The 57497-nt window shown below is 66.5% G+C and carries 52 protein-coding genes and 4 tRNA genes (2 of these 56 cut by a window edge); 16 read left to right on the top strand and 40 right to left on the bottom strand.

Annotation, left to right across the window (positions count from 1 at the left end; genetic code table 11):
* The 15 genes from C1706_RS01325 to C1706_RS01255 all read right to left on the bottom strand — a co-directional run.
* Window positions 1-861: the 5' portion of a YhjD/YihY/BrkB family envelope integrity protein gene (locus C1706_RS01325; protein ID WP_129457399.1), read on the bottom strand. The gene continues 261 nt to the left of window position 1, outside the view; the window shows 861 of its 1122 coding nt (coding positions 1-861); its start codon is at window positions 859-861; its stop codon lies beyond the left edge, outside the window.
* Window positions 862-905: 44 nt separating this feature from the next.
* Window positions 906-3749, bottom strand: a complete 2844-nt coding sequence (gene gcvP / locus C1706_RS01320) for an aminomethyl-transferring glycine dehydrogenase (protein WP_129457398.1) — start codon at window positions 3747-3749, stop codon at window positions 906-908.
* A 98-nt stretch (window positions 3750-3847) separates the two neighbouring features.
* Complete coding sequence (locus tag C1706_RS01315; protein WP_129457397.1) at window positions 3848-4429, bottom strand: MerR family transcriptional regulator; 582 nt, start codon at window positions 4427-4429, stop codon at window positions 3848-3850.
* 115 nt (window positions 4430-4544) lie between these two features.
* Window positions 4545-5036: a bifunctional nuclease family protein gene (locus C1706_RS01310; protein ID WP_164987375.1), complete on the bottom strand. Its 492-nt coding sequence runs from the start codon at window positions 5034-5036 to the stop codon at window positions 4545-4547.
* 18 nt (window positions 5037-5054) lie between these two features.
* Window positions 5055-5747: a transcriptional regulator FtsR gene (gene ftsR / locus C1706_RS01305; protein WP_129457395.1), complete on the bottom strand. Its 693-nt coding sequence runs from the start codon at window positions 5745-5747 to the stop codon at window positions 5055-5057.
* Window positions 5747-6241 carry an FHA domain-containing protein gene (locus C1706_RS01300; RefSeq protein ID WP_129457394.1) on the bottom strand — a complete coding sequence of 165 codons (495 nt, stop codon included), beginning with the start codon at window positions 6239-6241 and terminating at the stop codon, window positions 5747-5749. The genes ftsR and C1706_RS01300 overlap by 1 nt, the downstream gene beginning before the upstream one ends.
* Window positions 6242-6304: 63 nt before the next feature.
* Complete coding sequence (gene gcvH, locus C1706_RS01295; protein WP_129457393.1) at window positions 6305-6685, bottom strand: glycine cleavage system protein GcvH; 381 nt, start codon at window positions 6683-6685, stop codon at window positions 6305-6307.
* 92 nt (window positions 6686-6777) lie between these two features.
* Complete coding sequence (locus C1706_RS01290) at window positions 6778-7593, bottom strand: DUF881 domain-containing protein (protein WP_129457392.1); 816 nt, start codon at window positions 7591-7593, stop codon at window positions 6778-6780.
* The gene (locus tag C1706_RS01285) at window positions 7586-7918 is read right to left on the bottom strand and encodes a small basic family protein (RefSeq protein ID WP_129457391.1); all 333 of its coding nucleotides are present in this window, start codon (window positions 7916-7918) and stop codon (window positions 7586-7588) included. Before C1706_RS01285 ends, C1706_RS01290 begins: the two co-directional genes overlap by 8 nt.
* Window positions 7919-7932: 14 nt before the next feature.
* Window positions 7933-8730, bottom strand: a complete 798-nt coding sequence (locus tag C1706_RS01280) for a DUF881 domain-containing protein (protein WP_129457390.1) — start codon at window positions 8728-8730, stop codon at window positions 7933-7935.
* On the bottom strand, window positions 8727-9278 hold the full coding sequence (locus C1706_RS01275; protein WP_241653360.1) for an HIT family protein: 552 nt from the start codon (window positions 9276-9278) through the stop codon (window positions 8727-8729). Before C1706_RS01275 ends, C1706_RS01280 begins: the two co-directional genes overlap by 4 nt.
* A complete protein-coding gene (gene thrS / locus C1706_RS01270) occupies window positions 9275-11320 on the bottom strand; it encodes a threonine--tRNA ligase (protein ID WP_129457389.1) in 2046 nt (681 codons plus the stop codon). Before thrS ends, C1706_RS01275 begins: the two co-directional genes overlap by 4 nt.
* Before the next feature lie 192 nt (window positions 11321-11512).
* Window positions 11513-11588 (bottom strand) — tRNA-Val (locus C1706_RS01265).
* 1 nt (window position 11589) lies between these two features.
* Window positions 11590-11660 (bottom strand) — tRNA-Cys (locus C1706_RS01260).
* Between the two features lie 41 nt (window positions 11661-11701).
* Window positions 11702-11774: transfer RNA gene (locus tag C1706_RS01255), tRNA-Gly, on the bottom strand.
* 150 nt (window positions 11775-11924) lie between these two features.
* Between C1706_RS01255 and C1706_RS01250 the strand changes: the two genes are divergently transcribed.
* The 6 genes from C1706_RS01250 (at window position 11925) to C1706_RS01225 (ending at window position 16380) form a co-directional block, all read left to right on the top strand.
* A tRNA-Val gene (locus tag C1706_RS01250) sits at window positions 11925-11996 on the top strand.
* 120 nt (window positions 11997-12116) lie between these two features.
* Window positions 12117-13010 (top strand): PrsW family intramembrane metalloprotease, encoded by an 894-nt coding sequence (locus C1706_RS01245; RefSeq protein ID WP_129457388.1) that lies wholly within the window; start codon window positions 12117-12119, stop codon window positions 13008-13010.
* 149 nt (window positions 13011-13159) lie between these two features.
* Window positions 13160-13972 carry a sirohydrochlorin chelatase gene (locus C1706_RS01240; RefSeq protein ID WP_129457387.1) on the top strand — a complete coding sequence of 271 codons (813 nt, stop codon included), beginning with the start codon at window positions 13160-13162 and terminating at the stop codon, window positions 13970-13972.
* Between the two features lie 56 nt (window positions 13973-14028).
* Window positions 14029-14466 (top strand): peptide-methionine (R)-S-oxide reductase MsrB, encoded by a 438-nt coding sequence (msrB, locus tag C1706_RS01235; protein ID WP_129457386.1) that lies wholly within the window; start codon window positions 14029-14031, stop codon window positions 14464-14466.
* Between the two features lie 91 nt (window positions 14467-14557).
* Window positions 14558-15118 (top strand): DUF3000 domain-containing protein, encoded by a 561-nt coding sequence (locus C1706_RS01230; RefSeq protein WP_129457385.1) that lies wholly within the window; start codon window positions 14558-14560, stop codon window positions 15116-15118.
* Window positions 15115-16380 (top strand): HRDC domain-containing protein, encoded by a 1266-nt coding sequence (locus C1706_RS01225; RefSeq protein ID WP_129457384.1) that lies wholly within the window; start codon window positions 15115-15117, stop codon window positions 16378-16380. The genes C1706_RS01230 and C1706_RS01225 overlap by 4 nt, the downstream gene beginning before the upstream one ends.
* A 9-nt stretch (window positions 16381-16389) precedes the next feature.
* Here the strand turns inward: C1706_RS01225 and dxs are convergent, their stop codons facing one another.
* The 7 genes from dxs to C1706_RS01195 all read right to left on the bottom strand — a co-directional run bounded on the left by dxs (window position 16390) and on the right by C1706_RS01195 (window position 25816).
* Entirely contained in the window at window positions 16390-18339 is a 1950-nt protein-coding gene (gene dxs, locus C1706_RS01220) for a 1-deoxy-D-xylulose-5-phosphate synthase (RefSeq protein WP_129457383.1), read from the bottom strand.
* Window positions 18340-18413: 74 nt separating this feature from the next.
* Entirely contained in the window at window positions 18414-18746 is a 333-nt protein-coding gene (locus C1706_RS01215) for a hypothetical protein (protein ID WP_129457382.1), read from the bottom strand.
* Window positions 18747-18960: 214 nt separating this feature from the next.
* Window positions 18961-19425 carry a hypothetical protein gene (locus C1706_RS01210; RefSeq protein ID WP_129457381.1) on the bottom strand — a complete coding sequence of 155 codons (465 nt, stop codon included), beginning with the start codon at window positions 19423-19425 and terminating at the stop codon, window positions 18961-18963.
* 82 nt (window positions 19426-19507) lie between these two features.
* A complete protein-coding gene (locus C1706_RS01205; RefSeq protein WP_129457380.1) occupies window positions 19508-22336 on the bottom strand; it encodes an aconitate hydratase in 2829 nt (942 codons plus the stop codon).
* A 75-nt stretch (window positions 22337-22411) separates the two neighbouring features.
* Window positions 22412-22588: a DUF6767 domain-containing protein gene (locus tag C1706_RS14905; protein ID WP_431830670.1), complete on the bottom strand. Its 177-nt coding sequence runs from the start codon at window positions 22586-22588 to the stop codon at window positions 22412-22414.
* A 23-nt stretch (window positions 22589-22611) separates the two neighbouring features.
* Entirely contained in the window at window positions 22612-23793 is a 1182-nt protein-coding gene (locus C1706_RS01200; RefSeq protein WP_129457379.1) for a class I SAM-dependent RNA methyltransferase, read from the bottom strand.
* Complete coding sequence (locus tag C1706_RS01195) at window positions 23786-25816, bottom strand: APC family permease (protein ID WP_129457378.1); 2031 nt, start codon at window positions 25814-25816, stop codon at window positions 23786-23788. The genes C1706_RS01200 and C1706_RS01195 overlap by 8 nt, the downstream gene beginning before the upstream one ends.
* A gap of 34 nt (window positions 25817-25850) precedes the next feature.
* Here C1706_RS01195 and C1706_RS01190 point away from each other — a divergent pair, with 34 nt between their 5' ends.
* On the top strand, window positions 25851-26498 hold the full coding sequence (locus tag C1706_RS01190) for a potassium channel family protein (protein WP_180316827.1): 648 nt from the start codon (window positions 25851-25853) through the stop codon (window positions 26496-26498).
* A 24-nt stretch (window positions 26499-26522) separates the two neighbouring features.
* The gene (locus tag C1706_RS01185) at window positions 26523-27218 is read left to right on the top strand and encodes a potassium channel family protein (RefSeq protein ID WP_129457376.1); all 696 of its coding nucleotides are present in this window, start codon (window positions 26523-26525) and stop codon (window positions 27216-27218) included.
* Between the two features lie 71 nt (window positions 27219-27289).
* Here C1706_RS01185 and C1706_RS01180 read toward each other — a convergent pair whose 3' ends face one another.
* Genes C1706_RS01180 through C1706_RS01165 form a run of 4 tightly spaced genes read right to left on the bottom strand, consistent with a single transcriptional unit; the run spans window position 27290 to window position 29310 of the window.
* A complete protein-coding gene (locus C1706_RS01180; protein WP_129457375.1) occupies window positions 27290-27640 on the bottom strand; it encodes an OB-fold nucleic acid binding domain-containing protein in 351 nt (116 codons plus the stop codon).
* Between the two features lie 10 nt (window positions 27641-27650).
* Entirely contained in the window at window positions 27651-28355 is a 705-nt protein-coding gene (locus tag C1706_RS01175) for a DUF3710 domain-containing protein (protein WP_241653359.1), read from the bottom strand.
* Complete coding sequence (gene dut, locus C1706_RS01170) at window positions 28352-28858, bottom strand: dUTP diphosphatase (protein ID WP_129457374.1); 507 nt, start codon at window positions 28856-28858, stop codon at window positions 28352-28354. The genes C1706_RS01175 and dut overlap by 4 nt, the downstream gene beginning before the upstream one ends.
* On the bottom strand, window positions 28855-29310 hold the full coding sequence (locus C1706_RS01165; RefSeq protein ID WP_206660919.1) for a DUF3093 domain-containing protein: 456 nt from the start codon (window positions 29308-29310) through the stop codon (window positions 28855-28857). Before C1706_RS01165 ends, dut begins: the two co-directional genes overlap by 4 nt.
* 86 nt (window positions 29311-29396) lie before the next feature.
* Here C1706_RS01165 and C1706_RS01160 point away from each other — a divergent pair, with 86 nt between their 5' ends.
* Window positions 29397-29687, top strand: a complete 291-nt coding sequence (locus C1706_RS01160) for a DUF4235 domain-containing protein (protein ID WP_164987374.1) — start codon at window positions 29397-29399, stop codon at window positions 29685-29687.
* A gap of 78 nt (window positions 29688-29765) precedes the next feature.
* On the opposite strand, the gene C1706_RS01155 is transcribed toward C1706_RS01160, so the two are convergent.
* Entirely contained in the window at window positions 29766-30059 is a 294-nt protein-coding gene (locus tag C1706_RS01155) for a DUF4193 domain-containing protein (protein ID WP_129457371.1), read from the bottom strand.
* Between the two features lie 255 nt (window positions 30060-30314).
* On the opposite strand from C1706_RS01155, the gene sepH reads away from it, so the two are divergent.
* Window positions 30315-31301: a septation protein SepH gene (sepH, locus tag C1706_RS01150; RefSeq protein ID WP_164987373.1), complete on the top strand. Its 987-nt coding sequence runs from the start codon at window positions 30315-30317 to the stop codon at window positions 31299-31301.
* Between the two features lie 16 nt (window positions 31302-31317).
* On the opposite strand, the gene C1706_RS01145 is transcribed toward sepH, so the two are convergent.
* From C1706_RS01145 to C1706_RS01135, 3 genes are read right to left on the bottom strand one after another with little or no spacing between them, the layout of a single operon-like run.
* Complete coding sequence (locus C1706_RS01145; RefSeq protein ID WP_129457369.1) at window positions 31318-31968, bottom strand: thymidine kinase; 651 nt, start codon at window positions 31966-31968, stop codon at window positions 31318-31320.
* The gene (locus C1706_RS01140) at window positions 31968-33101 is read right to left on the bottom strand and encodes an alkaline phosphatase family protein (protein WP_129457658.1); all 1134 of its coding nucleotides are present in this window, start codon (window positions 33099-33101) and stop codon (window positions 31968-31970) included. Before C1706_RS01140 ends, C1706_RS01145 begins: the two co-directional genes overlap by 1 nt.
* A gap of 5 nt (window positions 33102-33106) precedes the next feature.
* Window positions 33107-33667, bottom strand: a complete 561-nt coding sequence (locus C1706_RS01135; protein WP_129457368.1) for a DUF5998 family protein — start codon at window positions 33665-33667, stop codon at window positions 33107-33109.
* 77 nt (window positions 33668-33744) lie between these two features.
* Here C1706_RS01135 and C1706_RS01130 point away from each other — a divergent pair, with 77 nt between their 5' ends.
* On the top strand, window positions 33745-34779 hold the full coding sequence (locus tag C1706_RS01130; protein ID WP_129457367.1) for an App1 family protein phosphatidate phosphatase: 1035 nt from the start codon (window positions 33745-33747) through the stop codon (window positions 34777-34779).
* A gap of 80 nt (window positions 34780-34859) precedes the next feature.
* Window positions 34860-37292 (top strand): DNA gyrase/topoisomerase IV subunit A, encoded by a 2433-nt coding sequence (locus tag C1706_RS01125; RefSeq protein WP_241653358.1) that lies wholly within the window; start codon window positions 34860-34862, stop codon window positions 37290-37292.
* A 22-nt stretch (window positions 37293-37314) separates the two neighbouring features.
* On the opposite strand, the gene C1706_RS01120 is transcribed toward C1706_RS01125, so the two are convergent.
* Together C1706_RS01120 and C1706_RS01115 are read right to left on the bottom strand one after the other, a co-directional pair.
* Window positions 37315-37833: a beta-class carbonic anhydrase gene (locus C1706_RS01120; protein WP_129457366.1), complete on the bottom strand. Its 519-nt coding sequence runs from the start codon at window positions 37831-37833 to the stop codon at window positions 37315-37317.
* A 29-nt stretch (window positions 37834-37862) separates the two neighbouring features.
* Window positions 37863-39953, bottom strand: a complete 2091-nt coding sequence (locus C1706_RS01115; protein WP_241653357.1) for a DNA gyrase/topoisomerase IV subunit B — start codon at window positions 39951-39953, stop codon at window positions 37863-37865.
* 189 nt (window positions 39954-40142) lie between these two features.
* Between C1706_RS01115 and C1706_RS01110 the strand changes: the two genes are divergently transcribed.
* The gene (locus C1706_RS01110; RefSeq protein ID WP_129457365.1) at window positions 40143-40334 is read left to right on the top strand and encodes a DUF7455 domain-containing protein; all 192 of its coding nucleotides are present in this window, start codon (window positions 40143-40145) and stop codon (window positions 40332-40334) included.
* Between the two features lie 74 nt (window positions 40335-40408).
* Here the strand turns inward: C1706_RS01110 and C1706_RS01105 are convergent, their stop codons facing one another.
* The gene (locus C1706_RS01105) at window positions 40409-41392 is read right to left on the bottom strand and encodes an LLM class flavin-dependent oxidoreductase (protein WP_129457364.1); all 984 of its coding nucleotides are present in this window, start codon (window positions 41390-41392) and stop codon (window positions 40409-40411) included.
* 46 nt (window positions 41393-41438) lie between these two features.
* Here C1706_RS01105 and C1706_RS01100 point away from each other — a divergent pair, with 46 nt between their 5' ends.
* Complete coding sequence (locus C1706_RS01100; protein ID WP_129457363.1) at window positions 41439-41963, top strand: O-acetyl-ADP-ribose deacetylase; 525 nt, start codon at window positions 41439-41441, stop codon at window positions 41961-41963.
* Between the two features lie 44 nt (window positions 41964-42007).
* Here C1706_RS01100 and C1706_RS01095 read toward each other — a convergent pair whose 3' ends face one another.
* Window positions 42008-43330, bottom strand: a complete 1323-nt coding sequence (locus C1706_RS01095) for an RNA polymerase sigma factor (RefSeq protein ID WP_180316823.1) — start codon at window positions 43328-43330, stop codon at window positions 42008-42010.
* A gap of 139 nt (window positions 43331-43469) precedes the next feature.
* On the opposite strand from C1706_RS01095, the gene C1706_RS01090 reads away from it, so the two are divergent.
* Both C1706_RS01090 and C1706_RS01085 read left to right on the top strand, forming a co-directional pair.
* A complete protein-coding gene (locus C1706_RS01090) occupies window positions 43470-45599 on the top strand; it encodes a S9 family peptidase (RefSeq protein WP_241653356.1) in 2130 nt (709 codons plus the stop codon).
* 191 nt (window positions 45600-45790) lie between these two features.
* Window positions 45791-46744 (top strand): sigma-70 family RNA polymerase sigma factor, encoded by a 954-nt coding sequence (locus C1706_RS01085; protein ID WP_431830669.1) that lies wholly within the window; start codon window positions 45791-45793, stop codon window positions 46742-46744.
* Between the two features lie 118 nt (window positions 46745-46862).
* On the opposite strand, the gene C1706_RS01080 is transcribed toward C1706_RS01085, so the two are convergent.
* From C1706_RS01080 to C1706_RS01055, 6 genes are all read right to left on the bottom strand, one after another.
* Entirely contained in the window at window positions 46863-47732 is an 870-nt protein-coding gene (locus C1706_RS01080; RefSeq protein WP_241653355.1) for an acyl-CoA thioesterase, read from the bottom strand.
* Window positions 47719-48624 (bottom strand): PAC2 family protein, encoded by a 906-nt coding sequence (locus C1706_RS01075; RefSeq protein ID WP_129457359.1) that lies wholly within the window; start codon window positions 48622-48624, stop codon window positions 47719-47721. The genes C1706_RS01080 and C1706_RS01075 overlap by 14 nt, the downstream gene beginning before the upstream one ends.
* The gene (gene hrpA / locus C1706_RS01070) at window positions 48617-52462 is read right to left on the bottom strand and encodes an ATP-dependent RNA helicase HrpA (protein WP_129457358.1); all 3846 of its coding nucleotides are present in this window, start codon (window positions 52460-52462) and stop codon (window positions 48617-48619) included. Before hrpA ends, C1706_RS01075 begins: the two co-directional genes overlap by 8 nt.
* A 46-nt stretch (window positions 52463-52508) precedes the next feature.
* Window positions 52509-54626 (bottom strand): prolyl oligopeptidase family serine peptidase, encoded by a 2118-nt coding sequence (locus C1706_RS01065; protein WP_129457357.1) that lies wholly within the window; start codon window positions 54624-54626, stop codon window positions 52509-52511.
* Between the two features lie 106 nt (window positions 54627-54732).
* Entirely contained in the window at window positions 54733-55128 is a 396-nt protein-coding gene (locus C1706_RS01060) for a pyridoxamine 5'-phosphate oxidase family protein (protein ID WP_164987372.1), read from the bottom strand.
* A 10-nt stretch (window positions 55129-55138) separates the two neighbouring features.
* Window positions 55139-57497, bottom strand: partial view of a phosphoketolase family protein gene (locus C1706_RS01055; protein WP_129457355.1) — the 3' portion only. The gene runs 23 nt beyond the window's last position; only the last 2359 of its 2382 coding nucleotides appear in the window; its start codon lies off the right edge, out of view; it ends in the stop codon at window positions 55139-55141.

Genomic DNA, 57497 nt, shown 5'->3' with positions numbered 1-57497 from the left:
CGCGTCCGTAGAAATCCATGCCGCCACGATGAGAATCAGGGTCGCAAACAAGTTGAAGTAGAGCATCACGATCAAGGTGCCACCGAAGACGGCTGCGGCCACATTGTTCGCGAACGCACTGGCCAGCAGGCCCGCGGCCCACAGCAAGACGGTGATCCCTAGCGCGCCGATGATGGCCCCGCGTAGCAGCACGCGGCGGGGGACGTGCGCCTCGGGGAACACCCGGAAAATGAACCAGAACAAGACGAAACCGCTGAGCAGCGTCGCGACGACGGGGGCAACGGACAAGGTGACGTCCCACGCGACCCCGTTGAGATGGAGGTACGCGCCCACGAGTCCGCGCAGGGTCGTGGCGACCGTGCTCATCGCCATCGTCAGTCCCACCAGCACGAACAGACCCAGCAGGATCGCCAGATTGCGGGCCGTGGCTACCACAATGTTGGCGGCGGGCTTCGACACGTCGAACTCCGGCCTCATTTGTGCACGCACTGCCTGACGCAGATTGTCCACCCACCCTGCGCCGGTCCAGGCGGCGACCAGCAAACCCAGCACGCCGACTTCACGCCAACTGCCGAACGCTCGCTCGACGATCTCGGTCAACTGTTTGCTGAGGTCGCCCTGTCCACCGACCGCCGACGTGATCGCGTCCTTGATCTGGACCAGTGCGTCGGGGGCGATGACGGTGAGCATGACGCCAGTGGCCGCAAAGGCCACCATCAGGACCGGGACGATGGACAGCACCGAGAAGTAGGTGATGGCCGCAGCGAACTGAGAGCCTAAACGTTGCCCGAAGCGCTGAGCGGTCCGGACGAGGTGAGCGACCCATTCCCTGGCGAGGAGGCGGTCCAGGCGTTCCTTCATGGCCTCACCCTAGAGGATAAGGACCGCTCCTCGGCTGGAGACCCTCAGCGGTAGTCCTCCAAAGGAGGGCAGGAGCACACCAGGTTCCGGTCGCCGAACACCCCATCGATCCGCCCCACGGCCGGCCAGTAGCGGTCACGCGCCCCGGTCGACACGGCTCCCAGCGCAAGCCCCGCCGGGTGCGCAGCGAGGCTGCGCGGGTAGGGGTGATCCCACGCGTCGCCGGTGACTTCGGCGAGCGTGTGGGGTGCGTTGTGCAGCGGGTTGTCGTCGGTGGGCCACTCCCCTGCCGCCACGCGCTCGGCCTCGTCGGCGATGGACAGCATGGCCTCGCAGAACCGGTCCAGTTCCGCCAGTGACTCCGACTCGGTCGGCTCCACCATGAGGGTGCCCGCGACGGGGAAGCTCATGGTTGGTGCGTGGAATCCGTAGTCGATGAGGCGTTTGGCGACATCGTCGACGCTGACGCCCGTGCGCTTGGTGAGCGGACGAAGGTCCACGAGGCACTCGTGCGCCACGAGCCCGTTCTCTCCGGCGTACAGGATCGGGTAGCGCTCGCGCAGCCGCGACGCCACGTAGTTGGCGGCCAACACCGCACCTTGCGAGGCGTGGCGCAGTTCCGGGCCCATCAAGGCGATGAACGCGTAAGAGATGGACAGGATGCCTGCCGACCCGTAGGGAGCCGCGGAAACCGGGCCATAGGAGGTGACCGGACCGGCGTCGGCCACCAGTGGATGGTTGGGCAGGTAGGGAGCCAGGTGCTCGCGCACGGCGACCGGACCGACGCCGGGACCGCCGCCGCCGTGCGGAATGGCGAAGGTCTTGTGCAGATTCAGATGGCTCACGTCGGCGCCGAATCGGCCCGGCTGCGCCAAGCCCATCAACGCGTTGAGGTTCGCTCCGTCCACGTAAACCTGACCGCCCGCATCATGGACGAGCGCGCACAACTCCCGCACGCGTGATTCGTACACGCCGTGGGTGGAGGGGTACGTGATCATGATGACGGCGAGCCGATCGGCGTATCTGCTGACCTGGGCGCTCAAGTCGTCGAAGTCGATGGCACCGTCGTCGGCGGTCTTGACCACGGCGACCTCCATGCCTGCCATGGCTGCCGAGGCCGCATTTGTGCCATGCGCGGATGCGGGAATGAGGCAGACCACACGTTCGGGGTGCCCCTGGGCGTGGTGGTAGGACCGTACGGCCATCAGGCCCGCAAACTCGCCTTGGCTCCCCGCGTTGGGTTGCAGGCTCACGGCGTCGTATCCGGTGATGGCCGCGAGTTGCGCCTCCAGGCCGGTGATCAGGGCGGCGTACCCCTGCGCGTCGTGGATGGGAACGAACGGATGCAGGTTCGCGAAGCCCGGGTAGCTGATCGTCTCCAGGGCGGCCGCCGGGTTGAGCTTCATCGTGCATGATCCCAACGGGATCATGCCCTGGTCCAGCGCGAAGTCCCGTGCGGCGAGTGCGCGGAGGTAGCGCATCATCTCGGTCTCGGAGTGGTACCGGTGGAACACCGGGTGGCTCAAGTAATCCTGTGGCCGTTCCGGCTGGCCCCAGGCGCCGTACTCGTCGTGGGTGAGGGTGGCGCCGAACGCGGTGGCGACCGTGGCGAGGTCGGTTTCGGAGGTGTCCTCCCCCACACTGATGCCGACGTGGTCGGGGTCCACGAACCGCAGGTGGACGCCGTTCTCACGAGCACGTTCGACGATCTGGGCGGCGCCATCGGGCGTCGAGACAGTCACGGTGTCGAAGAAGGTCTCCGAGGCGAGGGTGTAGCCAGCAGCGTGCAGGGCTGCCGCCAGGCGTCGCGTCGCCGTGGCGATGTCGTGGGCGATGCCGCGCAGGCCACCCGGCCCGTGGTAAATCGCATACGCGGCGGCGACGATGGCCAGGAGAACCTGCGCCGTGCAGATGTTGGAGGTCGCCTTCTCACGGCGGATGTGCTGCTCCCGGGTTTGGAGGGCAAGGCGGAGCGCGGGCGTCCCATGACGGTCCTGAGACAGACCGACGAGACGGCCGGGCAGTTGGCGTTCCATCCCTGGCCCGACGGCGATGTAGGCCGCGTGCGGCCCCCCGTAGAACAGGGGGACGCCGAAGCGTTGCGTCGAGCCGACGACGATGTCAGCACCCCAGGTGGCGGGCGCGGGCATGACGGTGAGCGCGAGGAGATCGGCTGCGGCGATCACCAGCGCCCCCTGATCGTGTGCACGGGTCGCCAGGGCAGAGAGTTCCTCAACGGAACGGATGGTCCCATCCGTGGCGGGTGTCTGCACGACGACGGCAAACGCATCGTGCTCGGTCACTGCTTGCACGGGATCGGCGCTGGCAACGATCTCGACGCCCAAAGCCAGGGCTCGCGTCCGCAGGACCGCCAGCGATTGCGGAAGGATCCCCGCATCGACGACGACCACCGAGCCGGAACGCTGGCGGCGGCGGGCAACACCGACGGCCTCTGCGACGGCAGTCCCCTCGTCCAACAGCGAGGCTCCCGCGGCGGGCAGCCCGGTCAGGTCAGCGATCATCGTTTGGAAGGTGAGCAGCATCTCCAGCCGCCCCTGGCTGATCTCTGGCTGGTAAGGGGTGTAAGCGGTGTACCAGGCCGGATTCTCCAGAATGTTGCGGCGGATCACTGCGGGCGTGAGGGTTCCGTAATACCCCAAACCGATCATGGCGCGCCCCGGCTGATTGGTTTGGGCCATCCGCATCAGGTCGGCTTGGACCTCGGCTTCTGAGCGTGCCGCGGGGAGGTCCAGGGGGCCTTCCATCGCGATCTCGGCGGGGAGGGCCGCAGCGGTCAGGGCATCAAGATCGGAGAAACCGAGCCGTTGCAGCATCGTCGAGCGGGCAGCGGCATCGGGACCAACGTGACGAGTCTCGAACGGTTCCATGGCTCCATCCCTCACCTCGCCGAGGCCGGGCGCCTGTCACCCGGGCGGAGAGGTCTGTGAGCCCTAACCTATCGCGCCCAACGGCGCGGCAAAGAGGGTCAGCCGACGTTGCGAGCGGCGCGCCGCGCGGCGAGTTCATCGAGGCCCGAGGGTGCGGCAGGCTCCTCGGCCTGGGCGGCGCGTTCGGTAGGCAGCGTTGCCAGGTTGCCCTCCAGGTCGTGCCACACGCGGCCCAACGCGATCGCGAACACTCCTTGGCCACCGTGAACCAGATCGATGATCTCCTCGTCGGAGACGGCCTCATAGACCGAAACCCCGTCGCTCATCAGCGTCACCGCCGTCAGATCACGGACGCCACGCTCGCGCAGGTGGAGAATCGCCGCGCGGATCTGCTGCAAGGAGATGCCAACATCCAACAGGCGCTTGACGACCTTCAGCAGGAGCATGTCGCGGAAGCCGTACAGGCGGTGCGAACCCGACCCGTCGGCGCCCTTGATGCTGGGCACGACCAGGCCGGTGCGTGCCCAATAGTCGAGTTGGCGGTAGGTGATTCCTGCCGCGTTGCAGGCGATCGGGCCTCGAAAACCGATGTCCTCAGGAAGCGGTGCGAAGTCGCCTTCGAACAAGACGTCCTGCAGCCCAGCCGTGCTGGGCACCTCGACCTTCGATGCTTCCACCATGCCTCCTGCAGGTTCGCGTCCAACAACCAGTATGACGGTAGCGGTCGGCACGGCACCAGCCTTCTCCCGACACGCCGCGGGCCCCCGTGGGGGTGCGGAACTCTGAAGGGTCGCCTCAGGGTTCCTCCGGTTCGCCGCCGTCTGGATCGAAGTCTTCGGGTCGCAGCGTGTCGAGGAAGGCGCGGAACTGCTCCATCTGATCATCCGACTCCGAGGCAGGTTCACCGGGACACAGGAATGCCCCGACCCGATCCAGGACCGATTCAGCGACGAGGATGGTCGCCGCGCAACGCAAGGCCACGGCGATGCCATCGGACACACGGCACGGCACCGTGGTCTGCCCCACGCGCATGTGGGCGGTAAAGATGCCCTCACACACATCGGTGATGGACACCTCTTCCACCACGCCATCCAAGGCGGCGACGAGGTGCACGATGAGATCGTGGCTGCTGGGATGCTCGTCGGGCGGGTCTTCCAACGCCGACAAGATGGCATTGGCGCCGGCGGCGCTGATCCAGATCGGCACGTAGCGTTCGCCCTGAGCTTCACGCAGGAGAAGCACAGGAGTGTCGGCCACGCTGGTGACGCGGACCTCACTGAAGATCATCGGAATCATCGAACACCCCTAGGACGTGATGGTGGAGCGGAGCAGTGCCGCATGGGCGTACAGGACCAACTGCATCACGTCGGCGATCGCTTGACGAGAGCCGGATCGATGGCGCACGTGCGGGGTGAGTGACTGTTCGATCAACGACGCCTCTCGTTCCGCGGCCTGCTTGATAGCGCGAAGGTGGCGGGCGTCCATGCCGTAGGCGGCGAGTTTGCGGGCTGCGACCGCGATCGTGAGGGCATCGCGGCCATACTGAACCGTGCCCCGCCGCGGCACCACCAGGGCGTGACGCTCCAGTTCGCTGAGTTGGTTCTCGCTCAGCCCTGACAGGCGCAGGAGTTCGCGCCGGGGAATGTTGATCGGGCGCTTGGCCTGAGGTTGGCGCTCGGGCGGCGTAGGGGTGACCACAGGCTCCAGAGGCGGCGGCTCCGACGCGCCACTGGCGACGGGCTGTTCGCCCGCGTCCAGCTTCTCCAGATGCTCCCGGATGACCTTCAACGGAAGGTAGTGCTTTTGTTGCACTTCCAGGATGTAACGCAAGCGTGCGATGTCTTGATCGGAATAGCGGCGGTACCCCGAGGGCGCGCGCTCAGGCGAGACGAGTCCTTCGCCCTCCAAGAAGCGAATCTTGGAGATGCTGATGTCCTCGAAGTCCTCTTTGAGTACCTTGAGGACTTGCCCGATGCTCCGCGAGCTCGGGGCCGGCATTAGCTACGCCCGGACGGCGCCACCAGGTATGCGAGGCGGAACTTACCGATCTGCACCTCATCGCCGGACCTCAGCGCCACTTCCCCATCGATCAGGGTGCGGTTGACGTAGGTTCCGTTCAGGCTGTTGAGATCGCCCACCCAGTGGTGACCGCCGCGTTCGGTGAACTTGGCGTGATGCCGCGAGACGGTGACGTCGTCGAGGAAAATGTCGGATTGCGGATGCCGCCCCGCAGTGATGGTCTCTTGGTCGAGCAGAACGGTCGAACCGGCGTTGGGCCCGCGTACCACGACCAAGACGGCCCCGCCCGGGGGAACGTCCGCTAGCGCTCGAAGTGCCGGGTCGGTGAGTTCCCCGGTGTCATCGCGCAGTTGCGGCGGGAGAGGAATGACACGCGTGGTGTCACCCGTACTCGTCTTCAAGGCCGCGCCGCAGTTGGGGCAGAAGTTGACGGCTTCCGCAGTCTCGTGGCCGCACTCTGGGCACCTGAACATGGGCGCATTCCTCCTTAACGACAGCGTGTCAAAGCCCGGCACGCCGGGACAGGGTTTCTTAGACTACTCCCCCGCGATGGCCGCGTAGGCGTCCGCGTCGAGCAGATCATCGAGTTCGCCGGAGTCCTGCAGTTCGACCTCGAACAGCCATCCGTCGCCATAGGGATCCTTGTTGACCGTCTCGGGTGCGTCCACCAGTTGCTCGTTGACGGCGGTGACGACGCCCGACAAGGGGGCGTACACCTCAGAGACACTCTTGGTGGACTCCACCTCGGCCACAGAGTCGTCGGTCGCGACCTCCTCACCGACCTGCGGGAGCGTGACATACACGATGTCGCCCAGCGCCTCGGCGGCGAAGTCGGTGATCCCAATACGCACCGTCTCGCCGTTGCCGGCCCGGACCCACTCGTGCTTGTCGGTGTAGCGAAGATCCTCGGGGAACACGTTCTCCTCCTCATCGTGGGCCTGGATGGCCGCCTGTACGTCAGCCTAATCGGTTTGGCCGTGCTCGCGCGCGGCAGCAAGCCGCTCGTCGGCTAGACGGGGCGGCCAAAGCGCATCGGTTTGGGGATCACCGTCGCGTTGATGTCCATCGTGTCCAGCTTGGTCACGACCACGCTCCCGCCAACCCGATCACCTTCGATCGTGCTCACGAGTCCCCCACGAAAACGGGTGGCTTCGGCGAGCGTGTCACGGTCACCCATCGCCCAGATCACCAGGGGGCGCGCCACGGCGTGACCGTCGACCTGCAGCACCCCCGTGGTTGACACGGTGAACGCGCTGCTGGCCACCAAGCGGACATCCCCGACTGCCAAGACCTCGGCACCGGCGTCCCGCAACTCCTCCACCGCATTGAGCAAAATCTCGGGGGTCAGCTTTCCCTGCGGATCAGAAATGGTGATCCGGATCCCTGGGCCGCGTGCAGGAACGGTGCCACCCAGCAACTCCAGGGCGTCCAAACGCCGATGGGCCTCCGCTCGAGCGACCGCGTCGGCGTCGGCTCCGGTCGCCAACTGGTCTCGGGTGCGCTCGAGCGTCGCGATGTCGGATTCCAGTCGTCTCGTCTCGCCGGTGACGTCATCCAGCATGGCGACCAATTCGTCCTGCCGCAGCGTCGAGTACCGCTGATCCCGTTGCGCGGTGATCTGCATCGTCACGCCCAAACCACACAGCAGCAAGATGACCGCCAAGACTACTTGTGATCGCCCGGGGCGCAGCAGGTCGGCTCCGATCTCGCGCCAGGTGCGGGGCTCGAGAGGCGACGGCTCGGGATTCGCGACGGGCGCATCGTCCTCGGCTCCCGGCGCGGGGGCGGAGACGGCCTCCTCGGCGTCAGGTTCGCGCTCAGGCATGGAACAGCTTTCGGCGAATCGCGGCCACGTTGGTGAAGATCCGGATTCCCAAGACGACAACGACGGCGGTGGAGAGTTGCGTGCCGACCCCGATGAGGTCGCCCACCCACACGATCAAGGCGGCGATGAGGACGTTGGAGATGAACGAGACCACGAAGACCTTGTCGTCGAAAATGCGGTCGAGGTAGGCCCGAAACCCCCCAAAGATGGCATCCATGGCCGCCACGATGGCGATCGGCAGGTATGGCTGCACCTGAGGCGGCAGGCTCGGCTGCAGGACGATGCCCACCACGATGCCCACCACGAGTCCGATGATGGCTAGCATGCTTGTTCTCCCTCCTACCGAACCGCGCGCGCGTGCGTGATATCGAGGCCGGGATCGGCCCCCAGCGTGAGCGATCGGACACGTTCCATGGTTGACTGCATGCCGTAGTGCTCCTTCAGCCCTTCAAGCCAACGACCTCCCTCGGTGGTCGGGAACGCGGTCCCGAGTGTATCGAGGTCGCCGATCGCCTCGAGAACGTAGGGCCGCGATAGTGAGCGATAGTCCACCGTGATCGCCCCGCCAGCGTTGCGGATCGCTGTCCTGGCGGACAGGCGGTAGCCGTTGATGGACACGGCCTCGGCTCCGGCCGCCCACAGGCCGTTGGTGGCCATGCGCAGGTCGGTGTCCACGACACGTGAGCCCGACACCGTCTCGGGGCCGTCATCCACGGTGAGGCGGATCCCCGGGCCCGTCACCGGGTCAGCACCCGTCAGGGGGCCCAGTTGGTCCACGCGTGCCTGCTGGGCGGCGGTGAGCGTCCCCGCTGAGCGTCGACGTTCACGAACTTCTTGGTCCAGCGTGGCCGCCTGGGCGCTGAGTTCATCGATGCGATGCTCGGTGGCGGTGATGCGTTCGATGATGGCGGCCCGCTCGTGGGCAGCATCGGGCGCGCTGCGCCAGGTGGTCGCGATGGCGACCCCGAACAGCGAGCCGACGACAACTAAAGCTGGTGCCACCACCCAGCCTCGACGCCGCAGGCCGTGTTCCCGTGCAGCGGCGAGATAGCTCGGATCCAACGCGTCTCGGCGCAGATGGTTCAACAGATCCATCGAGGCGTCGGGGCGGGAGGGGGTCCGAGGCGGTGCGCTCATCCGGCATCCCAGGCGGACGCCAAGAGATCCCGGGTGTCCCCCAGCAGTTGCGGGACAGCCTTGGTCCGCGCCACCACGGGTAAGAAGTTGGCGTCGCCTTGCCAGCGAGGCACCACGTGTTGATGGAGGTGTGCCGCGATACCTGCCCCCGCGATGTCGCCTTGATTCATCCCCAGATTGAAGCCCTGAGGATGGGAGACCGACGCCAACACGCGCATGGCATGCTGAGTCATGGCGGCCAACTCGTGGGTCTCCGCCACGGACAGATCGACGTAGCCAGAGACGTGCCGGTAGGGGCACACCAGCACGTGGCCGGGGTTATAGGGGTACAGGTTCAACACGACGAAGCAGGTCTCGCCGCGCGCGACGACGAGCCCTTGCTCATCGGGAAGACCCGGGGCCCGGCAGAAGGGGCAGGCATGCTCCCCCGCATCGGCGGGCTTGTTCTCCCCATCGATGTACACCATGCGATGAGGAGTCCACAGCCGCTGGAAAGCGTCAAGGACGCCCGCGAAGTCCAGCGGGCTTTCGGGCGTCCCCGCGCTCACGCGTGGTCCTCGGCAGCAGTGGGGTTGTCGTTGCGTCGCGTGGAAATCCAGCCGGTGATCTGGTCGATGGCTTCCGGGATCGGCACCTGGTTGCGCTGGCTGCCATCGCGGAAGCGGAACGAGACAGCGCCAGCCTCGACATCTTCCCCGCCAGCGATGAGCACGAACGGGACCTTCTCCTTGGCCGCATTGCGGATCTTCTTGCCGAAGCGGTCGTCGGAGTCGTCCACCTCAACACGCACACCCGCTGCGCGCAGTTGGGCGGCCACATCGCCGAGGTACGCATCGAAGGCGTCAGCAACCGGAATGGCGATGACCTGCACCGGGCTCAGCCAGGCCGGGAAGGCCCCTGCGTAGTGCTCGATCAAGACGCCCATGAACCTTTCCAGGGAACCAAACTTGGCGGAATGGATCATGACCGGCTGCTGATGGGTGCCGTCGGCCGCCGTGTACTGGAGCCCGAACCGCTCAGGCTGGTTGAAGTCGTACTGGATCGTCGACATCTGCCAGACGCGCCCGATGGCGTCGCGGGCCTGAATCGAGATCTTCGGGCCGTAATAGGCGGCGCCACCCGGGTCAGCGACCACGCGCAGACCCGACTCGTCAGCGATCTGGGCCAGTACCTGCGTCGCTTCGGCCCACTGCTCGTCCGAACCGATGAACTTGTCCTTCTTCTTGCCGTCCTCGTCTCGGGTCGACAACTCCAAGGCGACATCGTCCAGGCCGAAATCGCGCAACAGGCCGAGGATGAAGCGCAGCAGATGACGGACCTCGTCGGGCGCCTGCTCCTTGGTGACGTAGCTGTGAGAATCGTCTTGGGTAATGGAGCGCACCCGCGTGAGCCCCTGCACCACACCCGACTTCTCGTCCCGGTAGACCGTCCCGAACTCGAAGAAGCGCAGGGGGAGGTCACGGTAGGACCGCCCACGGGAGGAGAAGATCAGGTTGTGCATCGGGCAGTTCATCGCCTTGAGGCGGTAGGCCTGCCCACCCTTGATCACGTTGCCCTGCTCGTCGCGCTCGGCGTCCTCCAGCAGAGGCGGGAACATGCCGTCGGCGTAGTAGGGCAAGTGACCGGAGGTGTAGAACAACTCCTCCTTGGCCAGGTGCGGGGTGCCCACGTAGTCGAACCCCTCAGCGATGTGACGAGCCCGAACGTAGTCCTCCATCTCACGCTTGAGGACGCCGCCCTTGGGATGGATCAGCGGCAGCCCTGACCCGACGAGTTCGTGGAAGCTGAACAGATCCAGTTCGGCCCCCAGCTTGCGGTGGTCGCGCTTGGCCGCTTCTTCCAGCCGGGTCTTGTAGGCCTGCAGGTCGTCCTTCGACGCCCATGCGGTGCCGTAGAGACGCTGCAACTGAGCGTTGGCTTGGTCACCGCGCCAGTACGCGGCCGAGGTGCGGGTCAGCGCCCAACCATTGCCCAGATATCCCGTGTGGGGAAGGTGGGGGCCGCGGCACAGATCCTTCCACGCGACGCTTCCGTCACGGCGGGCGTTGTCGTAGATCGTCAGATCTCCGGCCCCGACCTCGACGCTGGCCCCTTCGGCGTCACCGTGATTGCCCTTCAGGCCGATGAGTTCGAGCTTGAACGGTTCATCGGCGAGTTCGACGCGGGCTTCGGCGTCGCTGACCACGCGACGGACGAAACGCTGACGCTCCTTGACGATGCGCCCCATGTCCTTCTCCAGCACCTTGAGATCCTCTGGTGTGAGGGGCTCGGTGGCGAAGTCGTAGTAGAAGCCGTCGGTGATCGGAGGGCCGATGCCCAGCTTGGCGTCAGCGCGCAGATTCTGCAGTGCCTGCGCGGCCACGTGGGCGGCGGAGTGGCGCAGGATGTACAGCCCGTCCTCAGAGGAGAGGAGGACCGGTTCCACTTCATCGCCTTCGGACAGTTCGCGCGCTAGGTCGCGCATCTCGCCGTTGACCCGCATTGCGACCACGGCGCGATCGTTGCCGAACAGATCCAGCCCGGTCGTCGTCTCCTCTACCGTGCGCTGCTCGGAAGCCTCAGGACGCAGGATGGTGACAGAGAAGGACACGGGGTTCCTTTCGTTCGGCCAGTCGCACGGCTGGCGGTGTTGGTGAGCCCATTGTGCCGCATCGTTGCCGCTAGCCCGTGTGGGCGCGCGGCGAGCAAGAGTCACGGGAGGCAGCCGCGGACGCCGATCGCTCGGGTTGAGCCGCCGGAAAAGGGAAGATCCGCTCGCCCTGGCGGACGAACGGATCTTTGATGGTGGGCGGTACCAGACTTGAACTGATGACCTCTTCCGTGTCAGGGAAGCGCGCTACCAACTGCGCCAACCGCCCGAGGTGGAGACGGGATTTGAACCCGTGTACACGGATTTGCAGTCCGTTGCCTCGCCTCTCGGCCACTCCACCGGTGAAGAACCGGCCTCGACAGAGGTACGAGACCCTCTCCGAGCGGACGACGGGATTCGAACCCGCGACCCTCACCTTGGCAAGGTGATGCTCTACCAGCTGAGCCACGTCCGCATGCTTACCGATCGGGCCTTGCGGCTCGCTCGGGGCGTGGAACACCATATACGGCTTCAAGGGGCGATTGCAAAACGGCGCAGAGACGGTGCCAGGGCCCCGACCCGATTTGCATCTGGGGGCCTGGGTTGGGATAGAGTCCTGATCCGCGGGCGATTGGCGCAGTGGTAGCGCGCTTCGTTCACACCGAAGAGGTCACTGGTTCGAACCCAGTATCGCCCACCGCATCGTGACAGCAGGCATGCCTGCTTCTCCCCTTCCTTCAAGACCCTGCTCATCTCTTCCGATGGCTTGAGGCCTCGACGTTGCCCCTCTAGGCTCAGCCGCGTTGAAGGGACAACCATGACCAGCGATTTCCCGCTTCTTGGTGGCGCGCCTGAACCCGGCCAGCCGCCGCTACCGCCCCCCGCGGGCCGCCCGCAGCCCTCCTTGCCTCGACGCGGATGGGCTGTGCGTTCGGCGGGCTGGATCATCGTGCCGATCGGGGTGGTGGCCTATCTCGGCGTCCTCAATGCGATGCTCGCCACACAGAACCCCAATCTCTTCCCCACGCTGATCTTGATCGGCGCCTTGACCGTCCCGCTCGCGGTACTCCTCCTCGCCTACGGCGGCGGGGCTCGACCTGAAGGGCACGCAGGGCTCGTGGCGATGACTGCCGTGGCGGGCGGCATCATCGGGACGACCTCGGCCGCGGTCCTGGAGTACTCGGCTATGCGGAGCCTGCCAGCGGCAGGCCTGCTCGCGGTGGGCCTGATCGAGGAGGCGGTCAAGGTGATCGTCCCCCTCGCGATCTTCTTGGTTGCCCGCCGCCACACCCCCGGGATGGGAGTGGTCCTGGGAATCGCCTCCGGGACAGGGTTTGCCGTCTTGGAAACCATGGGTTACGGCTTCACCACGCTTCTTGGCAGCGGCGGAAACGTTGCGGCCGTGGATGCCACGTTGCTGCTGCGCGGCTTGTTATCGCCTGCCGGGCATGTTGCCTGGACGGGGCTGATCGTGTGGGCCCTTTGGCGCACGCGCGACATTCCCCGCCCGCGTGCACCCTGGCTCACCGTGACAGCCAGTTATGCGGTCGCCGTGATCCTCCACACAGCGTGGGATGCGTCCACCGCGCTGTGGCTCCATGTCGTGATCGCCGCGGCGAGCGTGGCGATTCTCGCGGTGCTGATCGGTGCTAGCCACCGTCGGGCGCGTGTGAGTGCAGGCAATCCAACGCGCGGGTTGCCATCACACTGAGCCGTCACTGCGGGGAGGATCCCGCATCGTGGACGCAGATCTTGGCACTTGGGACAATCCGATTGGCAGGGCATCAACTTTTCAGTAAGGATGGCCCTGTTGAAACGGCAAGGGCGCCGGCCATCCAGCAAGACCGGGAGGTATCGGCCATGACCGCACCAACCCTCGTCATGGTTGCCCCAGGCAGCCGCGACCAGCGCGTTGTGCGTATCGCGCACGCCCTACAGGCGGAGTTGACCGCCCTGCGACCCGAAGTCAAGCCCGAGATCGCGTTCCTCGACTCGTGCCTGCCCTCGCTGATTCCCACGCTGGCCGGCCTGCAGGCTGGCGGCGTGCGGGAAGCGGTCATCGTGCCGCTCGACCTGGTTCACGCCGTCGAAGTCGATCCGCGTTACGGCGGCGTCGTGGCGCACGCGGCCCGGGAGTTCCCCGGTCTTCGTCTGCAGGTGTCTCGACCCATTGGCCCCGAGGCGACCTTGCTCTCCTTGCTGGATTCCCGCCTCCGCAGTGCCCTAGCCCAAGCGCGGGTCCTGGAGTTGGATGGTTTGATCCTGAGTTCCCCCACCACCGGCGATGTTCGCGGGACCGCGCTGCTGGCCCGCCGGGCACGACAGTGGTCCACGCATCATCGCCTGCCGTGCCTGACCGCCGTCGCGGACGGCTCGGGCCCGTCGGTCCCCCAGGCCATTCAGGGGTTGCGGGCCCAGGGGCGTCGGCACATTGCCGTCGGATCCTTCTTCCTGGCGGGCGATGAGCGCTACGCGGTGCAGGCCGATCAGGCCCGTCGAGGCGGGGCGATCGCGGTGTCCGACCCCCTCGGTTCGGCCGTCGAGGTCGCCGAGTTGGTGCTGGCCCGCTACGCGTTCGCCGCAATGGAACTGCTGTCGTTCGATGAACAAGGCAACTTCACCACCGATCTCATGTCTGACGAAGACGCCGAGGGCTACGCGGTCAGCGCCTGAGCCATCGGCGAGTTGTGCGGGGTCAGTAGCGTGGTGGCGCTATCGAAAGGAGCGCCATGACCGATCAGGAACCCACGGTCGTCCGGACGCCGCAGCAATGGCGTGAGGTGTTGACCCCCTTCGAGTTCTCCGTCCTTCGCGAGGGCGCAACAGAGCGCCCCGGCGTGGGCGAATACGAACATTTCAGCGAACCTGGCACCTACGCCTGCAAGGCATGCGGAGCCGAGTTGTTCACGAGTGAGGAGAAGTTTGCCTCGCACTGCGGCTGGCCAAGTTTCTTTGCGCCCGCCGACGAAGGCCGCGTCCGCTACCTGCGTGACGATTCCCTCCCCGGACGCCCCCGCATCGAAGTGCGTTGCGCCCGCTGCGACAGCCACCTTGGGCACGTTTTCGAGGGTGAGGGGTACGACACCCCCACGGATCGGCGGTATTGCATCAACTCCATCTGCCTGGTGCATCACGCCCCCGGTGAGGATTCCCGTTCTTCGAGCTAGGGGGTTTCGCGCCATCGGCGCGTCCGGGTGCCGTTGGACCACGCGCACGTCTAGCCTTCTCGATGTGCGGTTAGGGGCTCACGACACGGAGATGTTTGACGACGCTGCGGCGACGTTGCTGGCGATGGTGTGGCGCCCCGAACTGACCATGGAAGAGATTCCCGCCCCGCAACGCATCGCCCCCCAGGCGATTGCGGTCGCTGCCGATGTCGATGAGGCGGGCGAGGAGGTCGGGAATGGCCGGCTCGTCCTCTTGCACGACGGTGACGGCAATCCTGCCTGGGAGGGAACCTTCCGGTGCGTCACGTTTGCTCGCGCCTCCGTCGATCCTGAAATGGTCGCCGACCCCTTGCTGGCTGAGGTGGGCTGGTCGTGGCTCGTCGACGCCTTGTCCCGGCATGACGCCGAGTACGTTGCTCCTTCGGGCACTGTGACCGCAGTCAGCTCGCAGTCCTTCGGCTCCATGGAAGACGTTCCTGGCCGCGCGGAGATTGAGATCCGCGCATCCTGGACCCCCGTCCTCGCCGAGGGCCGCGGCTTCCTGGCCCATATTGAGGCCTGGCAGGATCTGCTTTGCACGATTGCCGGTTTGCCCCTGCTCCCCGAGGGGGTCGTCCCGATCCCCCTGCATCGAACTGGAAGGCGGCGATGAACACGCCGGACTCCCCCGCCTCCCCTCCCGAGGCCCCCGAATACACCTTGGTCGCTGCCCCCGCCGAAGGCATCCCTGATGTGGTGCGTACCCCTGAGGCCCTCACCGCGATCACGGCGGCGTTGGCTGCCGGTCACGGCCCGGTCGCTCTGGATACGGAGCGGGCCCACGGATTCCGTTATTCCGGACGCGCCTACTTGATTCAACTACGGCGCGAAGGCGCGGGCACAGTCCTGCTGGATCCCATCGCCTTCTCAGGAGCCGATGGGCGCGCCCACTTGGGCTCTTTGGCCGAGGCGCTCAGCGATGCCGAGTGGATCCTTCACGCCGCGACGCAGGATCTTCCCTGCCTTGCGGAGGTGGAGTTGTTGCCCCACACCCTGTTCGACACGGAACTGGGTGGGCGGCTGCTCGGTCTGCCCCGCGTTTCGTTGGGGTCGCTGACCGAACGGGCTTTGGGGAAGTCGCTCGCCAAGGAGCACTCAGCATCGGACTGGTCGCGCAGGCCGTTGCCCGAGAGTTGGCTCAACTACGCAGCCTTGGATGTGGAACTGTTGGTTCCGCTGCGCGACTGGGTCGCACAGGAACTCCAGGCTGCGGGTAAACGGGACTGGGCCGAGGAGGAGTTCGCTTATCTGGTGGATCACGCCGCCGACCCGCCCCATCGCCGCAAGGATCCCTGGCGGCGCACCGCGGGAACCCATGAGGTGCGCACCCCGCGCGGGCTAGCTGTGGTGCGCGAACTGTGGCAAGAGCGAGATCAGATCGCGGCAAGGCTCGACAAGGCGCCGGGCCGCATCCTGGCCGACCGGGCCATCACCGCGTTGGCGGCGCAGGCGGAATCTCGCGGTTTCGCGTTGTCGCGCGACGCCGTGCGGTCTGTCAACGGATTCACATGGCGCCAGGCGTCCCGCTTCGAAAACAACTGGATTGCGGCAACAGAGCGTGCCCTCGGCCTGCCCACAGCTGACCTGCCTCCCAAGCGCGCCGCAGCGGAAGGGCCCCCACATCCCAAGAACTGGGAGCATCGGTTCCCTGAGGCCGCTCAGCGATGGGCGGCGATGCGCCCCGCGACGGTGGAGTTGGCTGAAACGTGGTCGTTGCCCGTGGAGAACCTCATCTCCCCGGACGCCTTGCGCCGGTTGGCCTTCGAGCCGCCGACCCCGGCGAGCACGGCCTCAGTGGACGCCTTCTTGGCGGACCTGGGCGTTCGACAGTGGCAACGCGATCTGGTCGTCCCGGTCGTCGCTCCCCTGGTGTGACCTGAGGGCTCAGCGGCCCTCCGTGTCAGCCTTCGTTACGTGGCTGGGACGCGGTTCTTGCGGTGCCGGAGCCGACAGTCGCACGACCGCCCGGTCGAGGGCGATCTCGACGACGGACCGGGCGACCCCCGCGGGCGTCAAGCCCAGATCCTCCAGGATCTCCGCGCGCGTCCCGGCGGGGATGAACTGCTGAGGCACTCCCAGGTTCCGCACGGGCGTCCACACGCCAGCCTGCCCACAGGCCAGGCTCAGTGCCGCACCCAGGCCACCCGCGACTCCGCCGTCCTCCAAGGTGACCACAAGATCGACGTCACGGCACAACTCCACCAACGCCTCGGAGACGGGCAGCGCCCACACTGGGTCCACGACGGTCACCGGGACGCCTTGCTCTCCGGCCAGATGGGCGGCCGCCACCGCGGTGTGGGCCAAAGTGCCATAGCCAACGAGGAGGACTCGAGCCTCGGGATGAGACACCAAAACATCAACGGTGCCCACCTGCGAGACGGCCGGTAAGGGATCAGGCAGTGGATCCTTGGAGTAGCGGATCGCCGACGGTGCATCGTTGATGCCGACGGAGGTCTCCAATGCCGAGGCCAGGCGTGCTTCATCCCGGGGGGCCGCCAAGTGCAGCCCGGGCACCAAAGGCATCAAGGAGGTGTCCCACATGCCGTGGTGACTGGGGCCGTCAGGACCGGTGATCCCGGCACGATCGAGGACGAACGTCACACCTTGACGGTGGAGCGCCACGTCCATGAGGACTTGGTCAAAGGCGCGATTGAGGAAGCTGGCATACAGCGCAACGATGGGGTGGAGCCCGGTGCTGGCCAGGCCTGCGGCTGAGGTTGCAGCGTGTTGTTCGGCGATGCCCACGTCGAAGACCCGCTCGGGGAAGGCGTCGGCGAACGTGTCGAGGCCGGTGGGATGCAGCATGGCCGCGGTGAGGCCGACCACCTCGGGGTGGGCGGCCGCCACCTCGGCCACATGCTGACGGAAGGCGTCGGTCCAGGTGCGGCGCGAGGAGGACGTCAGGGGCTCGCCCGTGTGCGAGTCAATCAAGCCGACGGCATGAAAGCGATCCGCCTCGTCCTCCTCCGCAGCGCGGAACCCCTTGCCCTTCACCGTGATGCAGTGAACCAGGACGGGGCCGCCGAAGTTCTTCGCGGATTCCAGGGCGCGTTCCACCATGGCCTCGTCGTGGCCGTCAATGGGGCCGATGTACTTCAACCCAAGATCGTTGAACATGCCCTGGGGAGCGAGGACATCCTTCACCCCCGTCTTGAATCCGTGCAGGATGTCGTAGAGGGGCCCCCCGATGAGCGGAGCCGAACGGACGCGTTGCTTGATCTGCTTGAGGGTTGGCTCGTAGCGGCGATCGGTGCGTAGCGTCGCCAGATGCGTCGCCAACCCTCCGACGGTCGGGGTGTAGGAGCGGCCGTTGTCGTTGACGACGACTACCAGCTTCAAGTCGTCCCCGACCGCGATGTTGTTCAGGGCCTCCCAGGCCATGCCACCGGTGAGTGCACCATCACCGATCACGGCGATGACCGTGCGGTCCTCTCCCGTCAGACGAAAACCCTTGGCCATGCCCTCCGCCCAGCTCAAGGACGCCGTGGCATGCGAGTTCTGCACCCAGTCGTGGGGGCTCTCGGCCCGTTCGGGGTAGCCCGACAGGCCGCCCTTCTGGCGCAGCGTGGGGAACCCGGCCTGACGGCCCGTGATGATCTTGTGAACGTAGCTTTGGTGGCCCGTATCGAAGATGATCGGGTCATGGGGGGAATCGAAGACGCGGTGCAGCGCTAGCGTCAGCTCCACCACACCCAGGTTGGGGCCCAGGTGACCACCGGTACGGCTCACGTTCCTGATGAGGAAGGCGCGAATCTCGTCGGCCAGCTGCGTCAACTGCTGCGCGCTCAGGGCCCGCAGGTCACGCGGCCCATGCACCGCATCGAGGAGAGACATAAGAACGATTCTAGGCTGCCAGCAGGGCTTCGCCATCCGCCGTAGCTCCGCGCGTCCTGCGACCTGGGTCGCGCCTAGAGCTTCTGGACGAAAACTCCGCCGCGCAACGCTTCCTCCACCAAACTGACCTCCCGTCGGCGGCGACGCAACAACGCACCCTGCTCATGCCAGGCGGCTAAGGCCGCTTCGAGCACCGGAGGCTCCACCAAGGGCCCCAGGCTGGCGCGCACGGCACCTAGGCCGTCTTGACAGACGCTGACTTGGGAGTCCACATAGGCGGCGGCGAAATGCGCCAGGATCACGGGGTGGCGGCGCAGAACGGGGTAGCCGCGATACTCCGCCGGACAGCAATCCAGAAGGAACGCCGCAGCGCTGACCTCCCACTCGGGGGTTCCCGGTCGCTGCACCTCCTGGGGCCACCCTGGAGGGATGTACGGCAGCGCCTGGACCGGAAAACGAACCCGACCCGTGTGGCGCTGCCCCTCTGTGTGGCGCGCGAACCCGTGCGCGCCCTGCGATGTCCATGCCATCGACCATCACACACCCTCACTCGAACGTGTGTGCGATTATAGGGTTTGAGTTCTCGCCGGGCAACGCCGGCGCGTCAGGCTGGGGGCCGCGTCACAGAACCATCACGACGAACGAGCCGAGGACGGCGAGCACCAACCCCGCCGACACGAGCCACGCCACCCACCGGGGCTGCTCTGGGCCCCGCCACGTGCCTGCCGCCGCGCAGAGCGGTGTCAGGGCCACCACGACCACGATCACCCATGTGGGGAGATCGTCGGCCCAAAGAGGCGCCGCAAGCAACACGATCGCCCACATGCCCCACCAAGCGAAACCCAGGCGAAGGCAGAACGCGGGCACAGCCAAGGCGACGATCATCCCGAGAGCCCAGCCGACGATGTTCCAGCCCAACTGGCATGACGTGTCCTCGGTTCCGCACACGCTGGCCCCGAAGGGGCTCCACCCTGCCCAGATCAGTGTGGCCACGAGCGCAGCGAGGAGGGTGCCCAGGTACGACCACGCGATACGTGCTGCACCCAGGGGTGCCTCCGACACCCGGAAACGGATTTGCTCGTTCATGTCTGCTCTCCTGCTCTCCTGCCCGACGCACGTCACCCCGGCCAGTGTGCCTGACCGGGGTGACGTCTTCGCTGTCGATCGCTTAGGCGGCGCGCCCCTTGGCGACCAGGTGACGCAGCACGTACTGCATGATCCCACCGTTGCGGTAGTAATCGGCCTCACCGGGTGTGTCGATCCGGACCACGGCGTCGAACTCCGTTTGCGAGCCGTCGGCCTTGGTCGCGGTCACGCGAACCGTTTCCGGGGTGACGCCGTCGTTGAGGGCCGTCACGCCCGTGAAGGCGAAGGTCTCGCTACCGTCCAGCCCGAGGCTGTCGGCCGAGGCGCCCTCGGGGAACTGGAGCGGAAGAACGCCCATCCCGATCAGGTTCGAACGGTGGATCCGCTCGTAGCTTTCGGCGATGACGGCCTTGACGCCCAGCAAGGAGGTGCCCTTGGCGGCCCAGTCGCGCGAACTGCCCGAGCCGTACTCCTTGCCCGCCAGCACCACCAGCGGGATCCCTGCGGCCGCATAGTTCATGGCGGCGTCATAGACGAAGCTGACCGGCGCATCCGGCAGCGTGAAGTCGCGCGTGTAGCCGCCTTCGGTACCGGGTGCGATCTGGTTACGCAGCCGGATGTTGGCGAAGGTACCGCGAATCATGACCTCGTGGTTGCCGCGGCGTGACCCGTAGCTGTTGAAGTCCTTGCGGGCAACGCCGTGCTCGGTCAGGTACTTTCCCGCCGGGGTGTCGGCCTTGATGTTGCCCGCCGGGCTGATGTGGTCGGTGGTCACCGAGTCCCCCAGCTTGAGCAGGACGCGCGCGCCGGCAATGTCCGTCACCGGGGCGGGCTGTTCCGGCATGCCCTCGAAGTACGGGGGCTTGCGCACATAGGTGGAGGCCTCGTCCCATTCGAAGATCTCTCCATCAGGGGTGGGCAGCGCACGCCACTTGTCGTCGCCAGCGAACACGTCGGCATAGCGACGCTCGAACATCTCTGCGCTGATCGAGCCGCCAATGACGTCCTCGATCTCTTCTGTCGTGGGCCAGATGTCCGCCATGAACACGTCGCGTCCCTCAGCGTCTTGGCCGAGTGGCTCCTTAGCCAGATCGATGTCCATCGTGCCAGCCAGGGCGTACACGATGACCAGCGGCGGGGAGGCCAGGTAGTTCATCTTGACGTCGGGGCTGATCCGTCCCTCGAAGTTTCGGTTGCCCGACAAGACGGCCGTCACGGCGAGATCGTTGTCGTTGATCGCCTGGCTCACCTCGGGGATCAGCGGGCCGGTGTTGCCGATGCACGTCACGCAGCCGTAGCCGACGGTGTTGAAGCCCAGGTCGTCGAGGTATTGCTGCAGGCCGGACTTCTCGTAGTAGTCGGTGACGACCTTGGATCCGGGAGCGACGGTGGTCTTCACCCAGGGCTTCGGGCGCAGCCCCTTCTCGACGGCCTTCTTGGCCACCAGGGCCGCGCCGAGCATGACCGAGGGGTTAGACGTGTTGGTGCAGGAGGTGATCGACGCCACCGTCACAGCCCCGTGGTCGAGTTCGAAGCTGGTGCCGTCGGCGAGGGTGACCAGGGTCGGCCTCGATGCACGCCCCGTGATGGGGCCGGTGACCGCCAGTTCGTGATCCGGTGCGGGCGAATCGTCGGTTTGCCCGGGGGTCGCGGCGACGGGGTCGGAGGCGGGCATCGTTTCGGCGACAGACTCGTCGTAACCGATGAGTTCCTCGGGAGCGCCCGCATAGCTGGGGAGCGCCTCCCGGAATGCCGCCTTCGACTCCGACAACACCACACGGTCCTGCGGACGCTTCGGGCCAGCGATGCTCGGGACCACGGTGGACAGGTCGAGTTCGAGGTACTCCGAGTAGCGGGGCTCCGCTGCCGCATCGTGCCAGAGGCCCTGGGCCTTGGCATAGTCCTCGACCAGCGCGATCTGCTCGGCCGAACGCCCGGTCAAGCGCAGGTAGTCGAGGGTCTTGTCGTCGATGGGGAACACGGCGATCGTGGAGCCGTACTCGGGGCTCATGTTGCCGATCGTGGCGCGGTTAGCCAGCGGGACCTCGGCGACGGAGGGGCCGTAGAACTCGACGAACTTGCCGACGACCTTGTGGGCACGCAGCATCTCGGTGATGGTGAGGACAAGGTCGGTCGCCGTCACGCCGTCGTTGAGCTTGCCGGAGAGCTTGAAGCCGACCACGCGCGGGACGAGCATCGACACAGGCTGGCCCAGCATGGCTGCCTCGGCCTCGATGCCGCCCACGCCCCAGCCGACGACGCCCAGGCCGTTGACCATGGTGGTGTGGGAGTCGGTGCCCACGCAGGTGTCGGGGTAGGCCTGCAGTTCGCCGTCCACCACGCGGGGGAAGACGACGCGGGCGAGGTTCTCGATGTTGACCTGGTGCACGATGCCCGTGCCCGGGGGGACCACCTTGAAGTCGTCGAAGGCGGTCTGGCCCCACCGCAGGAACTGGTAGCGCTCACGGTTGCGCTCGTACTCCATGTCCATATTGAGGCTCATGGCCTGGTCGGTGCCGAAGAAGTCAGCGATGACGGAGTGATCGATGACCATCTCCGCAGGCGAAAGCGGGTTGACCTTGGTCGGATCCCCGCCCAACTCCTGGACGGCCTCACGCATCGTCGCCAAGTCGACCACGCACGGGACGCCGGTGAAGTCCTGCATGATGACGCGGGCCGGGGTGAATTGGATCTCCTTGGAGGGCTCGGCTGCCGCATCCCAGTTCGCCAGCGAGGTGATGTGCTCGGCGGTGATGTTGGCCCCGTCCTCGGTGCGCAGGAGATTCTCCAACAGCACCTTGAGGCTGTAGGGCAAGGTGTCAGATCCCTCCACCTTCGCGATGGAGAAGATCTGGTAGGACGTTCCGCTCGATGTGAGTGCGGTCTTCGCCCCGAAGCTGTTGACGCTCATGGTCTGCCTCCTGGTCTGCCTTCAACAAATTATCTCGACGTCGAGATAATAGCGCATCGTCACTTCCGTGAAGGCTCAGTGGCGTGCCCGACGCTCCGCCTGGCGGCGCTCTGCGTAATCTTCTCGCAGATCGTCGTCGGTCATCATCAAGTAGACGAGGCCGCAATTGTGCGGACCGTCTGCTCCGGGAAAGCACAACGAGCACTTGTCCTGCGGACGCAATGGGCAGCGGGCCTCAACTTGATGCGCCATCATCCCTCCTTGTGCCCGTGAGCCTACTCCGGCATCACGATGGCCACGCACTCCACATGGTGGGTCTGGGGAAACAGATCGAAGGCGCGCAGCGACACCACCCGATACCCGCCCTGCGCGGCCGTGGCAAGGTCGCGCGCCAGTGCCGCGGGATCGCACGCCACATACGCTACGGCCCGCGGTGCTCGTGCCATCACCTGCGCCATGACCGCCGCGCCGGCGCCAGCCCTGGGCGGATCGAGGACGACGAGATCGGTCCGGCCAGGCACGGGACTCCCCTGCCGACATCGGCCATCACGCGGTCCGAGAACGCGCGCCACATCGCCTGCGAGGAAGCGCGCGCCCGCGACATTGCGGCGAGCCTGGGCCACGGCGGTCGTCGAGCCCTCGATGCCGGTCACGGACACGTCGGCGTCGACTAGGGCACCCGCGAACAACCCCACCCCGCAATAGAGATCCAAAGCTGTTTCGCCGGGTCGGGGATGCAGCCCGCTCAGCACCGCCTCGACCAGCGTGTCCGCCGCCTGCGGGTGGACCTGCCAGAACCCATCCGCGCGGACGCTCCACCGTCGATGAGCTGCAGATACCTCAATCAGCCGCGGGTCGCCGGGGGCGACCCACACGGCCTCCGCCCCTTCCAACGCCCCCATCACTGCGGGGCCCTCGGGGGCGTTCGCAGGAACCCGCGCCAGCGGGGCTGCCGCAATCAGGCAGCCTTGTTCAGGCAGGGCCACGATGTCGTGGGAGCGGCTCTGGCGGAGCCCCCACTCCGACGGCGTCGTGTTCTCGTCGCGGTGATAGCGCATGCGCGTGCGCCAGCGGGCATCGTCAGGATGTACCGCTTCGACCTGGCCCTCCCACTCCACGCCCGCGAGGCGACGTACCTGCTCGGCCACCACCTGGCGCTTGAGTTCTCGCTGATGAGGGACGCGCACATGCTGAAAGTCGCACCCCCCGCAGACGGTCGCTACCGGGCAGGGCTCCGGGACGCGATCGGCGCTGGGCCGGGTGATGGTCACGGCGTCACCAAACGCGTGTCGTCGCGCGAGCCCGGTGACGCGGACGTCCACGATCTCGCCCTCGAGAGCGTGCCGGACGAAGATGACGCGTCCGTCGTGGCGGGCCACCCAGTGCCCACCGTGGGCGATCGGTCCAACCTCGACTCCGTGCAAGAGGTCGCCGACCCGCCATGGTGTGTCACTCACCTTGGTTGGACCCCGAGTGCACCGTGCCCGTGCCCGGGTGCCGCCAGGCCGCCCGTTCGCGACGGACCACGCGGTCGATGGCGTATCGAGAAGAGGCCAACTGGTACGGGACGGCGGCGGTGATGACGCCACGGACGAACGCAAGGCGGGCCTTGATCAGCAGGCTGGTCTGGTTGTGCAGGAGCCGCTCCCACCAGTGCCCCACCACCAGTTCGGGCACGTAGACCATGACGACGTCGCGCGGGTTGCCTGAGCTGATCCCCTTGATGTAGCGGACGAAGGGGCCGACGACTTCGCGGTAGGGGCTGGCGATGATCTTCAAGGGGATACCGGGATCGAGGGCCTCCCACTGCTGACGGATGTCCTTGGTGTGATCGTCCTCGGCGGCCACCGTCACCGCTTCCAGGCTGTTGGCTCGGCTCGCTCGGGCGAAGGTCACCGCACGCATGGCGGGCTTGTCGAGGTCGGTCACCAGCACTACAGCGTGGACGCGGCTGGGCAGAAGCCGGACGTCGGAGGGGGAAAGGGCTGTCTCGCGTTCGACTTGCTGGTAGTGCCGACTGATCAGCTTCATCACCACAAACAGCACCGCCATGGCGAGGATGGCCAGGTAGGCGCCGTAGATGAACTTCGAGGCGAGCACGATGATGAGCACGGTCCCGGTGAACGTCAGTCCGATCGCGTTAATGACGCGAGAGCGCTTCATGTGGCGGCGCTTGGCCGGGTCGACTTCGGTGGCAAGATGCCGCGTCCAGTGGCGCAGCATGCCGAGTTGGCTCACCGTGAAGGAGACGAACACCCCGACCACATACAGCTGAATCAGGGCCGTGACGCTGGCGTTGAAGGCCAAGACGAGCCCGACGGCGGCCAAGGCGAGCAAGATGATGCCGTTGCTGTAAGCCAACCGGTCACCGCGGGTGGAGAGGGCCTTGGGGAGGAAGCCGTGACGCGCGAGGATCGAACTGAGCACGGGGAAGCCGTTGAAGGCCGTGTTCGCCGCCAGGAACAAGATGATCATGGTCATGGCGATGACGAAGATGAACCCGAGGGGGAATCCATCGAACACGGTCGCGGCCAACTGCGCCATGATCGTCTCTTGGTGGTCGGTCACGCGGACCCCGCCCTGGGTGAAGTAGACCCCGGCGTGCTCGTCGACCATCTTGGCGCCGGTGAGGTTCGCCAGCGCGATGATGCCGGTCAGCATCGAGATCGCCACGACGCCCAGCAGTGCCAGCGTGGTGGCGGCGTTGCGGCTCTTGGGCTCCTTGAAGGCGGGAACCCCGTTGGAGATGGCCTCCACACCGGTCAGTGCCGCGGATCCGGAGGAGAAGGCGCGCGCCAGCAGGGCGATCAGCGCGAACCCGGTCAACTGCGAGTAGTAGGTGTCCCCCACCACGTCGAAGCCTGCGGTTGGCGCGGCCAGGGGTTCTCCCACCACGAAAATGCGCACCATCCCGACCACGATCATGCCCAGCACGGCGAACATGAAGCCATAGGTGGGGATGGCGAAGACGGTTCCGGATTCACGGGCGCCACGCAGGTTGAGACCCATGAGGATCAGGATGATGACGGCCGCGATGATCCCCTCGTGCCCGACCATGAACGGGAACAGCGCCTTAGCGTTTTGAACACCCGAACTGACCGATACCGCCACGGTGAGGATGTAGTCCACCAGCAGTGCTGAGGCGACCGTCAGGCCGGCATTGGGCCCCAGGTTCACGGTGGCGACCTCGAAGTCGCCGCCGCCGGAGGGGTAGGCGTGGACTGTTTGCCGGTAGGACAACACCACGACGGCCATGACGACGGCCACCACGATGGCGATCTGCCAGGAGAAAACGAATCCGGCAACGCCCGCCAAACTGAGCGTCAAAATGATCTCGTCGGGGGCGTAGGCGACCGACGACAGGGCATCGGAGGCGAAGACAGGCAGGGCGATCCGCTTCGGGAGGAGGGTCTCCCCCAACTGGGCGCTGGCCAACTTGCGCCCAACCAGCACGCGCTTCAGGGCGTCGGTGACGTTCACGGGGGTACACTCTAGTCCCGTGCACATCGTGATCATGGGGTGTGGCCGCGTGGGATCATCCCTGGCCCGGGCGCTGGAGCGCCGAGGCCACTCTGTGGCCGTCATCGACCAAGACCCCGACGCCTTCCGCAGGCTCGGACCGGAGTTCCACGGCGCCACCGTTAAGGGCATCGGTTTCGACCGGAAGGTCCTTGTCGCCGCAGGGATCAAGCAGGCCGACGGTTTCGCTGCTGTCTCCTCGGGCGACAACTCGAACATTCTGGCCGCGCGCGTCGTCCGCGAAACCTACGGGATCAGCAACGTGGTCGCCCGCATCTACGACCAGGCGCGCGCCGAGGTCTATGAGCGACTCGGCATCCCCTCGGTCGCCACCGTCCGGTGGGCGTCCGACCAGGTGCTGCGGCGTCTCCTCCCAGAAGGATCCGAGCCGCAATGGCGCGATCCCTCAGGGCAAGTGCGCCTGATCCAGGTCGGGGCGCACGAAGGGTGGGTCGGGACGCCGGTCGGGAAGATCGAAACGGCGCTCCACGCGCGCATCCCCTTCCTCACCCGGTTCGGCCAGGGGCTCGTCCCCGCCAATGACACGCTGCTCCAAGACGGCGACACCTTGTACGTGGCTGTGGCCAACGACGATGTGCCTCGCGTCGAGCAGGTTCTGTCCGAACCTCCCGCCAAGCACTGAGCCCGTCCCACTAAGGAGTCACCTGTGCGCGTCGCCATCGCCGGGGCCGGTAACGTCGGCCGTTCCATCGCCCGTGAGTTGCTGGCCAACGGGCACAAAGTCTTGTTGATCGACCGCGACCCGCGGGCCATCAAACCTGACAGCGTCCCCGGGGCGGAATGGCTTTTGGCCGACGCCTGTGAAGTCGATTCGCTGGAGGAAGCCCGGCTCGATCGGTGCGACGTCGCCATCGCCGCGACCGGCGACGACAAGGCGAATCTCGTCAGCAGTTTGTTGTGCAAGACCGAGTTTGCCGTCCCGCGGACGGTGGCCCGGGTGAACCACCCCAGCAACGAGTGGATGTTCGACGACGTGTGGGGCGTGGACGTCTCGGTCTCGACGCCGCGGCTGATGAGTGCCTTGGTGGAAGAAGCGGTCACGGTCGGCGACCTCGTCCGTTTGTTCTCCTTCAAGGGCGGCAAGACCAACCTGGTCGAGATGACGCTACCGAGCGACAGCCCCATCATCGGGCACCGTATCGACGAACTCGATTTCCCCGGCGATGCCGTGCTCGTTGCCATCATCCGGGACGGAAATGCTGCACCGCCCGCCAGCGATGGCTCGCTTGAGGGCGACGACGAACTTTTGTTCGTGGCCAACCCGGCGCATGAGCTCGAACTGGCTCACTATCTCGCCCCTGGTGTCGCGCGCGAGCGCGTCACCGATGACGAGGACGAGTAGCGCCTCCGCAGGCGCACAAGCGCTGCGGCCCGCACGATGACTACCGTGCGGCCGCAGCGCAACGTTGCGGTCTAACGCAGTTCGTAACGCGGGTTGTACATGCGACGCTCGCCGTCCACAACCGAGACCCGCCCTTCGACGACGAGTTCGCGACCAGCCTCGATGCCCGGAATCGCGTGGCGGCCCATCCAGATGAGCCGCACATGACCGGTGCCGTCCGACAGTTCGGCCTCCAGCCAGGCCGTCCGACCACGAGGACGCACCGTGAGGACGTCGATCGTTCCGCGTAGCGTGACCCGGCTGCGGTCGGTACAGCTGACGACCGAGTCGGCACCGCTGTCGGCAGCGATCTTTTGACGATCGGCGGAGGCGAGTTCGTCAGTGGAGCGCACCAATCCGCGCAACGCATTCCTCAATCCCATGATTGTCCTCCTAGCCTTGAGGCTCCTGCCCCTCGGGGAAGGCCAGCTGAATCAGTTCGCCGGGTACGCGAGGCGCTTCGTCGCGACGCACGACGACGTTGCGGAAGAACTCCACGAACACATCGGAGGGGGCATCTTCCCCTTCCGCCATCGCTGCCTGCCCCATGAGGGTGCCGCGGAGAAGCCAGCGGGGACCCTCCACGAGCCACACACGCGAGACGTGGAACAGTTGCTCCCCCTCAGGGCCGTCCACCGGCATCACGCGGCGCACTTCGGGCCCAAACGGCCCGGACGCCTCCTGAGCGTGGCCCCCGCCTTGCGCGGCCTCCTCAACGATCTCGACGCGCAACTCGTCGGCGAGGTCACCACTGCGGGGGGCGGCGAACAAGGCCAGCTCCAGCCCGGAGTCCTCAAAGGTGGCCAGCAACGCCTGCACGATCCCGGTGTCCGGATTGCCGTGGAGTTGCAGGCCCAAACCCTCGAAGGGGGTGATGATCAGCGGGCCAAACGTGATCCGCTCGATATCGTCCGCGTCCAGGGCCACTTCTTCGTAGTCGAACGGGCCATCAGCGCGGGGAACGATCGCGTCCTCGGAATCGGACGCGTCCTCGACGAGGTCGCCCGCGTCATCGTCTGTGGTGGGCTCGTCCTCGAACGCCTCAACCTGCTCGCGCTTCGCCTCAGTCGCGGTGCGCGCCTTGCGTCCAAAGATCACTGCGTTTTCCCTCCGTCTGGCCCCGTGGGGTCCGTGGTTGTGGACCAGTTCGCGATTCCGCCGGTCGAGCCATGTCCGCCGTCGCCCCGGACGGTGGTGCCCAGGTCGTCGACTTCGTGGAAGACGGCTCGCCCAACGGGTTGGAAGACTAGCTGCGCGATCAAGTCTCCCCGCCGCAGTATCACCTGGCGGCTGAGGTCGGTATTGAGCAGACAGATGCGCAGTTCGCCCCGGTAACCTTCATCCACCGTACCCGGGGCATTGACGATGGTGAGCCCCTCGCGTGCCGCCAACCCCGAGCGAGGATGCACGAAGCAGGCCCAACCGGGGGGAAGCGCGATGGCGAGGCCGGTGCCCACCAAGGCCCGCTCGCCCGGCGCCAAGGTCACGTCGTGGGAGCACGCGATGTCTGCACCCGCGTCCCCGGGGTGGGCGTAACGAGGCAACGGTACGCCCGGGTCGAGTCTGCGCACCGCGACGGGCGGTGTCCATGCGTCCGTCATGAGGCCACCGTGGTCCGGGCCGACGCGATCGCGGTGGCCAGCTGACGAGGGTGGCGGGTGGAGATCAACCAATACGGGTGCGGGTCTGCGGCGTCGTCGATCTCCACCAAGACGGCTCGCTGCAGCCAGGGGCGCTGGACCACCAGCGCGGCGGGCTCAGACTCCGCGCCCAGCAGCGCTGACGTGCGCTCTGCATCCAACTCGCTGACATGCCCGACCCACTGCCACTCGATGGAGTGGGGGCCCACGCGCAATCCGTGGCGATCGACGAAGATCTGCGTGCGGCCGAACAGGGCGAGCGCCACCCCGATCACTACGATGCTGGCGGCCGCCGCCCCCAGGGCGACCCAGCGGTCGAACCACAGGCCCAAAGCCAAGAACCCAGTGGTGCCGAATGTCACCCCCACCAGCCAGTACCAGCCGGGGGTGGTCAATCGCTCGCGGTATTCCACCGCCCCAATCTATCGAATCGTGCTCGGCCTGCGGGCTAGGGTGGATGGGAACGCGGTCGACGGGGCCGCCGAGCGGGCAGGACACGATGGACATCTCGCAGAAGGTGGTCTGGAACCTCTACTCGACAGTCGTGGCGGTCGGGGCTGCAGCCGTGACGAAGAAGGCCGTGGAGAGCGCATGGGAGTTCGTGACCGGCGAGGAGCCGCCCGATCCCAATGACCCTGATGTGCCCACCGGCCAGGCGATCGCCTGGGTGGTGGCCGTGGCGGTCGGCGTCGGCCTCTCGCAGGTGCTCATCAACCGGTTCGCGGCCAAGCGCTGGAGCGCTTTCACCGGCGAGGGGCAGTCCTCTCGGCCGGTCAATCTGCGGTTCTGACAGCTCGGCTGTCTAGACCGCCTCGGTGCCTGAGGCGCCGCCGACCTTCGCGGTGGGCGGCGCCGCATTGCGTGGGTGTTAGGCGCAATCCACGCAGTAGATGAGGCCATTGACCTCCTTGGCCACCTGGGAGCGCTGCTTCACCAGGAAGCAGCTCGCACAGGTGAACTCATCGGCCTGCCGTGGGAGGACACGCACGGTGAGTTCCTCGTGCGACAGGTCCGCGCCGGGCAACTCAAAGGACTCAGCGGCCTCGACCTCGTCCTCGTCCACCTTGCCGGAGTTCTTGTCGTTGCGCCGGCTCTTGAGTTCCTCGATGCTGTCCTCGTTCTCCTCGTCGTTCTTGCGAGGAGCGTCGTAATCAGTCGCCATGATGCCTTTCCAGCAGCGAACGGTAGGGATTCTCACCCCTGCGTATTGACGGATCCCTCGGGTCCTTCAGCACGCAAGAGGCGCAGACGCACATATATCACACTCGTCAAGTCCTCCTCAGGGGAGTCCTGCTTCGAGCGCGCGTCGTGGCTCACCAGGGTTGCGCCTGGGCACGGTAAGTTACCTTGTACGACACCCATGGGTCCGTGCGGACGCCCCCAGCGCCCACACGCCCGTCGATTCGGAGACAGATGTATGGACAGTGCCTTGAGACCACGCGACATTCAGGCGCGCATCCGCGCGGGTGAATCCCCCGCGGACGTCGCTGACGCCGCCGGCGTTCCCATCGAGCGCATCGCCGCCTTCTCCGATCCCGTGATGGCCGAGCGAGAGCACGTCGCCGGCCTGGCACGCACGCATCCCGTGCGGCGCCGCGGGGAGACGACGACGCATCGCACGCTACGCAATGCCGTCACCGACACGTTGGTGTCGGACGGGATCGATGCCGACGATGCGTCCTGGGACGCCTGGAAGCTCAGCGATCGCCGGTGGCGGATCCGCGTCACCTTCCCGGGTGAGGCGGGGCCCCGCACTGCCGACTTCGCCTATGACCAGATGGGGCGGTTCAGCGTCGCCGACGACGACGAGGCCCAGCGCCTGATCGGGGACGTTCCGGCTGCGGACGATCTCGCCTTGGTCCGCATCACCCAGGAGCCGGTCGGCCAGGTGCACGTCCTGCCCACCGCGGCACCCGAGGAGGTCGACGAGCCGCTGTTCCTCGATGACGATCACGAAGACGAAGACGACCTCGAAGCTGAAGACGCGTTCCATGATGGGGATCTGGAGGAGGTGGACGGCGTCTATGACATCGTGGCCCCGCCGCGCGGGGATCTCGACGTCCTCTACGACATGCTGTCCAGCTTTGATGAAGACTCCGTCAAGATCTACGCGGGTTTGGTCCATCCGAAGGATGGCCGACCCGCCGAGGAGCCGGTGGTCGTCGAGGTCGAAGAGACTCTCACGCGTGACACCACCGTCCATATCGCACCGGCCGGGGCGGAAACCGAGCCTGGGGCCGAGCTCGCGCAGGAACAGGAGAAGGGCGAACCCGAGCAACTTTCCTTGCTGGGGAGTCCAGAGGAGCAGGAGACCCCCAAGCCAAAGAAGGGGCGTCGCCGACGTGCAGCCGTCCCGAGCTGGGACGAGATCATGTTCGGCGCCCCCCGACCCGAGGACCACTAACCCCTCAGAGCCTGACTCAGGCTGGTGCGTCGTCGAAGGGCAGCGGATCGGGCGTGAGGTCAACGCCGCCCAGCTTGGACGGCATGCGCAGGCGGTGATGACGGCGGCACAGGACCTCGTAACGGACGACCGCGCCAGCATCCATGTCCCCGATGGCAATCTGGTCACCCTCCACCACCATGACCCCATTGACGATGCGAGCGTTGTGGGTGGCCGGCGCGCCGCACCAGCAGCGTGGTCGTGCCTGAAGCATCTCGATCCGATCGGCCAGTTCTACCAGGCGTCGTGATCCGGGAAACAGTTCGGTGCGAAAGTCGGTGAGGATGCCGAAACAACTCGCGTCGATGTCGAGTTCGTCGACGATCCTGGACAGGTCGTCAACCTGCGCCTCGGTGTAGAACTGAGCTTCGTCGCACACGAGATAGTCGACCCGATGCCCCGAGGTGAGTTCCTCGGTGACATGGGCCCAGAAGTCGAACGTCGGAGTCACCTCGATCGCGGTGGCGCTGAGGCCGATGCGGCTACTGATCACCGCTTGGCCGCCCCGGTCGAAGCAGGTGAACAGCAGACCCCGGCGGCCAGCCGAAGCCTCGGTGTAGTCCACTTGCAGCGCCAGCGTGGACTTGCCGCAGTTCATCGGGCCGGTGAAGTACGTCAGTGCCGCCATCAGGCCACCAGCAGGGGGACGCGGGTTTCCAACTCGGTGAGGGAGCCATGCATGCCCACCAGCCCGAATTCGCGCGGCTGAGACCGGGTCATGACGGCGCCGTCGTCGCGCATCGCGACCACAACATCGCCCAGGCGCGAGGCCATGCGAGGATCCATGGGCCCGAACCATCCCGCCTCGATCGCCTCCTCGCGGGTGAGGACCCAGGCGCGCTCCCCCAGCGTGGCAGCCCAGCGCTTCCTGACCTCCGGCACTCGCTTGGGCTCGGCATACAACTGGCGGAAGCGGCCCTCGCCTGCGAACAGGGTCAAGTCTGATCCCAGGCCGGGAACATCCTCGACGATGAGCCACCTGTCACGAGGGGCATCGACCATCCCGTGATCGCCGGTGATCAGCAAGCGGGCCTCCGAGGGGAGCGCCGCCCTCAGCCGGGCCGCAAAGCCGTCGATCCGGCGCAGGGTCGAGCGCCACGCTGGTGTGCGCCAGCCTTGGCCATGGCCGGTGTGATCAAGGGATCGCTCATAGAGGTAGACCAAGGACTTCTCACCCGAGGCGGCAGCGTCGGCGGTCCACGCGATGCGTGCCGCGTCGTCGTTCTCGTCGGGAACGGGCTGGAAGCGGGCCCCCCGAAGCGCCGCCTCGGTGAGTCCGGTGCCGGCGAAGCGTGCGGGGCTTACCGAGGTGAGCGTGACGCCGGAGCGTGCCAGGCGCTCGAAGGCCGTCAACCGTGGCTGGATGTCGTAGGCCGACAAGCCGTTCTCCCACAGCAGGGCATTGAGCAGGCCACCCCCGACTGGATTACGGAAGGAGTACCCGAGCATGCCGTGCTGGCCGGGAGGCAGCGCTGTGCCCAAGCTGGTGATGCTCGTGACGGTCGTGCTGGGTACGCCAGCGGTGAGCCGCCCCCCTGCGCTGCGGAGCCCGCTAAGGAACGGCGCATCAGCGGCGGCTTCGGCCAGGTTGAGGTCCCCCAGCCCATCCACCAGCAGCAGCACCCAACGTGAGGCTTCCGGGACGCCGAGCGCGTTCCCCCAGCCGTCGACGCCCAGAGAGGCGGCCAAGGAGGGAACCACATCAGACAGTGCTGATGAGCCGTACGACGGAACGACAGGGGTCGGCGCAAGCGCCTCCATCGCCGTCACGCGGCCGCACGCTGCAGCGCGGACGCGAAGGCGATGAGCGAACTCACCGCTTCCTCGCCATCGGCCGCCACGCTCATCCGGACGGTGAGATCATCGGACACGTCTTGGGCGGTCAACCCATGGTCGGCTTCGCACTGCGGATCCCCGCACGTCGCGGGCTCGATCTCCACCCGGCGCATCGCACCCCAATTGACCACGAGCCACGCCTCGGTGATCGAGTGATCCCCGCGCCCGAACCGCTCCGGGTTTGCAGCGACCTGAGTGAGAGCCACCGAGGTGATCTTGCTGACCCCCAGGGTCTCCACCGTGGTCAACGCCTGAGGATGCCCGGGCTGATCGCCGTCGTCGGTGTGCGCGACGATGAAGCGCGTGGGCGTCAACACCAGCACGGTGATGTGTCGGTGCAACTCGTGGGCGTTAAACGTCGCCTCATGGTGCACCAGTGAGGCCACCACGGACTCATCGTCGACCGCCTGCAAGACCGTCGCCGCCACGAACTCGGGGAAGTACCCGGCGGAGACGATCGCAGCGCTGAGATCGATCGGAAGTCTGGTCATTGCTCCATCTTCCCATGAGGTCGGTGCGGCGTGACGCATGTGAGGATCACCCCGAAAACCCGTTACGGTAGGGCACCATGAGCACACGGCCGTTCATCGCCGCGCGCTGGGAACTTTTTGTGGACCGGCGCCTGGAGCGATTCTTCCGGATGCTCGGGTGGCGGGAACGAGTCATCCCCTACACCGCCTACGGAGACACGACCTTCATCCGCGTCCTGGGCCGCGTCGTGCTGTCACCGCCGTTCCAAGACAGCCCCATCGGGAAGGCAACCGAGGAGTTCTTGAAGCGTCGCGGATGGCGCAACTTCTTCACCATGCCCTGCGTCCACGCTCGCTACGTGATTCACCTCGACGGCACCCGCGTCACCGGGACGAGCGACCGCGGCGGCTACATCGATCACCGCATCCGCGACCATGATCTGGCGCCCGGATGGCGCGATGGCACCGCGGAGACGTTGGCGTCCGAGCCGGTCGGGTTCGAGGCGCAGATCGTCGGCTCGGATCAAACGTTCGGGGTCATTTCCGACATCGACGACACCATCTTGACGACGATGGTCCCCCGCTTGTTTATCTCGGCCTGGAATTCGTTCTTCCGTCGCGAGGAGGCCCGCACCGCCGTCCCCGGGATGGCGGTCTTCCTCGATGACGTGCTGGCGCGGCGTCCGGGATCGCCGGTGTTCTACCTCTCGACGGGGGCGTGGAATACCCACGGCTTCCTGACCCGCTTCATGCGTCGTCACCGCTACCCCCGCGGCGCCATGCTGCTTACGGACTGGGGGCCCACCAACACGGGGTGGTTCCGGTCGGGCCCCGAGCACAAGCGCAGCGCACTGCAGCAACTCACCATCGACTTTCCGGGCATCAGCTGGCTTTTCGTTGGCGACGACGGCCAGCATGACCCGGCCATCTACGGCGAGTTCGCCGCCGCTCATCCCGAACACGTCACCGCGATCGCGATCCGGCAGTTGTCCCCCGCCGAGCAGTTCCTGGCCCATGGCACGATGGAGCCTTTGACGGTGGCTTCTGAGCACCCCCGGGACATCCCCGTGTTCCGCGCCCCCGACGGGCGAGGCCTGCGGCGGGTCCTGGATCAGTATCTCGGCCGTGACTAAGCGGGTTGGCGGAGTGGCAACACGGGTGAGGGGCGCCGAGCGGTCACAATGACGGGGGCAATCAGAAGGATGGGGGACGCGTGGTAGCAAAGCCGCCGGTCGACGACGACGTGCAGGAGCTGATCACCGACATCGACGTCACCGAGGAGATGGAGACCAGCTTCCTCGAGTACGCCTACTCGGTCATCTATGCACGCGCCATCCCGGACGCACGCGACGGACTCAAGCCCGTGCAGCGCCGCATCCTCTACTCCATGGACGAGATGGGCATTCGTCCCGACAAGCCGCACGTGAAGTGCGCCCGCGTCGTGGGCGACGTGATGGGCAAACTGCACCCCCACGGCGACACGGCCATCTATGACGCCTTGGTGCGGCTCGGTCAAGATTTCGCGATGCGCCTGCCCGTCGTCGATGGGCACGGTAACTTCGGCTCGCTCGATGCCGGCCCCGCGGCCATGCGCTACACCGAGTGCCGGATGTCGCCCGCCGCAACAGCGATGACCAGCGAACTCGACCAAGACACCGTCGACTTCCGGCCCAATTACGACGGCAAGATGAACGAGCCGGTTGTGCTCCCGGCCGCCTTTCCGCACCTTCTCGTCAACGGTTCGACGGGCATCGCGGTGGGGATGGCGACCAACATCCCGCCCCACAACCTGATCGAATGCGTGCAGGCGATCAAGCATCTGCTCAAGCAGCCCGACGCCGATGTGGCCGATCTGATGCGTTTCGTTCCGGGACCCGACCTGCCTACCGGCGGAAAGATCGTGGGGTTGGACGGGGTTGGGGACGCCTACCGGGGCGGTCGCGGCTCGTTCAAGATCCGCGCCACCGCCCGGATCGAACAGACCTCACCTCGGCGCAAAGGCATCGTCGTCACTGAGCTTCCCTACATGGTGGGCCCGGAAAAAATCATGGACCAGATCAAGACCCTGGTGCAGAACAAGAAGCTCTCCGGGATCGCCGACATCAAGGATCTCACCGACCTGGCCAACGGGACCAGGCTCGTGATCGAGGTCAAGAACGGCATCAACCCCGACGCGATGCTGGAGCAGTTGTACAAGCTGACCAAGCTCGAAGACAGCTTCGGGATCAACATGGTGGCCCTGGTCGACGGACAGCCACAGACGTTGTCGCTCCGCGATGCCCTGGTCGTCTACACCAACCACCGCCTGTCCGTGACGCTGCGTCGCACCCGTTTCCAGCATCGCAAGGCATCCGAACGCCTCCACCTCGTGTTGGGGCTCCTCATCGCAATCGCCGACATCGACGACGTGATCGCGATCATTCGTGGCTCCGACGATGTGGCCCAGGCGCGCGCCAAGCTCATCGAGGTCTTTGACCTGTCAGAATCTCAAGCCAACTACATCCTCGACCTCCAACTGCGCCGCCTGACCAAGTTCAGCCGGTTGGAACTGGAGACCGAACGCGACGACTTGCAGCGTCGCATCGACGAACTAGCGGCCATCATCGGCGACGATGCCCAACTGCGTGCCGTGGTCGCACGGGAGTTGGATGCGGTCGCCAAAACCTACGGCACCCCCCGCCGCACGGTCCTGCTCGCGGGCGGCGGCGCCCCGGTGAGTGCTGCCGGGCCCCTGGAAATCGCCGACGACCCGTGCGTCGTCATGCTGAGTTCGGCGGGCCTGCTGGCCCGGGCAGACACCGCTGAACCGCTACCCGTGGAAGGCCGCCGCGCTCAGCACGATGTGATCGTGTCCGCCGTCCGCACGACCGCCCGCGGGGAGTACGGCGTGCTCACCTCGGCCGGACGCGTCCTTCGCGCTCATGCCATCGAACTGCCCAGCGTGGTGGTGACCGCCGAGGCACCCAGCCTCAAGGGCGGGGCCCGCGTGAGTGAGTTGATCACCCTGGACAAGGGCGAACACGTGGTCGGCCTGACCACACTCACGGAGGCGACGTCTGGGTGGGCCCTCGGCACGGCCCAGGGGGTCGTCAAGCGCGTGGTCCCCGAGATCATCGGCAAGGAGGCGTGGGAGATCATCCGTCTGGAGCCTGGCGACCACGTCGTCGGCGCCGTGGAACTGGGTGACGAAACGCAAGAGTTGGTCTTCGTCACCTCCGATGCGCAGTTGCTGCACTTCCCCGCCTCAGCCGTTCGGCCGCAGGGTCGAGCCGGGGGCGGCGTGGCAGGTATCAAGCTCGCCGACGGCGCAAAGGTCGTGTTCTTTGGCGCCTCTCCGGGGCAGGACGCCGTGGTCGCCACCGTCTCGGGCTCCTCTGACGCGCTCCCAGGAACCGAAGCCGGTCTGGTGAAAGTCACCGAGTTCGCCGAGTACCCAGGCAAGGGACGCGCCACCGGCGGAGTGCGCTGCCACCGCTTCCTCAAGGGTGAAGACACCCTCACCCTCGCGTGGGTAGGCCCCTCCCCGGCGATCGCGGCGGCGGCGTCAGGCAGCCCCGTGGACCTGCCGCCCGCGACGGGGCGACGCGACGGATCGGGCGATCCTCTCCCGCAGCCCATCGTTGCGGTCGGGACGCGTCAGCACTGAGTCCCCCCTGGGAAGGCGGCTCTCAGCAGATGCGGTCGACGAGACCCGTCTCGACGTTGTAGAGGAAGCCGCCCACCTCGGCGAACGGACCGATGAGGGGCTGGGTGCGCACCGTCTCGACGTCCTCGCGAAGCCGCCCCATCTGATCGGGGTCCACTCCGAAAGTGAAGCCGTGCGCGTCAACGCCGGAGAGTTCGGAGATCGAGTCACGCAACTGTGCTTCCGTTGAGGAGGCGGCAGCGCACAAGGTGTGCGGCACGATGAGAATCCGGTTCACTTTGAGCTTGTGGACGCCCATCACCATGGCCGCCAAAGCCGGTTGGGTGAGGCGACCGCCCGCCGTCCGGAGGATCTTGGCCTCCCCAACCCGCAGGCCGAACATCTCCAAGGGCTCGAGTCGTGAATCCATGCATGTGAGGATCAAGACGCCTTGGTGGGCGATGCCGTCAAAGCCGTGCGGGAACGAGATCGCGTAGCGCTTGTTGGCCGCTACCAGGTCGTCAAAGCCGTGGGGGTGCTCCCCCACCGTCGGCGTTGTCATGTCGGTTCCTTCCTTGTCGCGATGCAGGCCTAGGCGTCGATGCGCTCCGCATCCAGGGCGAAAGCTCCCTCGATGATGAACTCCTTGCGCGGAGCGACGTCGTTGCCCATCAGCTTCTCAAACGTGGCCTGGGCCTGTTCGAGTGATTCCCCTTGCTCCACGGTGATCCGGCGCAACTGGCGGTGGCGCGGATCCATCGTGGTCTCCTTGAGCTGGTCAGCATCCATCTCACCCAGGCCCTTGTAGCGTTGTGGTTCCTTGAACCCGACGCCCTTCTTCGTCAGCTCAGCCAGCTTTCGGTGATACTCGCTCTCGCTGTAGGTGTAGATGTAGCGCTCTTGACCCTTGCGGGGCTTGGTCAGTTCGAAGCGATGCAGCGGCGGCACGGCGGTGTATACCCGGCCCGCCTCGATCATCGGTCGCATGTACGTGAAGAACAGCGTCGCCAGAAGCGTACGGATGTGCGCGCCGTCGGAGTCGGCATCCGCCATGAAGATGATCTTGCCGTAGCGGCTTTGATCCGGGTCGCAGGTTTTGCCCGACCCGGCACCAACAACCTGAATGATCGAGGCACACTCGGCGTTCTTCAGCATGTCGGCGACCGAGGCCTTCTGCACGTTCAAGATCTTGCCGCGGATCGGCAGCAAGGCTTGGAACTCAGAGTTGCGCGCCAGCTTCGCGGTGCCCATCGCCGAGTCGCCCTCAACGATGAACAACTCACTGCGGCTTTGATCTGAACTGCGACAGTCGGCCAGCTTGGCGGGCAGCGTGCTGGACTCCAAAGCCGTCTTGCGGCGCTGATTCTCCTTGTGGGTGCGGGCCGCCACCCGCGTGCGGGACGCGGCGACGGCCTTCTCCAGCACCGCACGCGCCTGAGGGCGTTGGGTGGCCTTCTGGCTCGTGAGGAACTCGGTCAGCTCCGACTCGACAATGCGCATCACCAGACGCGCCACCGGCGGGGTGCCCAAGACCTCCTTGGTCTGCCCTTCGAACTGAGGCTCGGCCAAGCGCACGGTGACCACCGCGGTGAGACCTTCGAGGATGTCGTCTTTGAGGACTTCCTCGCCCGACTTCAGGAGTCGACTGCCCTCCAGCGCCTTGGCAAACGCGCGCACGAGCCCACGCTCGAACCCCTGGACGTGCGTGCCGCCCTTGGGGGTGGCAATGATGTTGACGAACGAGACCACTTTGGCGTCATAGCCGTTCGACCAGCGCAGCGCGATGTCCACATCAAGCTCGCGCTCCACGTCGGTGGGTGTCATGGCTCCCGCCGCGTCCAGCATCGGGACCGTTTCGGTGAAGCGATCGCTGCCTTGCAGGCGCAAGACGTCGGTGACGGGACTGCCCTCGCTCAGATAGTCCGCAAACTCGGAGATGCCCCCCTCATGGACGTGGGTCTCGACGTGTTCCTCCCCCGCGATGCGACGATCGTCGACGGTGATGGCCAGGCCAGGGACCAGGAAGGAGGTCTGGCGAGCGCGGGCCGCCAACTGCGTGCCGGAGAGCTTTGCGTCTTTGAGGAAGATCTGTCGATCGGGCCAGTAGCGGATCCTGGTCCCGGTGACGCCCTTGCGGACCTTCTCTACCTGACGCAGCGTGTTGTCGGGGGTAAAGCCCGCGTCCGGGCCAGGGCCGTCGAACACCCCAGGAACGCCTCGGCGAAAGGACATCGCCCACGTTGCCTGATTCCGATCCACCTCGACGTCGAGGCGTGAGCTCAGGGCGTTCACGACCGACGCCCCCACACCGTGGAGGCCGCCAGTCGCGTTGTACGAGCCGCCCCCGAACTTGCCCCCCGCATGCAGCTTCGTGAAGATGACCTCCACGCCCGACAGACCCGTGCGCGGCTCGATATCGACCGGCATGCCCCGGGCCACATCATCGACCTGGACCGACCCGTCGGGGTGCAGGACGACGCTGATCGCCTTGCCGTAGCCTGCCAAAGCCTCGTCAACGGCGTTGTCGATGATCTCCCACATGCAGTGCATGAGGCCGCGCGTATCGGTCGAACCGATGTACATGGCGGGACGCTTACGAACGGCCTCGAGGCCTTCGAGGACGAGGAGATGACGAGCCTCATACTCGCGGTTCTCGGGCTTGGCGGCGGCGGTCGAAGTCACTCCAGCACCCTACTGTCCCGCGCCGACAAGGCGGTGGCACCGCTCCGCGCCCAGGTGACGATCCGATGACACCGACCGCCACTGGCCCCATCGCTTGATCGGCTGAGGTACCTTGCCTGCAAGGGAACAAAGGCGGGGGCATCCCTGTTGTAGTGGGTGACCTGGCCCCAACCGAGAAAGGAACGGCCCATGAGCACTTCGGTGATGGACGCACTGACCGCCGCGGATCGTTGTGACCGCTGCGGCGCGCAGGCGTACCTGCGGGTCACGATGCCCTCGGGCGGCGAGCTTCTGTTCTGCGCTCACCATGCCCGCGCCCACCAAGACAAGCTTCAGCAGGTGGCTTTGAAGATTCAGGACGAAACCAATCGCGTGAGCTGAATCCCGACACCTCTTTCCACCGCGACGAGGGCCCCGGCATCTGCCGGGGCCCTCGTGCGTGTATCGGGTGGTATCTAGTTCAGCACGGCTTCCAACGTCGCGATCTTGGTCGAGACGTCGTGTGCCGTCGTCACGATCATCAACTCGTCCACCCCGGTCCGTCGCGCCAGGCCGTCCAACTCCGCGCGCACCGCGTCCGGAGTGCCGATGATCTTGGTGCCGTGGATGGCTCCGCCGTCGAGGTGTTCCAGCCGCTCCCGGGCCACGTCAGGGGTCTGGATGGGCTCGCGCACGTCACGGCGCAGATTCAGCCATTGGAGTGCCGAGGGTGCGGCCAAACGCTGCGCCTCCTCGTCGGTCTCCCCCACGATGACCGAGGTGCAAAGCATGCTGTGCGGGGCTCCTAGACGCGGTCCGGGCCGGAAACCTTGTGTGTAGAGCGCGATCACCTCGGTGGGATCGATCTGACCGAAGTGCCCTGCGTAGGCGAAGCTCAACCCGAGTTGTGCAGCCAGGCGTGCCGAGTAGTCCGAAGACCCGAGCAGCCAGATCTCGGGGAAACTCGTCGCCGCAGGGGTGGCCTTCAAGGTGTGCCCCATCCCGGCACGCACTCCGTGAGGGCTCAGCCAGGCATCCAGGAGCCGAACGTGTTCGGTGAACTCCTCGTGGCCCAGTCCTTCCTGAGTGCGGCGCAAGGCCCAGGAGGTGATGGGGTCCGCGCCGGGTGCCCGCCCCAGGCCCAGATCGATCCGCCCAGGATGCAGCGCCTCCAGCATCGCAAACTGCTCCGCGATGACGTATGGCGAGTGATTCGGGAGCATGACCCCGCCCGAACCGACACGGATCCGCTCGGTGCGCGCCGCGATGGCGCCTACCAGCACCGGCGGATTGGTGGCCGCCACGGACGCCATGTTGTGATGCTCGGCCACCCAGAACCGACGCGCGCCGAGACGGTCGGCGGCACGTGCCAGATCGATGGTGGCGCCCAACGCATCGGCCGTGGTGGCCCCTTGGGAAACGGTCGCCAAGTCGAGGACGGAAACGGGAACGCTGCTCATGCACTCGACCCTACGCGCCGTCACAGGGGCGAGAGACAATGACCCCATGCGCCTCACTTGCGTCCCAGGAGACCTCACCGTTCAAAAGGTCGATGCCATCGTGAATGCCGCCAACTCCAGCCTGCTCGGCGGCGGCGGTGTCGATGGCGCGATCCATGCCGCGGCGGGCCCGCGGCTCTTGGAAGCCTGCCGGGCACTGCGCCGCAGCGAGTTGCCCGGCGGGCTCCCGGTCGGTGCCGCAGTCGCGACCCCCGGGTTCGACCTGCCTGCACGGTGGGTGATCCACACGGTGGGACCGAACCGTCACGTGGGCCAGACCAACCCCGAGGCGTTGGCCTCCTGCTACACCGCCAGCTTGGATGTCGCGGCAGGCCTTGGCGCCCGCACGGTGGCCTTCCCGGCGATTGGGGCAGGCGTCTATGGCTGGGAGGCGTCCGAAGCCGCCAGGATCGCTGTCGCGGCCGTAGCCGGGCACCCCACCCCGGGCGTGGAGGCGGTGAGGTTCGTGCTGTTCCATACGCGCATGTATGAGGCGTTCGTTGCGGCCGGCGCGCAGCCAGAACAGGCGTGAGCCCCCGGAACCGATGGCTCCGGGGGCTCACGCCTGCAGGACTCTCAATCGAGGTAGTCGCGCAACACCTGCGAGCGTGACGGGTGACGCAGCTTGCTCATCGTCTTCGACTCGATCTGGCGGATCCGCTCGCGCGTCACGCCGTAGACCTTGCCGATCTCGTCGAGCGTCTTGGGCTGACCGTCCGTCAGCCCGAATCGCATGGACACGACGCCCGCCTCACGCTCGGACAACGTATCCAAGACGTCGTGCAGTTGCTCTTGCAACAACGTGAAGTTCACAGCTTCGGCGGGGACGACCGCCTCGGAGTCCTCGATCAGGTCACCGAACTCGGAGTCGCCGTCCTCACCCAGCGGGGTGTGCAACGAGATCGGCTCGCGGCCGTACTTCTGTACCTCGACGACCTTCTCGGCGGTCATGTCGAGTTCCTTGGCGAGTTCTTCGGGAGTGGGTTCGCGGCCCAGATCCTGCAGCATCTGGCGCTGCACCCGGGCGAGCTTGTTGATGACCTCGACCATGTGCACCGGGATGCGGATCGTGCGAGCCTGATCGGCCATGGCACGGGTGATGGCCTGCTTGATCCACCAGGTGGCATAGGTGGAGAACTTGTAGCCCTTGGTGTAATCGAACTTCTCCACTGCGCGGATCAGACCGAGGTTGCCCTCCTGGATCAGGTCCAAGAACAGCATGCCGCGACCCGTGTAACGCTTGGCGAGGCTGACCACGAGGCGCAGGTTCGCCTCAAGGAGGTGGTTCTTGGCTTGGCGCCCGTCATCGGCGATCCACTGGAAATCCTCCAGGTCCGCAGGCTTGACCTTCTCTTCGGTGAGCGATTCGTCGGCGAACAGCCCCGCTTCGATGCGCTTGGCGAGGGTGACCTCCTGCTCGGCGTTCAGCAAGGCGACCTTGCCGATCTGCTTGAGGTAGTCCTTGACGGGGTCGGCCGTGGCGCCGGCCGCCATGACCTGCTGTTCGGGTTCGTCGGCATCGTCGGCGTCAGACAGCGAGAAACCCTCGTCCTCGTTGATCTTCTTCTCGTCCTTGGACGCTTCCTTGTGATCGAACGCGTTCTCATCGACCTCGTCGAGGGACCGCTTCTTGCCCCCCACGGTCAAGACGACGTCGTTGCCCTCCCGCTTGAAAGAAACGTCCGTCACACCCGACTGCAGAACCTCGGCCACCGTGGGCTCGGGCGTCTTAGCCTTGGCGCGACCACGCGGGGCCGCTGCCTTGCGGGTGCGGGGCTGTGCTCCCTCGGTGGCCTCAGACTCGGCGGCCTTCGCGCGGGAGCGCGCGGGGGCCTTGGCGGTGGTGGACGCGCCACTGGCGCTGCTTCGTGGAGTCACGTGAGGACCTCTCCTGGGCATGACCGACCCGGGACTTGTCAATGGTCGGCGCACAGCCATTGTTCCACGGCCCGTGGTCGTACCCAAATGGCGACAACGCACGACCTTTGTCACACCCGCTGCGAGCCCCCGGGATGAGACCGCGGCTACTCTGGCAGGCGTGCCTGACACCACGCTCACCGCTCCCGATGCGCCTCAGCGCCCCTTCACGCGGACCGTCCACGGCGATGCCGTCGCCGACCCTTACCACTGGATGGCCGACAAGGCCGATCCCGAGTTGATCGCCTACCTGGAGGCGGAGAACGCCTACACCGACCAGGAGACTGCGGATCTTGGGGGCCTCACTCAGGCCATCTATGGCGAACTCAAGGCGCGCACGCAACAGACGGACCTCTCGGTGCCGAGTCACGTCACGCACACCGACGGCAGCAGCTATTGGTATTACTCCCGGACGACCGAAGGCCTGGATTACCCCAGCAGCTACCGGGTGCCCGCCACCTCGCGCGATGAGATCCCCGACGTCACGGTGCCCCCCGCTGGCGAGCAGTTGGTCCTGGATGCCCAAGCGCTCGCGCAGGGGCACGACTTCTTCTCCCTCGGCGCGGCACAGGTCTCCCCCGATGGCCGACGGTTGGCCTACTCGCTCGACACCACCGGTGATGAACGCTACGACCTGTGGATCACCGACCTTGCCACCGGGGCGATCGTGGACGGTCCGCTCCCCCGCATCGGTGGCGGCGGCGCCTGGGCCGGTGCGGACTGGTTCTTCTACACGCGCGTGGACGAGGCGTGGCGTCCCTTCCAGGTGTGGCGCCACCACATCGGTGGCAGCGAGCCGGACGCCCTTGTGGCGCAGGAGTCGGACGAGCGCTTCTGGATTGGCGTCGACGACTCCCGAGACCACCGGTGGGTTCTCATCGAGTCCTCCTCGAAGCTGACCAGCGAGGTTTCGCTTGTGCCCGCGGACGAACCCTGGGCCGCGCCCCGGGTCGTGTCCCCCCGCGAACAGGGCATCGACTACTCCGTCGAGGTTGCGCGAGACGGCTTGTGGATCCTGCACAACGCCGACGCCCCGCAGTTCGCGTTGAGCCGTGCCCCTTTGTCCTCGTCGTCGCGCCGGGAATGGGAACTGGTCCTGCCCGAAGATCCGCGGCGACGCCTCATGGGTGTCAGTGTGTATGACCGCGCGATCGTCGTCGAACACCGCACCGACGGGCTCCCCGGCGTGCTGATCCTGCCTCGCGATGGCCAGGGCAACGTCGGCGAGCCTCAGGAACTCACCTTCGACGAGGTGCTCTACGACGTGAACGCCGACGAGTCACCCGACTTCAACACCGATCGCTTCCGCTTCAGCTATGAGTCCTTGGTCACCCCGCCGTCAGTGTGGGAGTACCGCTTCGACACTGGGCAGCGCAGGCTGTTGAAGCAAACCCCTGTCCTGGACGACCCCCATTTCGGCCCCTATGACCCCGCCGCCTACGTGAGTGAACGTTTGTGGGCCACCGGGCTGGACGGGACGCGCATCCCCCTCTCCTTGGTCCGTCGACGCGACACACCTGTCGACGGGACCGCCCCCGGCCTGCTGTACGGCTACGGGGCCTACGAGTCGGCAACCATGCCCTACTTCGCAATGAGCCGCCTCAGTCTGCTGGATCGAGGCATGGTGTTTGCCATCGCCCATGTGCGCGGCGGTGGCGAACTGGGCCGGCCCTGGTATGAGGGCGGCAAGGAACTGAGCAAGCCCAACACGTTCAGCGATTTCGTCCAAGCGGGGAGGCTGTTGACCTCGGACGGTCATGTGGCCCCCGGCAAACTCCTGGCCGAAGGGGGCTCTGCGGGCGGGCTGTTGATCGGTGCGGCGGTGAACCTTGCCCCCGACCTTTTCCGTGCGGTCCACGCCGCGGTCCCCTTCGTCGACCCTCTCACCACCATCTTGAATCCCGACCTGCCCTTGACCGTCATGGAGTGGGAGGAATGGGGTAATCCGATCACGGACCAGGCGGTGTACGAGACGATGAAGGCCTACTCGCCTTATGAGAATGTCCGCCCCGTCGCGTATCCGGCCATCCTGATCACGACGAGCCTGAACGACACACGGGTCGAGGTCACCGAGCCCGCCAAATGGACCGCTCGGTTGCGGGATCTCACCACGAACCCCGACGACCACCCCATCTTGCTCAAGACGGAGATGGTTGCTGGGCACGGAGGGGTGTCAGGGCGCTACAAGGCCTGGCGTGAGCGGGCCTTCCAGTTGGCCTGGCTTCTTCACCAGGTCGGCATCACCGCCTGAGGCGGGGACGCTGCCGGGGGCGGGTCTGCATCGAACCAGGCCAGCGGGCATCCCGACACAGGCGGATATGGCGGTACGACCGTGGTCTCGATTCGGCATGCTCGGGGGGTGCTGAGGGCCCGTTGAGGAGGTCGAGCGAACAAATCCGCGTTCTTTCGCGTTGTACTGGATGACGAACGAAAGGACGACGCATGATCTCCAGCGCACACCGCATTCGCTCTTCCGAAGGCATCGACGGTAAAGACTCCGTCGGCCTGTACCTCGACGGCATCGCCAAGACGCCCTTGTTGAGTGCGGAAGAGGAAGTGATGCTCGCCCGCCGTATCGAGGCCGGTCTGTACGCCGAGGGTATCCTCGCCGGGCAACTGACGCTCAAGGAGCGAGGCGGGCGCAAGGCCGTCAAGGCCACCGAGGAGGAACTCGAGACGATCGCCGAGGAGGGCCGCCGCGCAATGAAGCAATTCATCTCCGCGAACCTGCGCCTCGTCGTGTCCGTCGCCCGCAAGTACGGGCGTTCCCAAATGCCGCTGCTGGATCTGGTGCAAGAGGGCAACACGGGCCTCATCCGGGCCGTGGAGAAGTTCGACTACACCAAGGGCTTCAAGTTCTCCACCTACGCCACCTGGTGGGTCCGCCAGTCGATCAGCCGGGGCATTGCCCAGCAGAGCAGGATCGTCCGGCTTCCGGTGCACGTTGCCGAGCAGATCAATCAGGTCTCCGCCGCCCGCCGCAACCTCGAGCGCAAGCTGGGGCGCGAACCCGAGATCATCGAGATTGCCGACGAACTCGACCTGGAGGAAGAGCGCGTCGTCGAACTGCTCCGTCTCGCCCGTGACCACGTCTCGCTGGACGCGCCGGTGGAGGAAGACGGCGACACTGCCCTGGGTGACTTGCTGGCCCGCGACACGACGCCTGGCCCCGACGAGGTCGTCTTGGACGCCGAGGATCGCGCTCGACTCGACGACATGCTGGGCAACCTCGACCCGCGTTCGGCCGACGTGGTGCGGCGCCGCTATGGGCTGATGGACGGTCGACAGGCCAAGCTCGCCGACATCGCCAGCGTGTGGGGCATCACGGCCGAGCGCGTCCGCCAGATCGAGCGGCAAGCCATCGCCAAGCTGCGCACCACCCAGATCGCCGCCTGAGCTGCGGTAGACGAGTTTCCTCACCTCTGCAGGGACACGCTGAAAGGGGCCGGATCGATTGATCCGGCCCCTTTCGGCATCCCGTGGCCTCAGCGTGCAGCCCAGGCCATGGCCTTGTTTACACGAGGCCGTTGCGTGGTCGGGCGTCCGCCATGCGGATCAGCCCCTCTTGGACGGCGTGCGCGCCCAGCGTCCCGTCCTCACTGAACAGCTTGCCCATGGAGAACCCGAGAGCGTTGTTCGCGTCGGGTGACACTTGGTCGTACAGCACCCAGCGGTCAGCGCGGATGGGACGGTGGAACCACATCGAATGGTCGATGGTGGCCATCTGTAGTCGCGGCGACCCGAACGCTTCCGGGTGCGCCAGTGTGCTCACGGCCAGCAAGGTCAAGTCAGACGCGTAGGCCAGCACCATCTGATGGAGGCGCGGATCGTCCGGCATCTGCCCCACGGCCCGGAACCAGATCTGCAGCCGAGGATCGCCCGCGTCGGTGCCCTCCACGCCGCGAATGTAGCGGGTGTCGAGGGAGGCCCACTCCCGCTCCCACACCTCTGCCGTACGCGGGGACAAGGCCCCCAGGACACGCGACAGCGGGGTACACGTCTCGGGGTCGGGAACGTCAGCCGGGGCGGGCGTGGAGTGTTCAAAGCCGTCCTCGGCCACCTTGAACGACGCCGTCATGACAAAGATGTCCTGGCCGCCCTGCGACGCGACGACGTGACGCGAGGAGAATGAGCCCCCGTCGCGCGTCCGCGACACGGCGTAGTGGATCGGTGCCGCTGTCGACCCGGGCCGCACGAAGTAGCTCTTCATCGAGTGGGCGAGTCGATCCTGCGGCAGCGTCGAATACATGGCGTTGAGCGCCTGCCCCATCACCTGCCCGCCGAAAACCCGTTGGAGATCCGTGTCCGGGTTCTCGCCCACGAAGACATCAGGACCGACCCGTGTGACGTTCAGCAGGTCGAGCACCTGGTCAATGTGATCCACCCGCATCCCCTTCGTCGTCTCGTTCAGCCAAGAACCGCTCGAGTGCCGCACCGATCTCATCGGCCGTCGGGACGGAGCGTCCCCCACCCGCAACCACGTCGTCGTACTGCTCTTCCAACGTCGCGACCAGCGGAGCCAACTCGCTGTCGCTGGACATCTCGCCCTCCAACTGGGCCAGGGTCGCCAGGGAACGCGTCGCCAACTCCCGTGGGGGCAAAGCCAGCCCGGTCGCCTCCCGGAGGCGTTCAAGCGCCACCAGCGCGGCGGGCGCGTACGTCCCTGCAGCCAAGTAGTGCGGAACGTGGGCGACGAACCCGCGCGCGAACATGCCACGCTGCCCGGCCTGAAACTCCAAGGCGGCCGAGAAACTGCCCGGCACCGTCACCCTGTCGATCCACACGGGATTGCCCGGGGCCCGCTCGGTGTCGGTGGCGTGCGCGGTGATCAACGTGGGCCGCGTGTGCGGGACGGCCATGGGGATGCCATGCACCGTCACCAACTCCGACACATCAAGATCGTGTGCGAGGTCGAGGATCGCGGCCAGGGTGCCCCGCCAACGCATGTCAGGCTCCGGCCCCGTCAGGAGGAGGTAGACGCGACCCTCCGCGTCGGTGGCCTTGGCCAGCACAAGGTCGGGATCGTCCATCTCCAGCCAGGTGTTCTGGTCGAACACCATCTGCGGGCGGCGGGAGCGATAGTCGTGCAGCGCATCGTGATCAAACAGCGCCAGCGTCTCCACGTGCCCCACCTCGAGGAGGTGCTCCTTGACTTGGCGCCCCACCTGGCCGGCATCGATGAATCCCTCCAGCAGATGCACCAGGACCGGGCTGGTTCCCCGTAGGCTCTCGCGCACCGCTGGATCTACCGTGTAGAGGTCCCCCCGTTCAGCCATGCCCGCCACTGTAGCCAAAGCCCGACGGGCGCACCGCCGCGATGGCGGCCCGGACGCGCTTGGCGGACACACTTTGAGCCGTACCCAGGGACTGCGCAAACAAGCTGACCCGCAACTCTTCCAGGAGCCACCCCACCTCGACGGCAGTATCGGGAAGCTCCCCGACCGCGAACCCGGCGATGGCGGCGTCATAGGACTCCTCCAACGCGGAGATCGTCTCGAGGTGTTCGCGTTCTCGGGCAGGATTGGCGCTCCACCCCCGTACACGGATCTGGATGGCGTGCAGGTAGCGATCCATCCGCGTGAAGTGGGGCTCCGGCGTCGCAGCGATGAAGCCCGGAAACACGAGGTTGTCGAGTTGAGAGCGCACGTCGGCAGCGCTGGGCCCTGGCTGGCGGTCGATCTCGGCCTGAATCTGGGCAGCGCGCGCCAGGATAGATGCGGCCAGCTTGGTCACGGCTTGCATCCGTTCGGCGACGTCAGGCCGCACGGCATCCTTCGCTGCGGTGAAAGCCGCGGCGTCGCGGACGCTGTCGGGGGCGATGCCGAGACTCGCCAGCCGATCCGCGATGGCGCGGAGGCGCGCATCGGCCAGGAGGGCCTGGAGCGAGGCGTACGGCCCGGAGGCGAGGGCGATCTTGTCGGCATTGGACAGCCGTGAGAAGACCGACCGGGTCGGATCGGGGCTATCCAGGGCGATCAAGCGTCGAAGGCCCCATGCCTGCCAGCGAGTGCCCTGTTCTGGGGTGTTGGCGACCTTCACCCCCACCTCGTCGCCTTCATCCACGAGGGCGGGATACCCGACCAGCGGCGTTCCACGGCGGGCCACCTCAGCGGTGACGGGAAGGGCACCAAACACCCAGGTGGTCGCACCCGCGTGGGAGAGCCCGGCGGTGTCGGCGTTGAGGTGACGGCTCAGGGCCGGGGCGTGGGCCCGGCGCAGCGCGTCGTAGTCCTTGCCTTCGGCGAGCCTGCGGGTGCCATCGGTGATCACATAGCGAACGCGCAAGTGCTCCGGGAGGGCGTCCATCGAGAACAGGGAGGCCGCCACGGGCTCCCCCGACAGGGCACTCAGCGCCGCGGCGAACGCGTCCGGGAAGGGGTGATTTTCCCAGACGTCGCTTCGCTCCTCCAGCCAGGCCACGGCACGACGCGCCCAGTCGGGCGCCGGAACGAACCGCGTCCGGATGCTCTTGGGGAGGGCGCGGATGAGTTCAGTAGCCAACTCGGCCCGCAACCCCGGAACCTGCCAGGTGAAGGGGGCGTCCTCAACTTGGTTGAGGACACTGACGTCCACCTCGACGCTGACGCCGTCGCGGCCAGCCCCCGGGTCGAAGGCGTACGAAACGGGCAACTCGGTCGGGCCAACCGTCCACGTGTCAGGAAATTCGCTGACGTCGAGGGAGGACAGGTCTTCGATCAGGTCGTCCACGCCGAAATCGAGAAAACGATCCTCCTCGCGACGCTTGTCCCGCCACCAACGATCGAAGTCGGCGACCGAGGTGATGTCGTGGGGGATGCGCCGGTCGTAGAAGGCGTAGATCGCATCGTCGTCGGCGGCGATGTCACGTCGTCGGGTGCGCTCCTCCAGTTCTTCAGCTTCGGCGCGAGCGCGCTGATTGCGGGCAAAGAAGTGATGCCGGGTGCGCCAATCTCCCTCGACCAATGCCGAGCGGATCAAGATCTCACGCGCCACCACCGGGTCGACGCGGGCAAAGCTGACGCTGCGCCCCGCGATGATCGGAACGCCGAGGAGCAAGACGCGTTCTTCGGCGACGGCCTGGCCCCTCGACGCGGACCAATGGGGCTCCCCGTACTGGCGGACCACCAGGTGAGCACCCACCGTCTCCACCATGTCGGCGGTGATCGGGACGACCGTCCGCGCCCACAACCGGCTCGTCTCGACGAGTTCGACGGCAGTGACCAGCGGCGGTTCAGCCTTGGCGGCTGCCGAGCCCGGTTGAATCGCATAGCGCGCCCCGCGGGCGGCGCGATACTCGGCCAACGGACGACGCCCACGACGCCCGGGGGTCGCGGGCTCGCGGGCCGTCTCTTTCAGCCCAACGTGCGACAGCAGGCCCGCCAGCGCCGCGGTGTGGACCGCGTCCCAGTCCGGCTCGGTGCTCGTCGTCGGCTCGGGCGAGCGCCCTCGTCCGCGTCCGCGACGCCCTGCTCCGCTTTCTCCACCCAGATCGAGTTCCTTGATGATCTCGCGCAGTTGGGTGGTGAGGTCTTGCCACTCCCGGAAGCGAAGGAAATGGAGGTACTCGTCCCGGCACAGGCGCCGAAACGCGTTGCCGGACAGTTCCTTGCGTTGCCGGCGCAGGTAACTCCATAACCGCCACAGCGCAGCCAGGTCGGACGCGTCACGTTCACGACCGTCGGCATCGGCGGGGAGCCAGAACCGGCGATGGGCCGTATCGGCCTCGGCCTGGTGGTCGCTGGGCCGCTCCCGCACATCGGGGATGGCCAGCCCCGCCACGATGGGCACCATGGCGTCCAGGACGCCACGCCGGGAGGCCTCCACCAGCATGCGGCCCATGCGCGGATCGACCGGTAGACGTGCCAGCAGCCGACCCACCGGGGTCAGGCGTTGCGCCTGGGCGCCGTGGGCGTCGGGGTCTTTCAGCGCCCCCAGTTCACGCAGCAGCCGAAGGCCGTCGCGCACCTGGCTACGGTCCGGCGGCTCCACGAACGGGAAGTCCTCAATCGGACCCAGACGCGCGTCGGCCATCTGCAAGATGACGCTGGCCAGATTCGTGCGCAGAATCTCCGGCTCAGTGAACTCCGGACGAGCGGCGAAGTCTTCCTCGCTGTAGAGCCGGATCGCGATACCGGGCCCGACGCGGCCACACCGCCCCGAACGCTGGTTTGCCGAAGCTTGGGAGATCTCTTCGATAGGAAGGCGTTGTACCTTGGTTCGTGCGGAATAACGGCTGATGCGCGCGAGCCCAGGATCCACGACCGAGCGGATACCCGGAACCGTCAGCGACGTTTCGGCCACGTTGGTCGCCAACACGACGCGCATGCCCTCGTGCGGTCGGAAGACGCGGTCCTGCTCCGCCGCCGACAGCCGGGCATACAGCGGAAGCACCTCCGTGTGCGGCAGTTTCAGCGCGGTGATGGCGTCCGCGGCGTCGCGGATGTCACGCTCCCCGGAACAGAACACCAAGACGTCGCCATCTCCCAGGGCATGGAGTTGGCTCACCGCGTGGGCAATGCCCTCGGCCAAATCGTCTGGGTTGTCCAAGGGGTCATACACGATCTCGACCGGGAAGGTTCGCCCGGAGACTTCGATGATCGGCGCGTCATCGAAGTGGGCGCTGAAGCGTGCCGTGTCGATGGTGGCCGAGGTGATGATGACTTTCAGGTCTGGACGCCGCGGCAGCAGTTGCTTGAGGTATCCCAGCAGGAAGTCGATGTTGAGGGAACGCTCGTGGGCCTCGTCGATGATGATCGTGTCGTAGGCGCGCAGGTCGCGATCGTGGGCGATCTGCGCGAGCAGGATCCCGTCAGTCATCAACGTGAGTGCCGTCTGCTTGCCTACCTGCCGGGTGAACCGGACCTGATAGCCGACGACGCCACCCAACTCGACGCCCATCTCGGCGGCGATGCGCGTGGCCACCGACCGGGCGGCGATGCGTCGCGGCTGCGTATGCGCGATCCGGCTCCGGCCCGCTGCCAGCGCGATCTTGGGCAGTTGCGTCGTCTTGCCTGAGCCCGTCTCCCCCGCCACGACGATCACCTGGTGCGTGGCCAGGGCGTGCGAAATCTCCTCGACCGCACCGCTGATAGGCAGGGCGGGATCGAAGGTGAGCGTGGGTGTAGTGGCAGACATCGGCGTCCCATTCTATGGGATCACGTCACCGGGTCCGCCCGCCGCCTCACCCGTGGGGGTGCAGGCCTGTGTGCGCTGCGGCAAAGGCCAGAAGATCGGTCCACTCCGCAGCGACCTGGGCGGACGGCTTGCCCGCCCCGTGCCCGGCCGCCTGATCGACCCGCAGCAGGACCGGCGCCTCACCGCCTTGGGCTGCCTGCAGCGCCGCGGCGAATTTGTAACTGTGGAGCGGGACGACGCGGTCGTCGTGGTCGGCTGTGGAGATCAGGGTCGCCGGGTAGTGCTCCCCCGGCGTGATGCGATGCAGCGGCGAGTAGGCATAAGCGGACGTGAACCCTTCCGCGGTATCCGGGTCGCCATAGTCGCTCATCCAGGCGGCCCCGATCGTGAACAGGTGAAACCGCAGCAGGTCGAGGACGCCCACGCTCGGCAGCACGGCGGCGAACAAGTCCGGCCGCTGCGTCAGGACAGCACCGGCCAGCAGACCCCCATTGGAGCGCCCGTGCACCGCCAGGTGGTCGGGCGTGGTCACTCCCTGAGCGATGAGATCCTCCGCCACCGCGATCGCGTCATCGAAGACGTTCTGCTTGGCTGCCAACCGTCCCTGCTCGTACCAGGAGGTGCCGAACTCGCCGCCGCCGCGGAGATTCGCCACCGCGAGCGCTCCCCCGGCCTCGAGCCAGGCAGCCCAGCCGGGACGGTAATCGGCCAGGACCGGGATCATGAATCCCCCATAGCCGTACAGGAGCGTCGGACGTGGGCCCACGTGATCGTCAAGGGGCACCGCCAAGAAGTAGGGAACCGCCGTCCCATCGGCGCTACGGGCACGGTGTCGCTGCAGCGTGAAGGCCGGTTCGGGTGGCTCCCGATTCTCCGGGACTAACGCCAAGCGCTCGACCACGACCGGGTCGTCAGCCACGGTGGGCAGGAGCAAGCGATAGGAGGTGGATGGCGTGGTGAGGGTACTCAGCGCCACGAATGCCTCGTCGCGGCCTGGACGCCCCTCCAACCCGACGAGGGCACCGGCCGGCAGTTCCACATCGACGCCGCCCTCGCCCTCGCGTCCGACGTACACCACTGCCGAACTGGCATCGTCGAGATATTCGAGCAGAAGACCGTCCCCCGCCGCGACGGCCCCCGTGAGCGTCGCTCGGGTCTCCGGGACCACTTCGGCGAACTCGATGTCCCCGCGGGCCGCCCAGCCCAGATCGACGGCGACCACGCGCCCCAGCGGAGCTTCAGCATCGGTGCGGAGCACAAGACGCTCCCCATCCAGGCGAAGTGGCTCGTAGGAGGCCTGCGCCACGTCGACGACCTTGATCGGCTTGCCCCAGGTGGTGCGATCCTCGACGGTGGTCAGCGGGTAGACAGACAGACGGTTCGCCCGCGCGGTTCCCGTGGAGATGATCACGATCAGGTATGTCCCGGCTGCCGAGACCCAGCCGTGAGCCATGGTCTGAGGCTCGTGGGGGAAGCTGAGGAACTCCTCGTCGGTTCCGTCCTCGCGACGCACCATCAGGCGCGCCGTTCCCAGGCCGGTGGTGGAGGTTCCTCGGGGGTCACTGGCCTGATCGAAGGTCGTGTAGAGCAGCGAACGGCTGTCGGGGAGCCAGGTCGGCACGGTGAACTTCGCCGTGATCGGTTCACCACGATCCTCGGCGCCGCCAATCTCCCGGATGGCGATGTGCTGCCAGTCCGAACCGGCATCGTTGCGCGCATAGGCCAGGCGGCGGCCGTCCGGGGAGACGGCGAGGCCCGATACTGAACTGCTGCCCGCCCGATCCCACGTGTTCGGATCGAGAAGGACATCCCCACCGGTGAGCAGGCCCTCCAGCGTGTCGGAGTAGAACCAGACCGGCTGGGCCTGGACGCCATCGTGGCGCGACAGGAGGTAGTGCCCCGCCCGCCACACGGGCACTCCCGCACGCGGGCGGGAGATCTGGGCCATCAGCGCCGCAGCAAACCATGCGCGATCCGGCAGGGTCTCCAACGTCGCCTCGGTGAACTGTTGCTGACGACTCGCCCATGCCACGACCTCAGGGTCATCGGCATCCTCCAGCCAGCGATAGGGGTCGGCAACCTCAACGCCGTGGAGCGTCTCCACCACCGGGACGCGACGCGTTGAGGGGCAGGTGAGGGGGCGCGAATCGGGCGCGGACGTCATCGAAGGTCGCCTTCCTTGCTCCCCGACTGCGGCTCACACGCACGCCCAGGAAGCACTGTGGGTCGGAATCCGTGCCCGCGTGACCTCACAGGCACGCCGGAAACGATCAGTGCGTCTCGGCAGAGACCGACCGCCCGGCGAGGAAGCCAAGCTCGACGGCGACCGGGACATCGTTGTGCCCCGGTACCCAAGGAAGGCTGCGCAAAGCGTCGGGGTCACCGGCGAAGGGGGCGGTCCGTCCCTGAGCCATGACCGACCAGCCGGTCGACGTGGACACGTCGAGATCGTCGACCTCGAATGCCACGTCGACCGGCTGGGTCAGTTCGTCCAGGACCGTTCCCTCGGCGATGGTGAAGACGACAGCGTTTCCGACCAGGGTGTAGCTGACCGGAAGGACCTGCAGCCCCCGCGAGGACGCCCAGGCCACGCGGCCGATGCTGCCCTCGCCCAGCAGGCGAAGACACTCGTCGGCCTCGATCGTCACGAAGTAGCCAGGAATCACGTGGGGAAGCTTACAGTTCCCCCAGCCGCCAGTCGCGCACCTCCGGCATGTCCTCCAGGTGCTCGCGGATGTAGTCGTGGTGACGCAAAAGCTGAGCTTCACACCACAGCTTGAGGTCCTCGGCCCCCTTGGGCAGGGACTTGGCGTTGTTGATCGCATCCATGACGAGGTGATAGCGCGACGCACGGTTGCGCACCACCATGTCGAACGGCGTCGTGGTCGTCCCCTGCTCGATGAACCCGCGGACGCGGAACCGATCAGCATCGGGACGCCCATGCATGAGCTGGTGGATGCCGCCGGGGTAGCCGTGGAAGGCAAACACGACATCCTTGGTGTCGGTGAACAACTCGCGGAAGTAGGTCTCGCTCATGCCGTGCGGATGGTCCTTGGGACGACGCAGCGTCATCAAGTCGACCACGTTCACGACACGGGTGCGCATCGCCGGGAGCTTCGCCTTGAGAATCTCCGCGGCGGCCACCGTCTCCATGGTCATGACGTCGCCCGCGCAGGCCAGCACGATGTCGGGGTCGCCGGGGCCGAAGCCTTCCTCGTTGCCCGCCCACTCCCAGATCGAGGCACCGCGCGTGCAGTGCTCGATGGCCTCCTCCATCGTGAGCCACTGGGGCTGCGGTTGCTTGTCCTGCACGATGAGGTTCACGTAATCGGTGGAGCGGAAGCAGTGATCCGCCACCGACAGCAGCGTGTTCGCGTCCGGCGGAAGGTAGACGCGTGCCACCTTCGATCCCATGTTCAGCAGCAGTTGCAGCATGCCGGGGCCTTGGTGGCTGAAACCGTTGTGGTCGTTACGCCACGCCGTCGAGCTGAGCAGGATGTTCAGGCTCGGAATGGACGCACGCCAGGAAAGCTCGTCCGCTTCCTGCAACCACTTTCCATGCTGGATCGTCTGGGAGGCCGACACCATCGCGAAGGCCTCATATGTGGCGAACAGCCCGTGACGGCCGGTCAGGTTGTAGGCCTCCAGCCACCCGTGACAGTTGTGCTCGCTCAGCACCTCCATGACGCGACCCGAACGGCTCAGCTTCTCGTCGTTGGGGGTGACAGCTTCCATCCACGCGCGATCCGACGCCCCGAAAACCGCCCCCAGACGATTGGAGTTGGTCTCATCTGGGCAGTACAGCCGGAACGACTCAGGATTACGCCGGTAGATCTCCTCCATCAGCTCACCCAGCTTGCGGGTGGACTCCAGTCGGTCGGCCGCGCGGTGCTCGACCGGAACCGCCAGGTCGCGGAAGTCCGGCAGGTCCAGCGGCGTCATGAGGCGTCCACCGTTGGCATACGGCGTCCCCGACATGGTCAGGTCCGTCTCCACGGGGTTCGCCGAGCGGACCAGTTCCGTGGGTGCACCGGACGCATCGAAGAGTTCTTCGGGGCGGTAGGAGCGCATCCACTGTTCGAGCATCACCAAGTGTTCAGGGTTGGATTTGATCCCCGACAGCGGCACCTGGTGCGCCCGCCACGTTCCCTCGATGAGCGTGCCGTCCACCTCGTGAGGGCCGGTCCAGCCCTTGGGAGAGCGCAGGATGATCATGGGCCAGCGCGGACGGGTGCCGTCCCATTCGCCGACGCGAGCGGATTCCTGAATCGCGGTGATCTTGGCGTAAGCCTGGGCGAGCGCGTCCGCGAAGCGGTAGTGCATACCCGGGGTGTCGTGCCCGTCTACCTCGATCACGTCGTAGCCGTGACCCTCGAAAAGTTCGCGGACTTCCTCGCGCGGCTTGCGGGACAGGACCGTGGGGGCCGCAATCTTCCCGCCGTTGAGATGCAGGACCGGCAAGACCGCGCCGTCGCGCTCCGGGTTGAGGAAGGAAATGCCCTTCCAGGACCCCTCCAGCGGGCCGGTCTCCGCCTCGCCGTCGCCCACCACGGCAACCGTCAGCAGGTCGGGGTTATCGAAGACCGAACCGAAGGCGTGAATCAGCGCGTAGCCCAGTTCCCCACCCTCGTGGATGGACCCGGGGGTCGTCACGGACGCGTGGGAAGGGATCCCGCCCGGGGCCGAGAACTGACGGAACAGGCGCAGCATGCCCGGCTCATCCTGGGTGACCTTCGGGAAGGCTTCAGTGTAGGTGCCCTCCAGGTAGGACGCCCCGACGATCGCGGGGCCACCGTGCCCGGGGCCGGTGATGTAGAGCGTCTTTTGACCGGTGCGCTTGATGAGGCGCGACAGGTGCGCCCAGACGAACGCCAGGCCCGGGCTGGTCCCCCAGTGGCCCAGCAAGCGCGGCTTGATGTGCTCGGCCTTGAGCGGCTCCTGCAACAGGGGGTTGGCCATGAGGTAGATCTGGCCGACCGTCAGGTAGTTGTTGGCCCGCCACCACGCGTCGATCGCGGCGAGTTCTGATTCGTCA

Origin of the sequence: Propioniciclava flava, assembly GCF_004126535.1 — a bacterium.
GTDB classification, from domain to species: Bacteria; Actinomycetota; Actinomycetes; order Propionibacteriales; family Propionibacteriaceae; genus Propioniciclava; species Propioniciclava flava.
Note: the sequence above shows the minus strand (reverse complement) of the source record. Positions and strands in the feature narration are given on the sequence as shown.

Bases quoted from the DNA above. Each gene is read 5' to 3' on its own strand.
- gcvP (WP_129457398.1), bottom strand. From the start codon at position 3,749: ATGGAACCGTTCGAGACTCGTCACGTTGGTCCCGATGCCGCTGCCCGC.
- C1706_RS01315 (WP_129457397.1), bottom strand. From the start codon at position 4,429: ATGGTGGAAGCATCGAAGGTCGAGGTGCCCAGCACGGCTGGGCTGCAG.
- C1706_RS01310 (WP_164987375.1), bottom strand. From the start codon at position 5,036: ATGATCTTCAGTGAGGTCCGCGTCACCAGCGTGGCCGACACTCCTGTG.
- ftsR (WP_129457395.1), bottom strand. From the start codon at position 5,747: ATGCCGGCCCCGAGCTCGCGGAGCATCGGGCAAGTCCTCAAGGTACTC.
- C1706_RS01300 (WP_129457394.1), bottom strand. From the start codon at position 6,241: ATGTTCAGGTGCCCAGAGTGCGGCCACGAGACTGCGGAAGCCGTCAAC.
- C1706_RS01290 (WP_129457392.1), bottom strand. From the start codon at position 7,593: ATGCCTGAGCGCGAACCTGACGCCGAGGAGGCCGTCTCCGCCCCCGCG.
- C1706_RS01285 (WP_129457391.1), bottom strand. From the start codon at position 7,918: ATGCTAGCCATCATCGGACTCGTGGTGGGCATCGTGGTGGGCATCGTC.
- C1706_RS01280 (WP_129457390.1), bottom strand. From the start codon at position 8,730: ATGAGCGCACCGCCTCGGACCCCCTCCCGCCCCGACGCCTCGATGGAT.
- C1706_RS01245 (WP_129457388.1), top strand. From the start codon at position 12,117: ATGACCAGCGATTTCCCGCTTCTTGGTGGCGCGCCTGAACCCGGCCAG.
- C1706_RS01240 (WP_129457387.1), top strand. From the start codon at position 13,160: ATGACCGCACCAACCCTCGTCATGGTTGCCCCAGGCAGCCGCGACCAG.
- msrB (WP_129457386.1), top strand. From the start codon at position 14,029: ATGACCGATCAGGAACCCACGGTCGTCCGGACGCCGCAGCAATGGCGT.
- C1706_RS01230 (WP_129457385.1), top strand. From the start codon at position 14,558: ATGTTTGACGACGCTGCGGCGACGTTGCTGGCGATGGTGTGGCGCCCC.
- C1706_RS01225 (WP_129457384.1), top strand. From the start codon at position 15,115: ATGAACACGCCGGACTCCCCCGCCTCCCCTCCCGAGGCCCCCGAATAC.
- dxs (WP_129457383.1), bottom strand. From the start codon at position 18,339: ATGTCTCTCCTCGATGCGGTGCATGGGCCGCGTGACCTGCGGGCCCTG.
- C1706_RS01210 (WP_129457381.1), bottom strand. From the start codon at position 19,425: ATGAACGAGCAAATCCGTTTCCGGGTGTCGGAGGCACCCCTGGGTGCA.
- C1706_RS01205 (WP_129457380.1), bottom strand. From the start codon at position 22,336: ATGAGCGTCAACAGCTTCGGGGCGAAGACCGCACTCACATCGAGCGGA.
- C1706_RS14905 (WP_431830670.1), bottom strand. From the start codon at position 22,588: ATGGCGCATCAAGTTGAGGCCCGCTGCCCATTGCGTCCGCAGGACAAG.
- C1706_RS01190 (WP_180316827.1), top strand. From the start codon at position 25,851: ATGGGGTGTGGCCGCGTGGGATCATCCCTGGCCCGGGCGCTGGAGCGC.
- C1706_RS01180 (WP_129457375.1), bottom strand. From the start codon at position 27,640: ATGGGATTGAGGAATGCGTTGCGCGGATTGGTGCGCTCCACTGACGAA.
- dut (WP_129457374.1), bottom strand. From the start codon at position 28,858: ATGACGGACGCATGGACACCGCCCGTCGCGGTGCGCAGACTCGACCCG.
- C1706_RS01160 (WP_164987374.1), top strand. From the start codon at position 29,397: ATGGACATCTCGCAGAAGGTGGTCTGGAACCTCTACTCGACAGTCGTG.
- C1706_RS01155 (WP_129457371.1), bottom strand. From the start codon at position 30,059: ATGGCGACTGATTACGACGCTCCTCGCAAGAACGACGAGGAGAACGAG.
- sepH (WP_164987373.1), top strand. From the start codon at position 30,315: ATGGACAGTGCCTTGAGACCACGCGACATTCAGGCGCGCATCCGCGCG.
- C1706_RS01145 (WP_129457369.1), bottom strand. From the start codon at position 31,968: ATGGCGGCACTGACGTACTTCACCGGCCCGATGAACTGCGGCAAGTCC.
- C1706_RS01140 (WP_129457658.1), bottom strand. From the start codon at position 33,101: ATGGAGGCGCTTGCGCCGACCCCTGTCGTTCCGTCGTACGGCTCATCA.
- C1706_RS01135 (WP_129457368.1), bottom strand. From the start codon at position 33,667: ATGACCAGACTTCCGATCGATCTCAGCGCTGCGATCGTCTCCGCCGGG.
- C1706_RS01130 (WP_129457367.1), top strand. From the start codon at position 33,745: ATGAGCACACGGCCGTTCATCGCCGCGCGCTGGGAACTTTTTGTGGAC.
- C1706_RS01120 (WP_129457366.1), bottom strand. From the start codon at position 37,833: ATGACAACGCCGACGGTGGGGGAGCACCCCCACGGCTTTGACGACCTG.
- C1706_RS01110 (WP_129457365.1), top strand. From the start codon at position 40,143: ATGAGCACTTCGGTGATGGACGCACTGACCGCCGCGGATCGTTGTGAC.
- C1706_RS01105 (WP_129457364.1), bottom strand. From the start codon at position 41,392: ATGAGCAGCGTTCCCGTTTCCGTCCTCGACTTGGCGACCGTTTCCCAA.
- C1706_RS01100 (WP_129457363.1), top strand. From the start codon at position 41,439: ATGCGCCTCACTTGCGTCCCAGGAGACCTCACCGTTCAAAAGGTCGAT.
- C1706_RS01095 (WP_180316823.1), bottom strand. From the start codon at position 43,330: ATGCCCAGGAGAGGTCCTCACGTGACTCCACGAAGCAGCGCCAGTGGC.
- C1706_RS01085 (WP_431830669.1), top strand. From the start codon at position 45,791: ATGATCTCCAGCGCACACCGCATTCGCTCTTCCGAAGGCATCGACGGT.
- C1706_RS01075 (WP_129457359.1), bottom strand. From the start codon at position 48,624: ATGGCTGAACGGGGGGACCTCTACACGGTAGATCCAGCGGTGCGCGAG.
- hrpA (WP_129457358.1), bottom strand. From the start codon at position 52,462: ATGTCTGCCACTACACCCACGCTCACCTTCGATCCCGCCCTGCCTATC.
- C1706_RS01065 (WP_129457357.1), bottom strand. From the start codon at position 54,626: ATGACGTCCGCGCCCGATTCGCGCCCCCTCACCTGCCCCTCAACGCGT.